Source organism: Clostridium sp. DSM 17811 (assembly GCF_018861905.1).
In the GTDB taxonomy this organism is placed as follows: Bacteria; Bacillota; Clostridia; order Clostridiales; family Clostridiaceae; genus Clostridium_AD; species Clostridium_AD frigoriphilum.
Map to the genome: position 1 here is coordinate 1 of NZ_JAHLDU010000011.1, position 57,671 is coordinate 57,671.

Sequence of the window (57,671 nt, forward strand, 5' to 3'; positions counted from 1 at the left end):
ACATAATTTATTTGTTATAGAAGATGCAACAGAAGCACTAGGATCTACTTGTGATGGCAAAATGGCCGGAACTATAGGTGATATAGGATGTTTTAGTTTTAATGGAAATAAGCTTATAACTACTGGAGCAGGTGGAATGCTTGTAACTAACAATTTAGAATATGGTGAAAGAGCAAAATTTTTATCTACTCAAGCAAAAGTGGTTACTGACAATAAATCGTTTTACCATTCAGAAATAGGATACAATATGAGAATGCCAAATCTTTTAGCTGCATTTGGAGTAGCTCAACTTGAGAATATTAAAGAATATTTAAAAACTAAAAGAGAAAATGCATTGTATTATAACGAGCTTCTGGGTAAGATTAAAGGAATTACATTGCCAGTTGAAAGAAAAAATGTAGAAAACTGTTACTGGTTATATTCAATCCTAGTTGAAGATGAATATGGTATAACTCGTGATGAACTTATACAAAAATTAAATGTAGGGAAAATAGAGGCAAGACCTTTCTTTATGCCTATCCATGATATGCCTCCATATAAGGGGAGTAAACATGGGGATTTAACTGTTACAAATGAACTTTACGCACGAGGAATAAATCTTCCAAGTTCAGTGGGGCTTACAAAAGAAGATATTAGCAAGGTATGTGAAACAATAAAAAATAGTAGATTAAATTAGGGTTTAGAAAATAAGAGAGCAACAACGTTATGGATAATAAATTCATGGTGTTGTTGCTTTCTTTATTTATGTATGGTTTAAATAGTATTTGTAATAAAAATGAATATTTACTATAATAATGCAAAAAAATAAATAAGACATGTAAACATAACATAAATCAGCAAAATATGTATAAACATAATATAAGATGTAGGTAAAGCTAATATATATGTAAAGAATATGGCAAATTAACCGATATTAAAGTGTGGAATTATACTTAATAGCTTTATTAGTTATGATAATTAAAAATCTTATATTATAAAACATAATGTATTTTTTACAGGTGTTATACATGAAGGGAGTGGCAGATGGAAGATGGCATCGAATAGAAACATAAGATGAAAATTATTATGAATAGAGAAGAGGAGTGTTAAAATGAATTTTTTTGTTAATCTAAGCGTAAAGAAAAAAATTGTGTCAGTGTTTTCAGTTGTTTGTATTTTTATAATTTTAATTGGAGTAGAGGGCATAATAAGTTCAGATAAAATAAACGATGGTTCTATGTCTATATATAGCAATAATCTACAAGCAATAAAAGATTTGGAAGAAACTAAAGGAAATGTAAATAGTATTAGAGCAGAAATGCTTAGAATTGTTTTTGAAAGAGATAAATCAAAATTAGATGAAGAAACAAATAATATAAATGATTTAACAAATGAAGATGTGATATTTGAAAAGGATTACCTAAGTACTCCTTTTACATCAACAGAAGAGGAAAAAGCTTATGGTGATTATAAAAGTGACTTGACAAAATATAGAGAGGGAAGGACTACGGTAATTAATCTCGCAAAAGCTAATAACTATTTGGAGGCAACGAATGTTAATATAAAGCTTGATATAATAAGAATTTCAATGTCTAACAATTTAGGAAAGTGTATTGAAATAAATGTTAAAGCTGCTGAGAAAGCGAACTTAGATAATATAACTCAATTTAGCAAAGCTAGAAATACAATTATAATTTTTACGACTATAGCATTTTTGATTATAATTTCTATGGCTTATTTATTAAGTAAAAATATAGTAAATCCATTAAAGAAAATAAAAGATTTAGCAGGAAGATTATCTAGTTATGATTTTTCTGGAATAATGACGATCACAAGGAAAGATGAATTTGGACAAACTGGGATTGCATTAAACGCTGCTCAGGAAAATATTAAAGAATTGATAAAAGAAATAATGAATAATTCCTCGGATATGAGCGCCTCATCTCAAGAACTCTCAGCCACAGTTGAAGAAATAACAGCTAAAATAGAAATTGTAGACAATTCAACAGTGGAGATAAATAAGTCGGTTCAAGAATCAAGCGCTACATCAGAGGAAATAACTGCCTCTGTTGAAGAGGTTAATTCAAGTATGGAAGCACTATCTTCAAAGGCTATGGAAGGTAGTAGTAATGCGTCGCAAATTAAAGAAAAAGCAAAAGTGGTTAGGAGAGAGGCTAATAAAGCGCTTGAAGACAGTAAGAGTATCTATGAAGCAAAGGAAAAAGAAATATTAATAGCTATAGAAGATGGAAAAGTTGTAAATGAAATAAAGGTTATGGCGGATGGAATTGCGGCCATCGCATCACAAACTAATTTACTAGCATTAAACGCGGCTATCGAAGCAGCAAGAGCAGGAGAACAAGGAAAAGGATTTGCGGTAGTTGCAGATGAAGTAAGAAAACTTGCAGAGCAATCAGCTGAAACTGTAAATACAATTCAAGGGACTATAGTAAAAGTTCAAGATGCATTTAAACATTTATCTAAAAATAGTAATGATATACTTAAATTTATTATAGAAGATATTACACCAGTATTAGAACAATATGCAGAGGCTGGAAAACAATATGGTGAAGATGGGGAATTTGTAAGTTCAATGTCAGAGGAAATAGCAGCTATGTCAGAAGAAGTGGAAGCCTCGATAAATGAAGTTAGTTCGGCAGCTCAAGTTTTGGCACAGAGTTCGCAAATTTCTGCAGAAAATACAGGAAATATTCAAATTAGTATTGATGAAACTTCAAAAGCTATGGAGCAAGTATCGCAAACATCGCAAATGCAAGCAGAACTTGCACAAAAGCTCAATGAGATGGTACAGAAGTTTAAGATTTAGAGTACGATTTATTATATAACTTAAAGCATAAGTATCTACAATACAAAAGCACCAGGTATGATCTAATTTCATACATGGTGCTTTTGTTGTTTCAAAATTGAGAATCACAATAAATACATTTCAAGTTTTTATTGTGATCTTCTTTATAAAAAAAAATTTTTATAAACCGTTTATTGACTTAATTAAGGCAAGGTGTAATAATGAAAGTAACGTTTACAATAGGCGGGGTAACATAAGTAAACGGTATAATAAAATATTATAGTTTATTAAAGGCTATATAAAATAACCATATATAAATACACCAAGGGGGGAATTATATATGACAAAAGTTATGAAAACTATGGATGGAAATGAAGCTTGTGCTTATGTATCATATGCTTTTACAGAGGTAGCAACAATTTACCCAATAACACCATCTTCACCAATGGCTGAGCATGTAGACGAATGGTCGGCTTATGGAAAGAAAAACCTTTTTGGTCAAACAGTAAAACTCGTAGAGATGGAATCAGAAGCGGGGGCTATAGGCGCAGTTCATGGGTCTCTTGAAGCAGGAGCTTTAACTACATCGTATACGGCATCACAAGGCTTGCTTTTAATGGTGCCTACAATGTATAGAATTGCAGGGCAATTAAAGCCTGCAGTTTTACATGTTAGTGCTCGTACAGTAGGTACTCACGCACTTTCAATTTTTGGAGATCATTCAGACGTAATGTCTTGTCGACAAACAGGTTTTGCAATGATGTCTACAGCAAGTGTACAAGAAGTTATGGATTTGTCTGGGGTTGCACATTTAAGTGCAATTAAAGGACGTGTACCATTTTTACACTTTTTTGATGGTTTTAGAACTTCTCATGAAATTCAAAAAATTGAATGCCTTGAATATGATGATTTAGCTAAACTAATAGATCAAGATGCTCTTAGAGCATTTAGAAAAAATTCTTTAAATCCTGAAAGACCTGTGCAACGTAGCACAGTACAAAATCCGGATATTTTCTTCCAGGCGAGGGAGTCAAGTAATAGATTTTATGATGCTATTCCTGGTATTGTAGAAAATTATATGAATGATATTAATAAAATTACAAAAAGAAATTACAAACTATTTAATTACTATGGTGCAAGTGATGCAGACCGTGTAATTATTGCTATGGGTTCTGTATGTGGAGCAATAGAGGAAACAATAGATTATTTAAATGCAAATGGTCAAAAAGTCGGTCTAGTTAAAGTGCATCTATTCAGACCATTTTCAGTGGAGCATTTGTTAAAGGCAATTCCGCAAACAGTTAAAAACATTGCTGTTTTAGATAGGACTAAAGAACCAGGGTCAGCAGGTGAACCACTATTTGAAGATGTGTGTACTGCTTACGTAAACAAGGAAGTTCGTCCAAAACTTTATGGAGGACGTTATGGATTATCATCTAAAGATACAACACCTGCTCAAATAGTTGCGGTATATGAAAATCTTAAACAAAGTACACCTAAAGATCACTTCACTGTTGGTATTAATGATGATGTAACACATCATTCAATCCACGTAGGTGAAGAGCTTGATGTGTTATCAAAAGGAACAATTAGTTGTAAGTTTTGGGGACTTGGTTCAGACGGTACAGTGGGAGCAAACAAAAACTCAATAAAGATTATTGGTGATCATACAGATATGTTTGTTCAGGCTTATTTCGTTTTTGATACAAAAAAATCTGGCGGCGTAACACAATCGCACTTACGTTTTGGAAAAGAGCCTATACGATCAAGTTATCTTGTAAAAGGAGCAGATTTTATTGCATGTCATAATTTTTCATATTTAGAGAAGTATGATATAATTTCTGATTTAAAATATGGAAAAACATTTTTATTGAATTGTTGCTGGAAGGGTGAAGAATTAGAAAAATATCTTCCAAGTAAAGTAAAACAGTATATTGCTAAAAATAACATAGAGTTTTATACAATTGATGCTTCGCGCATTGCTAAAGAGCTCGGTTTAGGTAGACGTTCCAACACTGTGCTTCAAGCTGCTTTCTTCAAATTAGCTAATATCATACCAATAGATGAAGCAGTAGAGTATATGAAGAAATCTATATACAAAAGTTATAGTAAAAAAGGTGATATTATTCTTAATATGAACTATAGGGCAGTAGACAAAGGTATTGAAGGCTTAGTAAAAGTAGAAGTTCCAAGTGTCTGGGTTAATGAGGTCGAGGAAGATTCAGCAGAAGCTATAGATGTTCCTGATTTTATTAAAAATATTCTTATACCTGTTAATGCTCAAAAGGGAGATAGTATTCCAGTAAGTGCTTTTATAGGAATGGAGGATGGTACGGCACCACTAGGTACATCAGCTTTTGAGAAAAGAGGCATAGCAACAGAGGTTCCATCATGGAATGTAGATAATTGTATTCAATGTAATCAATGTTCATTTGTGTGTCCACATGCTGCAATAAGACCATTTTTGGTAAGTAGTGATGAAGTAGAAAATGCACCAAATGGATTTAAATTAAAGGGAGCTAGTGGAAAAGGCCTTGAAGGTTATAAATATAGAATCCAAGTTGACACATTAGATTGTACAGGTTGTGGAATTTGTTATAATGTTTGCCCAGCTAAAGAAAAAGCTCTTACAATGAAACCTATCGAGGCTGAGCAAAAGGAGATGGATAACTGGTATTATGCATTATCATTATCTAAGAAAGAAAACTGTGGTGACATTGATACTGTAAAAGGAAGCCAGTTTATGCAGCCATTACTTGAGTTTTCTGGGGCTTGTGCCGGATGCGGAGAAACCCCTTATGCTAAGGTAATAACACAATTGTATGGAGATAGGATGTATCTTGCTAGTGCAACGGGTTGTTGTCAGGCTTGGGGTGCGGCATCACCATGCGTGCCATATACAACAAACTCAGAAGGTCACGGACCAGCTTGGTCTAACTCATTATTTGAAAACAATGCAGAATTTAGTCTTGGTATGTGCTTAGCGGTGAACCAACAAAGGGAGTTATTAAAGTTAAAGGTAGAGAAAATTATTAATTTAACAAATGATTTAAATGTGAAGTTTTCACTTAAGGATTGGATTGACAATTATAGTAATGGCAAAACATCAAAAGTTATAAGTAAGAAGGCAATTGAAGTATTAGAAAAAGCAAACTTAAGTAAAGACCTTAGGGAACTAGCAAATGAAATACTTAGCAATAAAGAACACCTTGCTAAAAAGTCAATGTGGATGTATGGAGGAGATGGGTGGGCATATGATATTGGATTTGGTGGTCTAGATCATGTTTTATCAAGGGGGGAGGACGTAAATATAATTGTATTTGATACAGAAGTTTATTCAAATACTGGTGGTCAATCATCTAAAGCAACCCCAATAGGTGCTGTTGCTCAATTTGCAGCATCAGGTAAAAAGTTTAATAAGAAAGATTTAGGTATGATGGCAATGAGTTACGGTAATGTTTACGTAGCACAAGTAGCCATGGGAGGAAGTCAAAGTCAATTTCTTAAAGCAGTTGTGGAGGCTGAAAGTTATCCTGGTTCATCACTTATTATTGCTTATGCTCCATGTATAAGTCATGGCTTAAAAGGAGGTATGAGTACTACTCAGGCAAATACCAAACGTGCTGTTGAAGTAGGATATTGGCACCTTTATAGGTGCAATCCAGCTCTTGAGAAGGAAGGAAAGAATCCATTTATTTTAGATTCAAAGGAACCAAAAGGAAGTTTTCGTGAGTTTTTACTTGGGGAAGTACGGTATTCATCATTACTAAGAACTTTCCCTGAAGATGCTGAGGAGTTATTCGAAGCTGCAGAAGAAGCTGCTAATAAAAGATATCAGAATTATAGAAGACTTGCAAATAACTAATGTATTTAAAGCGTCAGGTAAAACAGTGCATGAATAATAAAAATAAACCTTACTCATTTTTTATGAGCAAGGTTTATTTTTGTGAAACCAAATTATATTAACTATTAACTGCAATTTTATTAATTTCTTCTATATATTCATTAGCTTTTATAGGGTTATACTGACCTTCCCATTTGGATATAACTACGCAAGCAAGTGAATTACCAACTACATTTACTGCAGTTCGTGCCATATCTAATATACGATCTATACCTGCTATGAACGCTAGACCCTCTACTGGAATACCTACAGAACCTAATGTAGCTAGAAGTACTACAAAAGATACCCCTGGAACACCGGCTATACCTTTTGAAGTAACCATTAATACAACCATTTATAGTTTTAAAGCTTTGTCGTTTTTGCCTTAGTGTATATTGTATATTATAAAGATGTACTATGTCTATACAATTAATATTTATTTTGGTGTCTTAGGTTTTGCTCCCCAGCATTTGTCACAATTTAGGCAACAATGAGAGGCAAAATTATTACAGTGCCCATTCTTAATTTGATTAGGTAAGTCTGAAGCTTTTTTTGATTTTTTCATCCATTTGAACATATTTTTTATTTCATTTTTTCCTTGTTTATCTAAAAGTATATTAGAGTCTATGATATACCACCCCTTAATATTTTTTAATTTAAGTACTATGCTATACAGTATAATCCTTTTACTTGTAATATGCAGTAACAATTGATACAGAGGTTAATAAAGGAATTTGTAGAAAAATAAAGTAATGAGTAGTATAATACAAATAACCGATTTAATTTAAAACTAAATTTAAAATTATTGTCATATGACAGTATAATAATATAAAAAAACAATTAGGAGGAACCATATGATTGAACCTGCTACTTTTCTTGTTGATGATCACGATGTGCCGGCACTTCACAATGTCATTTTACACCTTGCTAGCATTGGATACTGCGAAAGGAAAATTTGTGAACGTCTAGGCCTCTCAGATTTAACTGAAGTCATGTGGCGTGCTCTGCCAATTTATCGTGAAGAACAACTGGTTACGCGTGATGCACTAAATTCAGCTATAGATTTCTTTTTCTTGCAGGGAATAATTTCGCTAGATGAACTTAACCAAATGCTTGATAATAATGAAAGGGATGTCCTCATTAAGGTAGGAATCATTTTAGTCCATAATAAAAAATGTTATGCAAGTGCTTCACTATATCCTGTTGGGGATTGTTTAGTTTTTTCGGATCATGCTTGGCCACAATTACCACATCCTGGAGTCCTAAATGTACCATATGATCAAGTAATGTACGTTGGCATCGATAGCCGCTGGTTAGCACGAACTACTGTGCGTAACCCCGTGAGTTCGACTCTCGATCTTTGTACTGGATCTGGTGTTCATGCTCTTTTAGCAAGTTCTAACTCCAAGAGGGTGGTCGCTGTGGATATTAATCCTCGTGCCGCTCGGTGTACTTATTTTAACGCCAAAGCATTAGGTTTAACTAACATTGAAGTTGCGGTGGGGGATCTCTTCGAGCCTGTTTATGATGAAAAATTTGATCTTATTACAGCTAATCCACCATTCGTGCCATCACCAGTAGACACACTTGGGTATCGCGATGGTGGAAACTCAGGTGAAGATATTTTACAACGAATTGTAGTTGGGTTACCAAATCATCTAGCTCCTGGTGGGAGTGCACAAATCATTACTGAACTTGGCGAACGTATGGATGAACCGCTTACTAGCAGATTACGTGTATGGCTAAATGGTGCAAAGATGGACATTCTAATTCTTCGTCTTAGTGTTAATTCTGCTGCAAGCTATTCAATAGGACATGCTAATGGTGATGAGGACTACGATACTTTTCTAAATTCGGTTCACGATTGGTCCAGCAATTTAAGAAAGCAGGGTTATACTCAAGTAGTTTCGGTTCTTATTACAATTAAGTGGAGTGATACTATACTAGGAGAACCTTGGACTCGTGTTGAGGAATTGCAACCACCACATAATAATGCTGGCAAAGAGGTAGAGGCATTATTTATTCAGGAAAGGCTATCGCGAAAACTAAATTTATATGAGATACTTAAGCAAAGTAAGATGCGTCGTGCGGGGCCAATAGGGCTAACTGAGGCTCGATTGCTTGGAAGTGAATTACGAGCGAATTCTCAGGCTAATTTATTAGGAAGTGCGTTACCAATCTTTAAATGGCTTAATAATGTTGAAGAAGAAATCTTAGTTCGTATGGAGAAACCACTGACACTTGCTGAAATTATTGTGATTACCCAAGAACTTAACTTCCAGGAGGAAGCTGTAATCTTGGCAATTAGATCACTCATAAGAAATGGATTCATTATAATGACTTAGGTCGAAAACAACCTATCAAATAATATAGTGTGTTGGCTTGAGTTTAGTGAAATAGATTGTAGAATTGCATGGTGGTAATATATATGCGCAGAGTAAATTTGGGGAAGGTAGCACATTTACAATAAGACTCCCGGCAGGCAAGGTACTTGATGAAAATATAATATATAGTAATATTGCGAAAAATGGAAATGAAATTATACGAGTGGAGTTTTCAGACATCTATTCGTAAATTATATTATTAATTAAAGGCAGTTAAGATATAAGTCTTAACTGCCTTGTATGGAGCTACTTTGTAATAACTTCATGAATTAATATTGGCTTAGTTGCATGGTCACTAATAGAGATATTTTCATATATTTTTGTTTTTACATCATCTACATTTTCACGATTTGAATATATAGTTGCAAGAGGATCACCCTTTTTTACAGTGTCTCCTACTTTTCTGCGTAGCATAAGGCCTACTGCCAAATCAATTTTATCTTCTTTTGTTGCCCTTCCTGCGCCAAGTAACATTGCTGCAATACCAATTTCATCAGCTACCATATTTGATACAAAGCCACTAGTTAAAGCAGGAACATCAATTTTATATTTTGCCTGTGGTAATTTTTCTGGGTTATCTACAATTGATTCATCTCCACCTTGATTTTTAATAAATACTTTAAATTTGTCTATTGCTTTACCATTTTTTATTACTTCAATAAGCATTTTTCTTGCTTCATCTAATGTATTTGCTTTTTTAGCAAGTACTACCATCTGACTTCCAAGGGTTAGGACAAGTTCTGTAAGATCTTCTGGACCTTCTCCTCTTAATGTGTCGATGGCTTCTTTAACCTCAAGTGCATTACCAATTGCAAATCCTAAAGGTTGCGACATGTCAGAGATTATCGCCATAGTATTTCTCCCTACATTGTTTCCGATTTGAACCATTGCATGAGCTAAATTTTCTGCATCTTTATCCGTTTTCATGAAAGCTCCTGCACCTGTTTTAACATCTAGAACTATTGCATTAGCTCCGGCTGCAATCTTTTTACTCATAATAGAACTAGCTATTAGTGGAATTGAATTTACAGTTCCAGTCACATCACGAAGAGCGTATAATTTTTTGTCAGCAGGGGTTAAGTTTCCACTTTGACCAACAACTGCAACTTTATCCCTATTAACTAAATCAATAAATTGTTTTATTGTGATCTCTACATGGAAACCGCTAATAGATTCTAATTTATCAATTGTTCCACCAGTATGCCCAAGACCTCGTCCAGACATTTTAGCAACAGGTATATCTAAAGCAGCAACAAGAGGTGCGAGGACTAGTGTTGTTGTATCACCTACACCACCAGTTGAGTGCTTATCAACTTTTATACCCTCAATTCCTGATAAATCAATAGTATCCCCGGAATTAACCATTGCCATAGTCAAATCAGCTCTTTCACGATCATTCATATCTTGAAAATAAATAGCCATTGCGAGGGAACTTGCTTGGTAATCAGGAATAATTCCTTTAGTATAACCTTCTATAAAAAAATTAATTTCTTTAGTTGTTAATTCTTTACCGTCACGTTTTTTTGAAATTATATCTACCATTCTCATTTTATTACCATCCTTTTTATTTTGATTTTATAACATTAATATTATTATATTATTATATGGTTATATTATACAATTAAACCAACAACAGTTGCTGTTAATATACTAACTAAGGTTGCACCAAATAGCAGTTTTAAACCAAACCGAGCAACAACATTACCTTGTTTTTCATTGAGTCCTTTTACTGCTCCAGAAATAATTCCAATCGATGAAAAATTAGCGAAAGAAACTAAAAATACAGAAACAATAGCGGTTGTTCGCGGTGTTAAATGTATAGTGCTAGTTGCCAAACTAGTCATTGCAACAAATTCATTTGATACTAATTTCGTTGCCATTATACTTGCGGCAGGTATTGCTTCATTTAAAGGTACACCCATTAAAATCGCAAATGGTGAGAATACATAGCCAAGTAAATTTTGAAAAGAAATACCGAAAATACCCTTGAAAATCATATTAATCATAGCAATTATGGCTACAAATCCAATAAGCATTGCTCCAACTATGATAGCTACTTTGAAACCATCCATAATGTATTCACCAAGCATTTCAAAGAATGATTGTTTTTTTTCTTCCTGAACTATTAATATATCTTCCTCCGGGGTTACTGTATATGGATTTATAATTGAAGATATAATAAATCCACCAAATAAATTTAAAACAAGAGCAGTTACAACATATCTAGGTTTTATAAGAACCATATAAGAGCCAACTATCGACATAGATACCGTAGACATTGCTGATGCACAAAGTGTATAAAGTCTATGCTCTGGTAATAGACCAAGTTCTTTTTTTACAGAAATAAATACCTCTGATTGACCAAGAATAGCAGCGGCTACTCCGTTATAAGATTCTAGTTTACCCATACCGTTAATTTTACTTAAGCCGAGGCCTATATATTTAATTATAAAAGGAAGTATTTTAAAGTGTTGTAGAATTCCGATTAAAGCAGAAATAAATACTATTGGTAAAAGCACACCTATAAAAAATGTAAATTGATTTGTGTTAACTAATCCCCCAAATACAAAATTTACGCCCTCTGCTGCACATTTAAGCAATAATTGAAAAGCATTTGCTATTCCACCCACTAGAAAATTGCCAACACCAGTATTTAGCAATACAAATCCAAGTATGAATTGTAAAATAACCATTACAACGATAGGTTGGTATTTTACCTTTTTTTTATCAGTACTAGTAAACCATGCAAGCCCTAAGACAACAATTAATCCGAGAATTCCAATAATATATTTCATTTTAATGTTACACCCCTTAAATACCATAAGTTTAATATAATAAAATCATACAACGATTACATTAAAGATAATGTAAAAATGAAATAATTTTATTAAATTTTAAAATAATTTGAAAATGTAGTCCTTATCTGTAGTTAGCAAAATCATAAATATAAAACTACATGGTTTTTAGCAATATTCATTTTAAACCTCCTCTTATGCCTTATCAATAATAAAGCTTATTTGCACATTTGTAAAGTTGTGGGTGAAATTATGCATGATATATAGATATTTAAATATATATAGTTAAAGGATTATAAAAAAAATTTATAGAATTCTTTATATATGTTAATACAAATTATAGGAGGTGATTAATCTTGAAATTAAAAACAGCAACACTAATTGCTTCAATTGGAACATTTTTCATGGTATTATCTGAAATTTATTATACTTTTATAAATGCAGATGGAACGGGTAAAGTGTTTGGGCTTTTTTATTTATTTGGGATGATATCTTTATTTATATTTTTTATGACCTTATATTCAAAACAAAAGGAGAAATAATATATGGGTAATCTTAATGAAATTTTAGAAATTCGAAAAAAAGTATCAGATGGTAATATTGGAGTAATTAATAAAAGAAGTACAATTGGATTTACAATAAAATTAATAGGGAGGATTGTAGCAGGGGTGGGCATATTAGCTGGTCTAATTCTTGGACTTTTGTTAACTACGCCATCGAGTAGTGTAATATCAAATCCCAATCCTTTAAGATGGGTATACGCAATTGCAATTATGGTTTCTTCTTTTATAAGTGGATTTTTATTTATCGGTTTTGGTGAAATTATAATTTTATTAAATGATATTCGATATAATACTAAATCAAAGTAACATTGATTGTATATAGAAAATATAATTAAATAATCAGCTAAATTAAGCAGAATATATATAAAATATATTCTGTATTTTTTATTAATTTAAGAAGTTGTAAAAAAACTCATAAACACGCGTTAATAGAATATAATGTAAGAATTAGAGGTAATTGACGCTTATATGATTATTGATATATTTAAATATTTTATATAAAATAGAATTGTACAAACATAGGGGGGATGAACAATGAAATTTGGTTATTTTGATGATAAAAAAAAAGAGTATGTGATTACTACACCTAAGACTCCGTATCCATGGATTAATTATCTTGGAACAGATGATTTTTTCTCTCTGATTTCAAATACTAGCGGTGGATACTGTTTTTATAAGGATGCGAGGCTTCGAAGGTTAACTAGATATAGATATAATAGTGCACCAGTTGATAGTGGGGGAAGATATTATTATATAAATGATGGTGGCGACGTTTGGACACCAGGATATATGCCTGTGAAAACTGAATTAGATTCCTATGAATGTAGACATGGGCTTGGTTACACTAAAATAAAAAGTGCAAGAAATGGTATTGAAGTAGAGCAATTAATGTTTGTACCTTTAAAGTATCATGGCGAAGTTAATCAACTTAAAATAAAAAATACATCAAATGATACTAAGGAAATTAAGATTTTTTCATTTATTGAGTTCTGCTTATGGAATGCTTATGACGATATGACTAACTTCCAGCGAAATTTTAGTACTGGTGAAGTTGAGATAGATAATTCTGTAATTTATCATAAAACAGAATATAGAGAAAGACGTAATCATTATTCATTTTACTGCGTTAATACAGATATAGATGGGTTTGATAGTGACAGAGAGTCGTTTCTAGGATTATATAATGGTTTTGATTCACCACAAACGGTTATGAATGGTAAATCTAATAATTCTGTAGCGAGTGGATGGTCACCTGTAGCATCACATAGTAAAACATTAAGACTTAAACCTGGAGAAGAAACAAGTTTGATCTTCATAATTGGATATGTAGAAAATGAGGAAGAAGACAAGTGGGAAAGCCATGGAGTTATTAATAAGACTATTGCTAAAGATATGATAGCGAGGTTTAGTACAGATATTCAAGTAGAAGAGGGATTAGAAGCTTTAAGTAAATATTGGCTTAATTTATTATCAAAATATAGTATAAAAACGGATGATGATAAGCTAAACAGTATGGTTAATATATGGAATCCATATCAATGCATGGTAACGTTTAATATGTCTAGAAGTGCGTCATATTTTGAATCTGGAATTGGAAGAGGCATGGGATTTAGAGATTCTAATCAGGATTTACTTGGATTTGTGCATCAGATTCCAGGTAGGGCGCGAGAAAGAATACTGGATATAGCCGCAACACAATTTGAGGATGGTGGAGCTTATCACCAATATCAACCATTAACTAAAAAGGGTAACTTTGAAGTTGGCGGAGGATTTAATGATGATCCGTTATGGTTAATATTAGGCACTGCAGCCTATATAAAAGAAACAGGAGATTTTAGTATACTAAATGAACTTGTGGCTTTCAATTGTGATGATAGCAAAAAAGATACACTTATGGAACATTTAAAACGTTCTTTCTATCATGTTGTAAATAATCTTGGACCTAATGGGCTTCCTTTAATTGGAAGAGCTGATTGGAATGATTGTTTGAATTTAAATTGTTTTTCCACAGAACCAGATGAATCGTTTCAAACATTTGGAGATCCAGATGGAAGAGTTGCGGAATCTGTTCTTATAGCTGGAATGTTTGTATTTATAGGACCAGAATATGTAGAATTATGCAAAAGATTTGACCTGATTTCCGAAGCTACAATAGCGCAGACTCACATTGATAAAATGAGAAAAACAGTTATAGAAAAAGGCTTTGACGGAGAATGGTTTTTAAGAGCATACGATGCTTTTGGAAATAAGGTAGGTAGCAAGGAGAATGATGAGGGACAGATATATATAGAATCACAAGGTTTCTGCGTAATGGCAGGCATTGGGGTAGAAGAAGGTTTAGCTTTAAAAGCATTAGATTCTGTTAAGGAAAAATTAGATACTAAGTATGGCATAATGCTTTTGAACCCAGCTTACAGCAAATATGATGTAAACATTGGTGAAATTACATCTTATCCACCAGGATATAAAGAAAACGGTGGAATATTTTGTCATAACAACCCATGGATAATGATCGCTGAAACAGTTTTAGGTAGAGGGGATAGGGCATATGATGTATATAAAAAGATAGCTCCAGCCTTTGTTGAGGAAATAAGCGAGATTCATAGAACTGAACCTTATGTTTATTCGCAAATGGTAGCAGGAAAAGATGCAATGCGATATGGAGAAGCTAAAAATTCTTGGCTTACAGGAACTGCTGCATGGAACTATTTTGCAATTACTCAATTTATTCTAGGGGTGAAGCCGGAGTATGATGGGCTTCGTGTAAATCCTTGCATTCCAAAAGAGTGGAGTAGTTTTGAGATTGAGAGAACATACAGAGGAGATATATATAATATTAAAATTAATAATAAGAAGCATATTTGTAAAGGTGTTAAATTAATTACGGTGGATGGAAAAGCTATACAAGGAAATATATTACCTGTATTTGGTGATGGATGCGCACATAGAATAGAAATAGAGATGGGAAATTAACCATTTAAGGAGGGGTTCCCTCCTAATTCTTTTGAAATAGAAGGGCTAAGTGCTAGTTATCTAAGTAGTAAAATATAACTGGAACAAAAATTTTAGAAATAAATATAGGTGTAGATGTATTAAATACTGCGTTAACTGATTCTAAAACAGGTAAAAATGGATATATATTATAGAGAGACCAATTAATAGCGTAGTGTAAATATCGTGAGTTTTAAATCCTAAAAAAATGTAAACGATTCTGCAAGAAAATGAGCAATTCGGATGTAAATGGAGTAAATTATGTTAAAACATGGTTATTTGAGGAAATCTAGACATATTATAATTTGAAAAGCATGAAAAATTATAGTATTATTACGTTATAAACACGCGTTTAAATTCTAAAAAGAGGTGCGGAATGAATAGTATAGATATTGCAAAAATAGCAGGAGTTTCAAGAAGCACCGTTTCAAGGGTAATTAACAATTATGATAATGTTCCAGAGGAAACTAGAAAAAAGATTCAGCAGATAATAAAGGAAAATAATTATGTACCACATGCATCAGCTAGAATGCTTGCTGGGGTTAAAAACAGAGTAATTGGTCTTTTTATAATTGATATGAAGACGGATACTAATGGTAAGCAAGTTACTAGTAGTTCTTACTTTACACCATTTACCGGATCGGTTATCGAAAATGCAAGCAAGATGGGTTATAACGTACTTGTTTCTATAGTAAGTAAACAAAAGGATTATAAAAAAGTGAAAGAAATTTTCTATAATAAGACGGTGTCCGGTGGAATATTTATAGGGGAAAAAAATGGAGAGCCAGAAATAAAAGAAATTATAAATTCTGGCTGTAGGGTTGCATTATTAGATCAAGCAGTGAAATCAGATGAAGAAGTTTATAATAAATGTATAATTGTAAATGCTGATAACTACTACGGTGCATACAAGGCTACTAATTATTTAATTGGACTTGGACATTCGAGTATTGCACATATAGTAGGAATATCTGAAAACTTATCAGGTATAGAAAGATTTAATGCTTATAAAAACGCATTAACAGATGCGGGGATTGCTGTAAAAAGTAATTTAATTGTTAAAGGCGATTTTACTATCAATGGAGGATATAATGCTACAAAAAAACTTCTACAAAAGGAAATACCTACTGCAATATTTTGTGGAAATGATATGATGGCAATAGGAGCTATGCAGGCTATTGAAGAAGAAAATCTAAATGTTCCAGAAGATATATCTATAGTTGGATTTGACGATATAGAGGTTGCAAGATATATAAATCCAACGTTAACAACTGTAAGGATGAAACTTCTTGAAATGGCATCGATTGCAACAAATACTTTAATAACATCAATCGAGAGTAATTCAAATTTTTCAGCAAATTATACGTTACCTATTGACTTGATTGAAAGAAATTCGTGTAAGGCTCTAAAATAAACTAGTTTACATGCAGCTACTAAGGAGATGGTTAATCCATATTAAACGCGAGTTTATTAGAATTTGGTTGATATTATAATATTCTTTTTATGAATGTTATTTATTAATAGAAGATTTAAGGGGGGACAATAATGAAAAAAAATTATTTGAAGAAATTTGCATTGTTAACTTTATCGACAATAATGGCTACTTCAATGTTAGCTGGTTGTGGATCAAGTACGGCTACAAAAACAGATTCAGGCTCAAAAGCGGCTACTACAGGTGCTGCTAAATCACCAGCTGACTACACGGGAACTATAAAGATATGGTCATGGAATACTGAGCTTAAAGATTTAGGTATTATAGCTAAGTTTAACAAAGTTTATCCAAATCTTAAAGTTCAACTTGTTTCAATACCAAATGATAATAGTGCATATGTAACTAAAATATCTTCTACAATGAGTGCTGGCGTTGGTGGACCAGATGTTTTTTTAGCAGAATCTGCTTATGTGAAAAAATTTACAAATTTAGATTTTTATGAGGATTTAACAAAGGCGCCTTATAATGCAGAGACACTTACAAGTAAAATGGTACCGTATACTGTAGAGCTAGGACGTAATGAAGGAGATAAGTCAATTAGAGCTTTAACTTGGCAGGCAACACCAGGTGGATTCTTCTATAAGAGAAGTATAGCTAAACAGTATCTTGGAACAGATGACCCTGCTGCTATTCAAAAAATGATGACAACAACAGAGGACTTTATCAAATTAGGAGAGACTCTTAAAACGAAGAGTAATGGAGCGGTTAAGTTATTAGCTGGATATAATGAATTAGTAAATGTAGCTATTGGTAGTCGTACGCAGGGATGGGTAAAAGATGGTAAGTTAGTTATTGATACTAAAATGATGGATTACATCGATCAAGCAACTAAAATTAGAAAAGAAGGTTTAGATGCTAAGTTTACTCAATGGACACCAGCATGGACTGGATCAATGTCAGATAAAACAACATTTGGATATATGCTTCCAACCTGGGGACTTCCTTTTACTTTAGGAATAAATGCTCCAAAAGAAACAGGTAATTATGCATTCGTAAAAGCTCCAACACCATACTATTGGGGTGGAACTTGGCTTGGAGTATCTAGCAAGAGTACACAAAAAGATAATGCTTGGCAGTTTGTTAAGTATATAACTACAAATACAGATTTTATGGAAGCACAGGCAAAAGATAAGGGGGACTTCATGAATAACGTAGATGTTCAAGCTAAATTATCAAGTACAGATGCAGGAAATAATGCATACTTAAAGGGTGAAAATGTATATAAAGTATACACGGAACTTGTTAAAGGCATTGATGGTAAATTGTTTACACAATATGATGATACAATTAACAATGCTTGGAATAAACAAATAGACTTGTTTATAATAGGTAAAACAGCTTCAAAAGAGGATTTTCTTAAAAAATTTAAAGCTGATGTAGTAAATGCATATCCGGATATTAAAGTAGATTAGTTAGATGACATGTAAATAGTAATTAGCCTTATTAACTGTTTTTTAGTAAATAAGGCTAATTTAAAAATAGGGGGTGTCACTTTGGTTAAAGGCAAAATAAATAGAGAAAAGTATGGATTATTATTTATCTCTCCATTTTTTATAACATTTCTTATTTTTCAATTGTATCCTATGATTTATTCATTATATGTTAGTTTTATTAAATGGGATGGCATGTCAAAAAACATTAAATTTGTAGGTCTTGCAAATTACTCAAGATTATTTGCAGATCCTGTTTTTTTAAAGTCTATAGCTAATACTTGGATTATGTGGCTATGCGGGGGTATTCCTCAATTGGTTTTAGCGTTAATATTAGCCGTAGTATTTAATGAAGCAAGATTAAAAGGTAAAGATATTTTTAGAGCGGTATATTTTTTCCCCAATCTAGTTACTGCAACCTCAATTGGTATATTATTTGCATTTTTATTTGATTGGCAGGCAGGCTCAGTAAATAAAATATTGATGAATATTCATTTAATAAAAGAACCGATAAACTTTCTTATGAGTGAAAATTATTCTAGAGGCATAGTGTCACTTACTTCCTTCTGGATGTGGTTTGGATATAGCATGATAATATTTATGGCTGGAATTAAGAATATTCCCGAAGAACTTTATGAAGCTGCAACTGTTGATGGAGCATCTAAAACACAAAGGTTTTGGTCAATAACAATTCCTTTATTAAGGCCAACGATATTATTTTCTGTTATAACATCATTAATTGGAGGAATGCAATCTTTTGATATACCATATGCTTTATCACAAGGAGCTGGAGATCCTAATAATGCAACTACGACAATGGTAATGTATCTTTATAGAACTGCATTTGTAAACAATAACTATGGATATGGTGCTGCTGTAGGGTATGCATTATTTGTAATAATACTTGTATTTGCAATATTATCATTCAAGTTTATAAATAGAAATGCTGATGATTACGAATAAAGGGGGTAGAGATGGAACATAATAATGTGTTAAAAAATGATAGTAAAGAAATAGGCAGAATCATTAGTAAAACGGTTTTGTATATAGCGCTTATAGCGCTTGCCATCTTATGTTTTTTACCATTTTTTATAATGATAATTAATGCTACTCATACTAATGGTGAAATTGCTACAACCTTGTCTTTAAGACCAGGCACTGCATTAATTGCAAATTATCATAGATTACTAGAAAGTCAACCTATATGGAACGGTCTACTAAATAGTATAGTTATAGCAATTGCAGTTACAGCAGTAAGTGGTTATTTTAGTGCATTAACTGCATATGGTTTCTCAAAATTTAGATTTAAAGGAAATAAAATTTTATTTTGGGTACTACTGGGTACAATGATGATACCTACACAATTAGGTATGATAGGATTATTTCAATTGGTAAAAAAACTTGGCTTACTCGATTCATATTGGCCTTTAATAATACCAGCTATAGCAACTCCGGCATCGGTATTCTTTATTAAAGGATATACAGATGGTGCAATAAGCAGGTCACTTATAGAAGCTGCTAGAATAGATGGGTGCACGGAGCTTAAAATATTTAATAGGATAGTATTACCTTTAATATTCCCAAGTGTTGCTACAATGTCTATATTCACATTTATTCAAACTTGGAATAATTTCTTAATACCTCTTATATTGTTATTTGATCCTAATAAGTTTACACTTCCGATAATGGTAATGCTCGCTAGAGGAACATATAAGACAGAATATGGTGCAGTTTTCACAGGTGTTGCGATTTCTATTGTACCTATAATGATAGCATTTATTTTCTTATCAAAGAAGATAGTAGGAGGACTAACGGTAGGTGGAGTAAAAGGATAATGATTTTATTAAAAATGGAAACTAAAAAGTGAACTACTGAAATATATTTATATATATCTCAGTAGTTTTTTTTCGTAAAAGTCTTAAAAAATCAAAAATAACACAAAAATAACATAATCATTTGATAGTTGATACATAATTATTTGATATTATAAATACATAGCAAATAATTAAATTTATTTCTTAATCGGAAGGGAACTTTAACCAAATTTTAATCTGAATTTAACATTCATGTGATAGTTGATACATAATTATTTGATATTATAAATACATAGCAAATAATTAAATTTATTTCTTAATCGGAAGGGAACTTTAACCAAATTTTAATCTGAATTTAACATTCATGATATATTATGGATGTTGCAAGGATAATTAAGTTTGAAATTAAGATATTATAAGGAGGGTTGGTAGAATGCTTATTATTGACAATATCTTAATTATAATAATAGCGTTAATATTTATTATTTTAATTCTAATATTTATAACTGGGAATAATAAAAAATCTTATATTGTTAGAGAATTTTATTCGCTTGGCACTTCTAACCAGTTAAAAGTATATGGAAAGAAAGCAACAAAAGCTATTGAAGAATCAATTATAAAGGTTTGTGAGATAGATAACAAGATGTCAGTCTTTAAAGAAGAGAGTGAAATTTCAAAAATAAGTATAAATGCTGGAAATAAGCCACAAATAGTTAGTAATGATACTTATTATGTTATTCAAAATGCGATAAAGTATTGCAAGCTATCTGAAGGAGCTTTTGATATAACAATAAAACCTATAGTTGCATTATGGGGTATTGGAAAAGAAGGGCAACAGATCCCGAGTAGTAATGAAGTTAATGAGAAGCTTAAAATTGTAAACTACAAGGACATAGTAATAGATAAAAACGATGGATCTATTTTTTTAAAAAATAAGAAACAAGAAATTGATGTTGGAGGTATTGCGAAAGGATATGCTGCAGATGAAGTTAAAAATGTAATGATTAAAAATGGCATTAAGAGTGCACTTATAAATCTTGGAGGAAACATATTAACTCTTGGTACCAAAATCGATGGAACACCATGGAGTGTTGGTATTCAAGATCCATTTAAAACTCGTGGTGAATTCGCTTTAACAATTAGTGTTATTAATAAATCAGTAGTTACTTCAGGAAATTATGAAAGATATTTTGAAGTGGAGGGTAAAAGATTTCACCATATAATAAATCCAAGTACGGGATATCCATCGGAAAGTGATATTGTAGGTGCTACGATAATATCTGATAACTCTATTGATGGTGATGGACTATCTACAGGTGTGTATATTATAGGTGTGGAGAAGGCTATTAAGTTGATAGAAGAGATAGAGGGCGTAGATGCCATATTAATAACTAAAAGTAAGGAAATCTATGTTACAACGGGCATGAAAGGAAAATTTACAATAACGTGTCAGGAGTTTGTATATAAAAATAGGATTTAAAAGGGGATATAAAATGGTAAAAAAGATAAAGAAAATACAAATATTTAGACATATAATACAATTGATTATGTTTGTTTTATCACCGGGTTTATTTATATTAGCTTTTTCAGAACTAAAAAGTATTTATACTATGATTATTAAAGGAAATTTCAATTTTATAACAGCTTTTCCTACTTTAATTGAGTTCACAACAGTTATAATTGTAACTATTTTCTTTGGAAGATTCTTTTGTGGCTGGGTTTGTGCATTTGGAACTTATAATGATTTCATTTATTTATTATCAAAAAAAGTATTTAAGATTAATTTTAAGGTAAACGAAAAAGTAGATAAAGTTTTAAAATACGTGAAATATGTTGTTCTATTATTACTTGTAATTGTTGTTTGGACCATGGGAAGTAAAGTTCTTGATACAACTAGTCCTTGGGATGCTTTTGCACAAATAACAAATTTTCCTCAGGTATTATTTGATTACACTATTGGAGTGGCACTTTTACTTTTAATAACAATAGGTGCTCTCTTTGTAGAAAGGTTTTTCTGTAGATATTTATGTCCTTTAGGAGCTGTTTTTAATATATTATCAAGAATAGGAATACTTAAAATTAAAAAGCCTACTGATAAATGCGGAAAGTGTAGATTGTGCACAAATAATTGTTCAATGGGATTATCACTTTACAAAGCTCAGAGTGTATGTGGTGGAGATTGCATTAACTGTTTTAAATGCATCGAAGCATGTCCTAGAGGTAATACTAAGATAAATGTTCTTGGTGAAAATGTAAACCCTGAACTTGCAAGCAGTGTAGCAATAGCAGCAATGGTAGGACTTTATGCTGTTAATAATTTAGGAGCATCTGCATTGAAAAATAGTGGATTGGCAATAGCAAGTACTTCTAGTACAATTACAAGCTCAAGTAGTACTTCTCAAAAATATAAAGATGGAACATATACAGGAACAGGTACTGGTTTCCAAGGTGGTACAACGCAAATGTCAGTTACAATAAAAGATAATAAAATAACTAAGGTTGAAACAGTATCAAATGGAGATACTCCTGATTTTTACGCAAGAGCAGAAAGTACAATAGCTTCTGAAATAATATCGACTCAATCAACAACAGTTGATACAGTTTCTGGTGCTACTTATAGTAGTGAAGGTATTATAAGTGCAACGCAGGAAGCATTAAAGAAAGCGGAAGCAAGTTCCTCAGCAACTACAACAACTACTACACCAACAACGACTAAAACGACACCAACAAAGACTAAAACGACACCAACAACTACTGATTCAAGTTCAACAACAGTTAGTACTGCAGATACAAGTACAAATACAGCAAGCACAGCGACTGCTTCAAGTAAATATAAAGATGGAACATATACAGGATCGGGTAGTGGATTTCGTGGTGGTACAACTCAGATGTCAGTTACAATAAAAGAGAATAAAATAACTAAAGTCGAAACAGTATCAAATGGAGATACTCCTGATTTTTATGCAAGAGCAGAAAGCACGATAATTTCTCAAATAGTATCGACTCAATCAACAACAGTAGATACAGTTTCTGGTGCTACTTATAGTAGTGAAGGTATTATTAGCGCAACACAGGAGGCTTTAAGTAAGGCTAAAGCATAGTAATATTACTTGGCTATAATGAGATATTGTTAGTTAATCTAATTATTCTATCATTAACAAAATTGATAATATACCAATTTTATGGTATATTGTAAGCGTAACACTATTGATGCAAAATTAATGTATCATAAGTAATGGTGTTTTCTATTTGGAGGTTTATTAATGAAAATCGGAACAGTTAAATGGTTTAACACAGTAAAAGGCTTTGGATTTATTGAAATTGAAGGCGAAAAAGATGTTTTTGTTCATATATCCGCAATTCAAGGTAGTGAATCAGAAAAAAGTCTAGAAGAAGGTCAAAAAGTTCAATTTGAAACAGAAGAAGGACCTAAGGGACTTCAAGCAATTGAAGTTACTGCAATATAAATAATTTATATCACAAAAAGCCGCCTTTATTAAGGTGGTTTTTTGTATTTTAAAAAATAAATAATAATTTAAAATTTAAAGCGATGAATAAAAAGTCTGTTTTATAAAATACTAAATATAGTTATATAGGTTAGAAATCGAAATTATTTTTGGTTATCTATAACATAAAATTATAGGGAGGTAGTAAAATGTCTAGAAGAGTATTAGTACCAGAAGCAATGGGAAAACTTCAAAAGTTTAAGATGGAAGTAGCAAATGATATGGGACTAGATAATATTCGAAATAACAATGCAGAGATGGGAGATGTGCCTAGTAACATTGTAAATAAAATAAAAAATTCAGGTAATGTTGGTGGAGAAATGGTGAGGCGAATGGTAGAAGCAGCAGAAAAAAATATGGTTGATAAAATATAAAAAAAAGATGGCTAATTAAAGTAGCCATCATCTTTCATTTTCTTAGTACTGAAAATTAGAATATATATTGTTCACCAGGTTTTCTGCAGAATAATGTAACATCACTAATCTCAGGTTGCTGAGTTATAAATCTAGTTATTCTTTCTACTCCAAATCCAGCTCCTGCAGTTTTAAATATCTCTCCTTGTTTTGCAAGCTCAATGTAATATCTAAAAGCCTTCTCATCAGTTGCAAGTTCTCTCATTCTTAAAAGTATTCTATCTAGTTTAAATTCTCTTTCTCCGCCACTTAAACCTTCACCAAATCCTAATGGCCAAATAAGGTCGTAATTTCTATAAGTACCTAAGTTATCTAAATCTTCTGCATCATAGAATTCTCTTTTATGGTTTGTTAAGAAGAAAGGTTCTGTAGCAGCTTTTGATGCTTCTGCTTCGAAATCATCGCCATACTTTGCTTGCATCTCATCTGTTGTATATTTTTTAAATGGTCCAGTTATATTTAAATGATCTGTACCTACACCAAGTCTTGTTAACTCTGGAATACAGTTCTCTTTTACAAATTTAAATATAGCAGTTATGATTTCTTCTATGAATTTAAGTATATCTTCCATAGTTTTTTCTTTAAATTCAAAGTCTACTTGAGTAAATTCAAATAAATGTCTCGAATCACCTCTAGCTGCTTTTTCGAGTCTTATGTTTGGAGATACGATATAAAGGCTATCAATATCTGCGTTTAACATTGTCATTTGTTTGTGGAATATCATAGATTTCATAACATTGAAAGTTTGATTGTTATAACTTATTTCACATTCCTCAACGCTATGGTTTAACGTGTCTGTAATTGGAGACATCATAAGAGGTAATATTCTAGTTATTCTTCTCTTATACATAAATTCATCTACAGCTTTTAAAATTGATTGTTGAACGAATAATATATCTTTTATTTTTTTATTTTTAATTTTAGCCACCGCTACATCCAATAATTTTTTTTCTGCTTTTATTAATTCTGTCATTTTAATTCCCCCTGATAAATTTTTATTTTTGTTTGATCCATTGATAATATAATAACATAATTAGCTAGTTATTACAATATATCTAATGATAATTTATTATGTTTAACGAATTCGAAATTTAAGATTGATTTTAGTACTATATTGTTAAAAAAATAAATTTATTTGCTGTTTTTTTGCTAATCTGTTAATTGATTTGATATAATGATATAAAGTATACAATATTGTTGATTTTAGGTATATATAAAATAATTTATTAGGAGCTGATGGTATGGATTTAAATGTTCCCGGTTTAGATGAATTAGACTATCAAATATTAGAAATCTTAATTAAAGACTCTAGAATACCTTATCTTGAAATCGCAAGGAATTGTCATGTAAGTGGCGGTACAATTCATGTTAGAATGAATAAAATGCAAGAAATGGGATTAATTAAAGGTGCAAGGCTTATATTAGATACAAGCAAACTTGGATATGACGTATGTTGTTTTATTGGAATTTATCTTAACAAGGCATCTTCATATCCAGATGTATTAGAACAATTGAAAGAAATAAAAGAAATAGTAGAGCTGCATTACACAACGGGTGCATATTCTATTTTTGTTAAAGTAATGTGCAAGAGCATTTCTAACCTACAGGACTTACTTATGAATAGGCTTCAGGTAATCTCAGGAGTTCAAAGTACAGATACATTTATAACCTTGTCTCAACCTATAGATAGAAATATATCTTTTTGATATATTTTTATCTATAGGTTGTAAACGTAAACAGATTAATAAATTTTTAACAATATGCAAGTTAAATCACTTGATACACTTTCACAATGATGTTATATTAGTACGATAAAGTACTTTTATATTTATAAATAATAAAAGAATGGAGTGATGAAAATGGAATTTAATTTTAATGAAGGTTTGAAATCTGTTATGGAGCAGACGGTTGGAAGAAGTGATACAGCGAATTCTTATGGATCAGGAGATTTAGATGTTTATGCAACTCCCGCTATGACAGCTCTTATGGAGAATGCAGCAAAAAATGGTGTTAAGAAGGAACTGCCTGTTGGATACACAACAGTTGGTATAGAGATTAGTGTTAAGCACATAAAGCCAACGCCTGTTGGAGTCAAGGTTCGTGCTGAGGCGATACTTGAAAAGGCAGAAGGTAAAAAATTAACATTTAAAGTAGAAGCATTTGATGACATGGGTAAAATAGGTGAAGGAACTCATATAAGGTATGTGGTAAAAGCAGAAGAATTTATTAAAAAAATAGTACGTTAAATTATTTTATCTATTAAACAATGATCTAAATTAAAGAATTACATATTTTAAAGTAATTGCAGGTAACTCGCGGTAACGTAAAAGGCACTCTTCTAACTAAATTGTTAATGAGAGTGCTTTTATAAATTTTTGAATATATAAATATGTAAGTTAATAATAAATATAAGAAGAATATGACTAAAAAATCAAATCCATAGCTGAAGAGGCTACCTCCGAGCCGTTAATCAAGATCACTATTTTGTGTTCTCCTGGGTAATGTTTTCTTGTAGTGAGTTCCACCCATTTGTGTATTTTGGTTCCAGTAAGACACTGTCCTCCAGTCACTATTTTATCAGACAAAAGAAACAATTTACAGGATGTTTTTCCTCTTGATCGTATAAAATAAATCCCATATTCAATTCGTATATGTATAGGGTCACCTTCTCGAATGCAAAGTTCATATTTGATTTTACAACTTTCACCAATTTTCAGACTAGGTGGATCTATAGACAAAGTAGCCCTTGTGGTAATAGGTCTATCTATGGATTCACCATATCCAAATAACTGCATTATTTCTGGATTTGCTTTGCGAATCAATGTTCTAGAGCCATGTCTTAATATCCAGTCAGTATACTTATTTATTCCTTTTAAACGTCTTACTGTTTCCACAATTACAAAAGGATTATCTTTTGAAATATCATTTAAATTGTTAGCAACACTCTTACGTACATAAATAGAAGGGTCTTCTATTAGTTTATTAAGTACAGATAATACCATAGTGGGATCATTTTTAAACATAGTAAGTGCCATTCCCCAGGGTAGACGCGGACGACAGCCTTCACTTGCGAGCCTTCTTACATGTTCATTATTGTCTTTTGACCATTCTAACATCTTAAATATCATCCGCTTTGGATCAGACATAATAAACGGTCTTACTGCGAATTCAGAGGAGGATCTAATAGTAAATCGTTTAAGAGCTAACATAGAAAGCTCCCAATTTTCATCTGATAAACCATATACGCATACAAAATTTGGAAAAAACAAGTATGGAAATCCGACGCAGAATTCATCGATTTTAAATAGTATTTCCAGTGCTTCGTCATATTTTTTGGGTAAAAAGACACCAAGCGTTTTAGTAATTCGGTCCATCCTCTCCATTAGTTTTAGTTCATCCCAAGTATCATCTATTATAGTGGCTATAAATTTATTAATATTAAAAGAATTATAGACATTATATATTTGCTCACCAAATTGCTGTAGGAATTCCTTGTTATACATATTTTTTAAAGCTTCTGCCATATCTTATTCCTCCTTTTTAACTTATATATCATTATTATAACAATCATAACTTGATAACTGTGAATAATATTAATGTTTTTAAATACTAAATGAATTAAATTTAGGCATATTAGGCAAACTATTTTATATGAGGCTTAATAAATAAAAGGTGAAAACATGAAAAGTTACAGTGCTTACAACAAATTAAGATGGGTAAAAGGCTAGGACGTTATGTTCTAGCCTTTTGTTTAACATTATTCATTATCAATTTCATAAATGTTTCAGGGGTTACTATTGCAATTTTAGGATTTTCTTTTAATTTGTTCACAACTGTTTCAATATTGCTAAGGTCTTTGCTCCAAGCATGAACATAAACAAAAGTGTAACTATTAGAATTATTAATATTAACTTTACCAGAATCAATTCGATGATTAATATTTTTAATAAGTTCATCTTCACTTTCAATATTATCCCAAAGTAAATCCCTACAGGAGACTATGGGTTTATTATTTGACCAAATAATCTCCCCGTGGTAGTTGTCGTGTTTATGATAGTCAAGATAAAATAATCCGTGTATATTAGGTTTTATAGTAAACCTATCCCAAAGTTCGTTATTATGAAAAGAAGAGTCATCAATAATTGATACATATTTCTCATCTACTTTTTCCATATAATCATTTAATCTATTAATATACATAGATAGTGATTTCTTATCAAATTTACTTGGGTACATGTAGCCGTTCCCGGATGGTGGTACTATAAAATAGTCATTGGTAGATCCATAAGATGCACTTTCATAATATAGCTTAAATACGGTAGGGGCAAGATAATATAAGGATGGGCTTAATGACCAGCCTAAATTGAATTTTCCTTTATAAGGGGAACCATACCATTTGTGAGAACCATAATTAGTTCCAAGATCCCACTGCTGATTATCCCCGTCGGACATAATAAATGTTACATGATGAACATTTTCTTTAATAGGTAAGTTAACTAACGATTTTTGATGCATAGGTAATGAAGGAAATGAACTTAATACAGTTAAATTATAAGACCAGTCTGCAGCAACCATACTGATACCATATTTCGAAGTTGTACTTACATTAATAAATTCATCCGGGCCCCAACCGAGGCAAGTGGAGTCCTTATCTAGGGCTGAAAATATTTTATCTCGTAGGGTTGTAACGTCAATTTTATCTTCATAAAAAATTAGAGATTTGCTCATTATGCCATAGTCCCTTAATGCGGAAGATTTGTCTGGTGATAACTCAATTACTATGGAATGATTTAGACCAGAGTTCCATAAATTATCGAAGGCCCAGCTCTCAGCAGTATTTCTACAGTCGCCTATAATCTTTGTAATTCCATAGATTCCTGCTTTGCCTTGGACAACTTCATCAATCGCAATGCAATTATTTAAGGAGGCAAGCGAACAAGCATTATTTATTGAAGGATCTTTTAGTGTTTTATTATTGTAAAGCACATATCCATTAATATAATCTTTAAATACGTCTAATAAGCGCCACGGATTTGAGACATTTTCGTATGGAATTCCATATTCTTTTTTTAAATTATCTAGCCATGTTTGATAATCAGGTTGTGAGGAACTAAGCGTATATATTTGAATAGATGATTGTTTATTAACAATTCCTTGAAGGGTAGCTATCATTGTTTTCTCAGCTGGCGTCATTGCATTTTGAGATATAACATATAAGTAAGTTGGAGTTATAGGATTTTTTATATAGTTATTAGTATCTAGATTTTTTCTGAATTCACTCCATTTAATAAAACTCATTACTATTTTTCCTACAGTATTTATAAAAATTATTTAAGAAGTTAACTCTTTCATTATTATTAAAAGACTTGATATGACTCTCATCAAAATTAGCTAATAGTAATTGTCGTTCTATAATGTCTTCAGCTGTAACTTTGGCTGAATTTTTGATCATATCATACATAATCATGAAGGTAGTGGTCCTACCTATACCTTGTTTACAGTGAAAATGAAACCAACTGTTTTTAGGCTGTGATAGTACAAGCGCTACAAAGTAATCAACCATATCATCTTTAGGTATTTTACCATCGGTAACGGTAATTCGGTTATAGGATAATGATTTAGAATTAACAAGATATTGTTCATCTTCGACTTTTGTTGGAATTATAGTTATATTTTTATGATTATAAAATGTAATAGGTACATTTAGTTTTATATTACTTAGTTTGTTGTATTCATCAAGTAATACTTGATTTTTAGTTAGTCCTATGTTAGCATCATTTTTTGCATTAGCCCAGCTAACAGGTAACCCATTAATAAATCCGTGTGATTCTTGTCTTAGGTCAATGATGGTAATTGGTAATGATGTGTTTATACTATTTATTACAATAGGTAAATTATCCTTTGAAAATTGTTGACTTCCAGAAATGTTTAATGTGTTTAATCCACTAAGATTTAAATTCTTATTGGTTTGCGTATTTAATAAAGTTGATGACTTACGAAAATTTTTTGGTATGTTATTATTATTTTGAGAATCTAAAACAAGGTTTATACTATCGTTGATCTGCGTATATCTATTGAACATAATCATATTATAAAAATAGGGGCACTGGTACATATATATCCTCCATAAAAAATGTTCTTCAATGTATATTATGTATATATACCCGCTTTGTTACTAAGTACAGTTTTACATGCATACTTAAAGCATTTGAATATATTTAATGTTTAAAGGATATACAGGAAGACAGTTATAAAAGAATATAGTAATATATATTATAAAGGAACTAAACGTGGAGGTGGTAATATTAATAACATATTTTATTATGAAACAATAATTGGAAAAATAGGAATTGTTGAGAATGGCATGGCTATAACTCAGATGAATTTTGCTGAAAAAATGCCTAAAGGTATAAATATTAATGAGACCGTTTTGCTAAAAAGAGCAAATATGCAACTTCAAGAATATTTTTGTGGAAAAAGAAAAATATTTGATTTACCGCTTGCTCCTAGTGGGACAGAATTTCAGCAAAAGGTATGGAATTCACTGTTAGAAATCCCTTATGGAAAAACAAAAAGTTATAAGGATATAGCAAAAAATGTTGGTAATATAAAAGCAGCTCGTGCAGTAGGAATGGCAAATAATAAAAATCCGATTTTTATAATAATCCCTTGTCATCGTGTCATTGGGGCTAATGGTAAATTGGTTGGTTATGCTGGTGGGTTGAGTGTGAAAGAAAAACTTTTAGCAATAGAAAAACAAAATTATGAATCAATCATAGCAATAAGAAGCTACCAAGTGAAAATGTAACTTATTGACTTTAGAAAGACAACAGAATAATGTATACTGAGCTTGGATATACATTTACAAAGTAACAGAAATAATAAATTTGAACACATTTAAGCAATGTTATTATGGTGTTAGATATATCAGTGACAGTGAGGAGGGGAATATATTATTCAAGTAAAAAATTAAAGTATGGAATTGTTACTAAAGATGAATATATTAGGAGGAAAACTAATGAAAAGGTCAATAAAAGTCATTATAGGTTTATTAGTTATAGGACTACTTATTGTAATAGGGGTTATGTATAAAATACTTTCACCGTCGCTGTCAGCAGAAAATGCAAAATCTACAATTGGAACACCAGAGCAGGTAGCGGACAAGAGAATTTCAGATGCTAAAATAATAGCAGATAAAAAAATAGTAGATGCAAAAATAATAGCAGATAAAAAATTGTCAGATGCAAATGCAATTGAGGGTCAAAAAATATCAAATACTAAGTCACAAAGTGAGTTGCCTAAAGAAGTTGAATATAAAAATTATCTTAATGAAAAGTTTTTATGTTCGATTAAGTATCCTAGTGAACTAAAAGTAGTTAAAGAAACTGTTAATGGGAATATGTTTAAATCCGATGATGATAGTATATCACTTCAGATTTATGGAACTAACAATGTATCACACGATACAGTTGATTCAATATATAACAAAGCTATAAAAAATAATAATATGTATTATAAAGTAAAAAACGGTAATTGGTTTGTAATATCTTATACTGATGGCGACAAAATAGTATACCAAAAGAAAGTAGTTGGAAAAGGTTCAATTGATACTTTTATTTTTAAATTTCCAACTAATCAAAAGAATAAATATACTAAAGCTGTAGAAATGATTGAAAAAAGTTTTAAAGCTTCGTCAACTGACAAAGCTCATTAGTAATATGAAAAAATTTAAGTAGTGATTACTCCCTGCTTAAATTTTTACTTTGATTAAAAAAATTTATAAAAAAGATTTAAGTAGTCTTAATATTTTTTACTATTCGTAAATCTTCTCTATACTTACTTCGTAATTACCTTCAGGGGCTAAAACTGTGCATTTCTCTCCAAGTGCCTTTTTATAGATTGCAATTCCAAGTGGTGATTCAATACTTATATTCATAAGGTCCGGATTGGTCTCTACAGTGGATACCAAGCGTACTTTTACAATATCATCTGTATCAAGAAATTTAATGTCAGCCTGTCCACCAAGACCTAAGTGTTCATCGCTGCTCTCGTCATCTACTACTGTAGAGTTTCGAAGTAACTCTTGTACTGCAATTATTCTATCATTATTAGTTGCTTCCTCATCTTTAGCTGCATCATATTCTGCATTTTCACTTAGATCGCCATGCCCCTTTGCTTCTTTAATTGCTGCCGTTATTTCTCTTCTTTTTTCTCCGGTTCGTAGGGTTAATTCTTCTTCTAATTTTATTACCCCACTAGGTGTTAATATTGTACTTTTCATATTTTTTCACTCCTAACAAATTTTCCATTTATAATGGTATTAGACATACATAAAGAATTATTATATCACATTTTTAGCTAATATAATAAATTCCATATCTAAGTTAATGAATATTTAAATATTTTTATATCTATAATACTATAAATAAGGGCTAAACTTTATTGTAATTTATTTTTTTTGTGATATAATAGAATTATAGACAATAACAATTATTAAGAAATATTAATTTTTATATAAAAACTAAGCTTAATAAAAATGGAGGGATAATAAATGTCAATTTATGATTTTAATGCAATTACAATAGATGGGGAAGAGGTTTCTCTAAAACAATATAAGGGAAAGGTACTTATTATAGTTAATACGGCAAGCAAGTGTGGATTTACTCCACAATACAAGGGCTTAGAGAAGATTTATGAGCAGTACAAGGACAAGGGCTTTGAAATATTGGGTTTTCCAAGTAATCAATTTGCAGCTCAGGAACCTGGTGAAAGTAGTGAAATAAAAAATTTCTGTGAAATTAATTATGGAGTGAGTTTCCCATTGTTTGAGAAAACTGATGTAAGGGGAAAGAATGCTCATCCGATTTTTAAATACCTTACAGAAAAAGCAAAATTCAAAGGATTTGACTTGAATCAGCCTAATGAAAAAAAATTTAATGATATGCTTGAGAAAAAATTTCCGGAATTACTAGTAGGAGATTCAATAAAATGGAACTTTACAAAGTTCCTTATAGGAAGAGATGGTAATGTAGAATATAGATTTGAACCAACAACTACGCCAGAAGATATATCAACAGACATTGAAAAATTGCTTGGAACAGCAACTGGAAGCGACGTAACTAATAAAGAAATTTATACTGGTGAAGATGATGAAGAGGTTTTAAATTGTGAAGGAAAACCTTGTAACTTTGTATATAATGCTAAAAATGAAAATTAGTAAGGAATAGGTATATACTTATGTTGAGTTATTGATAGAAACTATAATATAGAATAGTCAAAATTATAATATATACAGATATAAAAATAATTTTAAAGAAATGAATGGAGAAGTAAAGTGTAATTTACATCTCTAAACATTTCTTTATTTTTTTGTATAGTTTTTTTAATGAGATAATGCTAGTAGACAACAAGCGACAAAAAACGATTAATATGTTAATATAAGGATAGACTCCGAATGTTAGAAACATAGTATAGTTACCGATAATATTATAGTTACCGATAATATTATATAAAACAATAAATATTTAAAAAAGGAATGGTTTTTTGATAAATATATGTATTTTAAAAATATGTTCATTATTAAATAAGATGTGAAAAATTTGGGAGTGTCATCTGCTAGAAATAAAGGTACAAAAGCAGCAACAAAAAAATTCATTCAATTTGTTGATTCTGATGATTATATTGAACCTAATATGATTGAAACTTTAACTAATGAAATAAGTAGAAATACTGATGTGGTATTTTGTGGATATACAAGAGTTTCTAAGGATAAAAATGGTAAAATAAACGTTAAGGCTATCAGTTTAAACAATCAAGTTAGTATTACAAAAAAAACATTCTTGAATGAATTTGGTATTCTTTTTAAAAATTATTATATTAACTATCTTTGGAATAAGTTATATGTTGCTGATATTATTAAAAAATATAATCTTGAATTTGATAGTTTAATAAATTGGGGGGAGGATCTTATGTTCAATCTCCAATATCTAGAACATTGTGGTAACATCACTATAATTGATAAACAACTCTATAATTATGTGAATTATAATGATAATTCTATTACATCTACATTTAATAAAGAATTATATAATAATCAAAATAACATGTACAAATCAGTAAGAAAATTTCTAATTAATAATAATGCATATACAGATACAAATAAAGATGTAGTAGAATTGAAATTCACAGATAGCATTATAATGAGTTTAAACAATTTGTTTTATAAAGATTCAGATTGCGATAAATTAGAAATTAAGAAGCAAATATCACGAATTATTGAAGACGACATTTTAGGTCAGAATTTAAAGTATTTTAACTTCGGAGGTTTTCAAAAAAAAATAGTCGGTAAACTGATAAAGAATAAATCTTTGCATTTTATTATTTGTTTTTATAAAACTAAAGAGTATATTAGGCGCAGAAAGAATTTTTTATATAGGATTTTTAAAAAGTAAGTAATCAAAATGAAAAGTGCCAGATATGTTTTATTTCATATCTGGTACTTTTAGTTTATAAGATGTGTTAAGTATTTAATTGTGATAAAGTAATTATTTTGACATTGGGAACCAACCAGGTGTATTTATAATTGTATTCCAAAGTGGCTCCGGAATATCTAAAGATTTTCTTTGAGTTTTATTTAAAGTAGTACGTATTTTTGAAAAATCACCAGTTTGAACCTTACTGACCCAGTCGGGTTCCATGATTAGCTCTCTACCAAGAGATATAAATGCGACGCCACTGTTTAATGCCTTTATAGCATCTTCAGGTGTGTGGATAGATCCAACGCCGATAAAAGGGACTCTGCCATGTATTTTGTCAAGTATACTGCAAATAATAGGATTAGTATTGGAGGCATTACGTATTGAACTTTGCCAAAAATCCGATATGGAGCTGTGCAAATAACTTAATCCTTGATTTGATAAAACATCTATAAATGAAAGAGTGTCTTCTAAAGTTATACCGGGATTTTCTATTTCCTCTGGTGAAAACCTGTAGCCCACTATGAAATTCTTTATGCCATCTTCTTTTATTACTTTCTTAACCTGCGCAATAACAGCTAGCGGGAAATTCATTCTTTTTTCTATGCTTCCACCCCACATATCATCTCTTCGGTTTGAATGAGGAGAAAAAAATTGTTGTAATAAATATGTGTTGGCCCCATGAATTTCTACACCATCAAAACCAGCAGCTATTGCAAGTTTTGTTGTTTTACCAAAAGCCTTAATAGTATCTTGGATTTCTGCTTGGGTCATTTCGCGTGGAGTCATTGCACCTTCTCTTTCAGCTGCTATAGCGCTTGCACTAATAGTTTGACCACCAGGTATTTCGGCAGGAATTGCCATTCTTCCACCATGAAATATTTGAAGAATTGCTAAGGCACCTTCTCCTTTTATGGTTTGTGATAATTTTTTTAAACTTGGTAAAAAGCTATTGTTGTAAGCAGCAAATTGTCCAGGGAATCCCTTACCTGATTCTTGTACATTGGTTGCGGCAGTAATTACTATGCCTACACCTTTTGACCTTGCTTTATAATAACTTAATTCTGCCACAGATACTGTTCCATCAGGATTTGCAGAAAAAGTAGTCATAGGTGCCATAACTATAGAGTTTTTTACATTTATAGTTGAATCTAATGTTGTTTGTTTAAGTAAATTTTCAAATTTCAATTTAATCTCTCCTCTTTAAAATATATTATAATTATGATGTTTTTAAAAACTAGTTATATTTAATACTATGTTTAAATTATAAATTTTATATTTATTTCTTATATATTATAATACTATAGTTGTATAAGAATGTAAATGATAATTATTATTATAAGATATTTATTACAAAGCGATTTTTAGAAGTTTGAATTTCTAAATTAGATTAGATGGATTTATATTGTAAGACAGTTTAAATCATAAAACGTATGATATAATATATAGCTGATGTTATAATGCAAAATAAGTTAGGATGTTACAAGATTATATTATTTTTAATATGGAGGAAATTTTATGAATACAAAATTAGGATCGGAAAGTATAAGCAAATTACTTTTTAAGTTTTCGGTGCCAGCTATAACGGGAATGGTAGTGAATGCTTTATATAATATTGTGGATCGAATATATATAGGACATATTAAAGGGGTGGGATCATACGCATTATCCGGACTTGCTATAACATTTCCAATATCAGTCATTATAATGGCATTTGGAATGCTTATTGGTATAGGTGCTTGTTCAGTGATATCAATAAGACTTGGAGAAAAAAACGTTGAGGCAGCAGATAATATTTTGGGGAATGCTGTGATGCTTTTAACAATAATATCAGTAGTACTTGGAATATTTGGAGTTTTATTTTTGAATAAAATTTTAGTATTATTTGGTGCGGATCAAAATAACCTGCCTTATGCAAAAGCATATATACAAATTATACTTATGGGAGCTGTTTTTCAAAATGTAGGATTTGGCATTAATAATATAATTAGAGCCGAGGGTAATCCTAAAATGGCAATGTTTACAATGATGTTTGGTGCAATTATTAATATTATATTAGATCCAATATTTATATTTGTATTTAAAATGGGAATTCAAGGTGCTGCAATAGCAACTGTAATTTCACAAGCTTTTAATACGTTATTAGTACTTAGATATTTTACAGCGAAAAACAGTGGAAGCGTACTTAAATTAAAGAAAACTAACCTAAAGCTTAATAAATATATTGTAAATGATATTTTTGCTATTGGGGTAGCACCGTTTTCTATGCAAATAGCTTCAAGCCTTGTAGCTATTTTGTATAATAAAGGCCTTTTAATTTATGGAGGGGATCTTGCAGTTGCTGCAATGGGGATATTAAATAGTATATCAATGCTTATTTTTATGCCCATAGTTGGTATTAGTCAAGGTATACAGCCTATAATAGGATATAATTATGGGGCTAAATTGTACGATAGAGTTTTTAAAATTTTAAAGCTCGCCATAATTTTTGGAACTTGTATTGCTGTAATTGGGTTTATTGTTGTGCAACTATTTGCAAATCAACTTATAACAATATTTGTAGGTAATAATCCTGAATTAATAAAATTAGGTGCACATGGACTTAGGATTGATTTAATGGTTTTACCTATTTTAGGATTTCAAATTTTAGGTGCAAGTTATTTTCAAGCCATAAATGAGGCAAAAACATCAATGATTTTAAGTGTTTTAAGACAAGTCATAGTTTTAATACCCATTATCCTTATACTCCCATTATTTCTTAAATTGGATGGATTATGGTTTTCACAACCTTGTGCTGATTTGATTGCAACAGCACTTACAATATTTTTTCTTGTTAGGAGTATTAAAAAATTAAAAAATAAATCCATATTGTAAGAATATTTTTGACAGTATACCTAGAAAATTTAAAAAATACGCAAAGATAATAAAATGCCACTTGACAATAAATGAATGATCGTTTATTATAGAAATTAGTAGAGGTGTTTAGATGAGAAGAAAAGATGATGAAAAAGAGAAAAGTATAAAGGAAGCAGTTGTTAAACTAATACTTGAATTAGGTTTTCATGGTACTTCTATTTCAAAAATCGCAAAAGAGGCAGGGGTTTCCCCAGCTACTGTTTATATTTATTACGAGAATAAAGAAATTATGTTTCAAGATATATATTATGAATATTCTGAAGAAATATTTGATTATTTGCTTAGTATGGTTTATAAGAATATGGATGGACATGAACTTATTGAAATACTGGTCAGAGGATATTATACTTACATCAAAGAGAATGGAGAGATATTTCATTTTGTAGATCAATTTTCCAGTTGTCCAGCATTAGCTTGCCATTGCTTAGATAGAAAGGGCATAAAAAATCTTAATAATTTGTTTGAGGAAATGAAACAGCAAAGAGTGCTTAAGGATATTCAAAATGATAATTTGATAGCAATACTTTTTTTCCCAATAAAGTCTATTGCGAGTAACCAATGCATTGGAGAAGTTGAAAGGGATGATCTATTAAAAGAGTTGATTACAATAATACAGGATGCTTTGTTAGCTTAATTAAACGAACATTCACTTATGAATATTATCGAAAGAAAGGATGATTATAATGATGAGTTTAGATGGAAAAAATAAAGAGGGAATGGTAATTCCTGTAGCAGATATAGTTTTATTACCAGGAATGGAGTATACTTTAAAACTAAATAAAATTAGTGAAGAAGAGCTTAAAAATTTAGACGATGATGAGCAATTTAGTATCGCTTTACCTTTAAAACAAAACTTTAACCAGAATCAGTTAAAAGGAGAAGATTTCCATAGAGTTGGCGTTTCATTTCATGTAAATGAAGTTGAAAAAACAGAAAAAGGATATCAAGTGAAAATTAAAACTTTAGATAGGGTTGAAATTAATGAACTTATTATTGAAAGTGGTTTTATACGTGTAGAATTTGAGGTAATACCAGATATTATTGATCTTAATGAAAAAGGTCAAGAAGAAATGATTGAATGCATTAAGAAGGTTACTCGTGAGGTTAGTGAAAGATTTAAGGGATCAGACCAGTTTATGAAGATGATAGACGATCAAAAGGAGCTAAATGCACTAATGGCTCATCTTACTCAATTTATGCCACTAACAAACGAAGAAAAGTATGAGTTAATTAAAATTAAATCATTAAAAGAGAGAAGCCTTAAGTTTATGGATTACATCTTAAAACAAAAGGAAGCTCTCAAGTTGCAACTTGAGATGGCAGAAAAATTCACTCAGAAAGCTAATAAAGGATATAGAGAATCAGTATTAAGAGATCAATTAAAGGCGATTCAAACAGAACTAGAAGAGGGAAAAAGTGAAAGTGCGAAGAAAGATAAAACTTTTATAGATAAAATTGAAGAGGCTCAAATGCCAGCTGAAATAAAAAATGCTGCTTTAGATGAACTTGAAAAGTTAGAAAGACAAAGCGAGAATAGTGCTGAATATAATATTGTACGTAATTATTTAGATTTATTAGTAAAACTTCCTTGGAAAAAGTCTGAACCGAAAGTTATTAATTTAGAAGAAGCAAGGAGAATACTAGATGAGCAGCATTATGGACTTGATAAGGTTAAGGATAGGATAATACAACATTTAGCGGTTATGCAGCTTAAAAAAGATAAAAAAGGTTCTATTTTATTATTAGTTGGACCTCCAGGTACTGGTAAAACTAGTTTAGGTAAAAGTATTGCACAGGCACTAGATAGAAAATATATAAGATTAAGTTTAGGTGGAATACGGGATGAAGCTGAAATAAGAGGACATAGAAGAACTTACATTGGTGCAATGCCAGGAAGAATTATTCAAAGCATAAAGAAAGCAGGAGAAATAAATCCAGTTATGGTTTTAGATGAAGTGGATAAGCTAATGACTGGCTATAATGGAGATCCAGCCAGCGCATTACTTGAGGTATTAGATCCAGAGCAAAATAACAGCTTTACAGATCATTATTTAGATTTACCTTATGATTTGTCAGAAGTGTTTTTTATAGCAACGGCTAATTCGATTGGTGACATTCCAAGGCCATTACTTGATAGGATGGAGATAATTCAAATATCTAGTTATACTATGAATGAAAAATTCCATATTGGAAAAAACCATTTAATACCTGAAATACTTGAAGAACATGGGTTAAATAAAGAACAGTTAGTTATTGAAGATGGAGCTTTGCAAAAGATAATTAGTGAATATACCATGGAAGCTGGTGTTCGTGGACTGAAAAAACAACTAGCTACTCTTGCAAGAATTACTTCAGAAAAAATTGTATCGCATAAAGGAGAGTTACCATTTATTGTTACTGAAAGTGAGTTAGACGATTTACTTGGTAGAAAAGTTTCAAGTCATGATAAGGCTCAAAAGGATAATCCACCAGGAGTAGTTACAGGCCTTGCATGGACATCTGTAGGTGGAGAAATACTTTTCATTGAAGCTACGGACATGTTAGGAAGTGGACAAGTTATATTAACAGGACAACTAGGAGATGTTATGAAGGAGTCTGCAAGGATATCTTTAAGTTTACTTAAATCAAGGTTACCAATGAATTCTATAAACTTTAAGGAAAGAGATCTCCATATTCATGTTCCATCAGGATCTGTTCCTAAAGATGGTCCATCAGCTGGAATTACATTGTTCACTGCACTTGCTTCATTGGTTACAGGAATAAAGGTTGATCCAAAACTTGCAATGACAGGAGAAATAACTTTAAGAGGAGCAGTATTACCAATTGGTGGACTTAAGGAAAAGTTAATTGGAGCTCAAAGGGCAGGTATAACAAAAATATTAATTCCTAAGGAGAATTTAGTTGACCTAAAGGATGTGCCTGAAGAAGTTAGAAGTTTGTTAACTATTAAAACGGTAGAAACAGTAGAGGATGTTCTTCGTGAAACACTAGGAATATCACTACCTAGAATAGAACATGTATTTAATCCGAGTATTTCGTCGGAAATAAAAATTAAAGCAAATCAAATATAAGATATGTTTAAAAGATGCCTTTAGAGGCATCTTTTTAATGTCCTAAATAGAGAAATTAATATAATATGTTGATATTAGTTAGTAAAACTGTTATTATAACAATAATAACTTACAACTAAATAGTTCGGATGATTATAGCAGAAGAGTATAGAATATCTATACACCCAAAAAGTAAATCTTTTAGGTACCGCACGGATATGACTGTTATAGGACGAGCCCTTGGAGAGACTCGAATTGAGCACCGAAGGAGCAAGCTTGTGAAAACTAGTGAAACTCTCAGGTAAAAGGACAGGGGATAATATTGATTTCAAGGGTCGAGTATTATCTATTCGGCTTTTTTTTGTGATTAAAAAAGGAGGAGAAAAATGAAGGCTGTATTAACTGTAATTGGGAAAGATAGAGTAGGTATCATTGCAAATGTATCCAATTTATTATTTGAAAAAAATGCTAATATTTTAGACATTAGTCAAACTATTATGCAAGAATTTTTTACTATGGTAATGCTTGTGGATTTAGCTAATATTAATATTTCTTCAAAGGAACTAACTGAATTATTAATTACGATGGGTAAAGATTTAAAAGTTTCGATAAAAATGCAACATGAGGATGTATTTAATTCAATGCATCTTGTATAGGAGGTAGAAAGTGAATATTAATCAAATAATGGAAACAGTAAAAATGTTAGATGATGAAAAGTTAGATATTAGAACACTTACAATGGGGATATCCCTACTTGATTGCTGTGATTCTGATGGTAAAAGGGCTAGAGCTAGAATTTACGAAAAAATTATGAGACTTGCTGGAAACTTAGTAAAGGTAGGAGATGATTTGGCTCTTGAATATGGCGTACCAATAATAAACAAGAGAATCTCAGTTACTCCAATTTCTTTGATTGCAGGAGCATCTAATGATGAGAACTATGTAGAGTATGCAATAATGCTTGATAAGATTGCAAATGAACTAGGAGTAAACTTTATTGGAGGATTTTCCGCATTGATTCATAAAGGATACACTACTGGTGATCATAGACTCATATCTTCTATACCAGAAGCTATGAGAGTTACAGAGAGAGTATGCTCATCTGTGAGCGTTGCAAGTTCTAAGGTTGGAATTAATATGGATGGAGTTCGCGAAATGGGTCAAGTTATTAAGGAAGCTGCAAGGCTTACTGCTGATCGTGATGGGCTTGGTTGCGCGAAAATCGTAGTCTTTGCTAATGCAGTAGATGATAATCCTTTTATGGCAGGAGCTTTCCACGGAGTTGGAGAACCTGAGTGTACATTAAATGTAGGAATAAGTGGCCCTGGTACAGTAAAAGTTGCCCTCGAAAAAGTAAGGGGTGCTGACTTTGGCGTTGTAGCTGAGGTAATAAAGAAAACCGCATTTAAGATAACAAGAATGGGTCAATTAGTTGGAATGGAAGCTGCCAAAAGGTTAGATGTACCTTTTGGAATAGTAGATTTATCATTGGCACCAACACCTGCAATAGGTGATAGTGTTGCTAGGATACTTGAGGAAATGGGACTTGAAGTATGTGGAACTCATGGCACAACTTGTGCACTAGCAATGCTCAATGATGCAGTTAAAAAGGGAGGAATAATGGCCTCTGGCTGCGTTGGTGGTTTAAGTGGCGCATTTATACCAGTAAGTGAGGATGAGGGAATGATTGAAGCCGTAGAAAAGGGAGCTTTAAACATTGAGAAACTCGAAGCTATGACTTGCGTTTGTTCAGTAGGACTTGATATGATCGCTATTCCAGGAGATACTTCTGCGGAAACAATATCAGCAATTATTGCAGATGAGTGTGCAATTGGAATGATTAATAATAAAACTACTGCAACAAGGTTAATACCAGCTCCAGGTAAGAAAGTTGGGGACTCAGTAGAATTTGGTGGACTTCTTGGACGTGCTCCAGTTATGAAGGTAAGTGAATTCTCAAGTAACGATTTTATAAATCGTGGTGGAAGAATTCCCGCACCTATACATAGCTTTAAGAATTAGAAAGCTAATACATTTTAGTTGGAAAACAGAAATTTGATCTGACTTCAATAAAAATAAAAAGTTGGCTATATCAAAATAATTATTTGAATTATTTTGATATAGTCATTTTATTCTTTTCTGCAACAATTTTTATGGACCCAGTTTTTATAGACATCTTGAAATCCTAAGTCTGTATAACAAATCACGTCTCCAGGGGAAATTTGATTTTTACATACCTGACAAGTAGATCTATAATCAGCAGTTTTTGTAATCCCAAGCCATAGTGGTTCACTAAGTTTTATTAGCTCTATATTAAGTTCATCCGATGTAAATTCTTTGCATACTATCTCACGTAAATAAGCGGAGAAATTATTTTCTCCATGAGTTAATTTGGATTTTTTTAACGCAAGGCTATATACATGATCTGGTAGAGTAATTGATACTTTCTTACTCATTATGTTTAACTCCTATAGTATTAATATCTACTAATATAGTATGAATATTAATAAAATTTGTGCATATTTTATATGTACTAATACTAACTTTATGGACAAGCAATTTTAAAATTAATAATAAATATAAAATATATTATTTTATATTTGAAGTGTTTTTTATTTTTTAATCGTTATATTATGTGTAGGGACAAAAGGGGGGGATGATGGTTATTCAAGAGGAAGAATTTTCAAACTATATAAAACAATATGAACGTTTAATCATCACTATTTGCCTATCATTTACTAAGAGTTACTTTGATGCAGAAGATTTGGCACAACAAACATTTTTGTCTGCATATACGAATTATAGTAAATTTGATGGAGTTAATTTTAAGGCCTGGATTACAAGAATTGCTATAAATAAATGTAAAGACTTTCTTAAAAGTCCTGCAAGAGTAATTTATAGCTTATCTGATGAAGATTTTGAATCTTTGAAAGATAAGGGGGGTACTCCAGAAGAAATGCTTTTAGAAAGATGTAGTAAGAAAAAAATACACAATTTATGTGAAAGATTAAAAGAGCCTTATAGAGCTGTTGCAGTAAATTATTTTTGTGAAGCTATTAAACTCTCAGATATGGCAAAAGATACAGGGATAAGTCTAAAAACATTGCAAACCCATCTTTATAGATCAAAAAAGCTTCTTAAAAACTTATGGAAGGAGGAGTTTATGTGAGTGGGAAATTATTCAATGAAAATGGACATATAAGTAAGATATTGATACAAAGGTTTAAAGAGGGTTCCCTAAGTGATAATGAACTAGTTTTAATGTCAGAACATATATGTTTGTGTGAAACCTGCGCAGATGTTTTAGCAGATGCTTTTAGTAATAATGAACTTGCGAATGCTCCTTTAGGATTTGAGCAAGAGGTGATAAGCAAAATAAAAAAGAAAAAAGAAAGTAATACTCAGTTTATATTTTACTCTCTTAGGGTAATAACTGCAGCAAGTATAGCATTAATATTTGTTTTTTCAAATTCATTAAATTTTATAGCTAATAAACCATTGGATGTAAACCCTATAAGTTTAAGCTCAATAAACACAATTAATGCAGGTCTTAACAATTTTTCTAAAAAAATAATTAATATGGAGGTATTTGACAATGAAAAAGGAAAAAAATAAATTTTTAACTTTTGGTTTTTCACTTTTGCCCGGGGCTGGTCACATGTATATGGGATTTATGAAGATGGGATTATCACTAATGACAATGTTTTTCTTCATAATATTCCTTTCGAGTTTTCTTTCTATAGGACCAATTCTCTTCGTTTTACCGTTGATATGGTTTTATTCGTTTTTTGATTGCTTAAACAAGAGGTATGCAACTGATGAAGAATTTTTACTTTTAGAGGATAAGTACTTATTTTCTCTTGATGAACTGGTAAAAGTAGATAAAGATATATTAAAAAAACATAGATTGCTTTCAGGAATATTATTAGTAATTCTTGGTGGATACTTAATTTTTAATAATATTATTGACAGCTTAATTGGATATATCCCTGGAGATGTATATGATGTTATAAGCAATGTAACAAGGATGGCTCCTCAGATAATAATAGGTGTAGTAATAGTTGTTATAGGTGCAAAGCTTATTATAGGTAAGAAAAAGGAGTGTGATATGAATGATTAAGGGACGCCGAGTTGGGACTTTTACTACTGGAATAGTTTTAGTTATGTTTGGGGTAATGTTTTTGCTCAGATTAATATATCCAAGTATTAATTATTTAAGACTAGCATCACTGTGGCCAGTGATTTTAGTTCTACTGGGAGTTGAAATTATTGTAGGGTGTTTAATAAACAAGGATGAGATAATGAAATATGATTTTGCTGCAATAATTCTAATAATAATCTTAGCTGTTTTTTCAATGGGTATGGGATGTATGGAGTATGTAATTACTCATATTCAGCAGTTAAGAACTATATTGTAAGTTTTATATTATGAAAAATTAGCTATAGGATAAACATTTTTTAATATGTTTATTCTATAGCTAATAGTTTTTTATTGATAAATAATTGTAAATTTTCAAAGGAAGTATCATAAGATACTATATAAAGCTTATAAAACAAAGGAGCCGTTATGTATAATAATTATTCTAGAGATAATATAATAAAGCCAACAATTGTAGCTTATGCAAGTGGAGATGTAAATGGCGATAGAATACCTGATAATGTGTATTTAACTGGTATAAAAACGCCAGATAGTCCATTTATTCAGGATATAACACTTAAAATTCAAAATGGAATGACAGGTGTGTTTACAAGTATTATTCTTAATGAAAATGTAGGATATAATCCTACGTTATTTTTAGGAGATTTTACTGGGAATTCTGTAGATGATATCTTGATAGGAATTAATACAGGGGGTAGAGGTGGAATAATGTATTATTACATTTATTCGTTTATTAATAATACAGCACAATTACTGTTTGACTTTAATGAATATAACGATATATACAAATATGATGTTATATATAAAGATAATTATAAGGTTGAAGTTATTAGTAAAACAAATAAACAAAAATACATTATTGATATCTCTAATAGGGGACGTGATTATTTAAATGAAATATATTATGCAAACGGAAAATTAAAGGTCCCAATCAACGGGTTTGTAAATCCGATAAGTGGATTATATCCTGTGGATTTCGATTCAAATGGAGTGTATGAGCTATTGGCATATCAAAGAATTGCGGGTAGATATAATGCAGACGCTTTAGGGTATGTCTTAAATACTTTGAAATGGGAAAATAATAAGTTAGATTTGTATAATCAGAATATAGCTATTTTTGGATCACAAATATAGCTATATTCTGATATAAATTTAAAGGAGTAATAGTATGCCAAGCAAATATGATAGAAAATTAGCAACAAGTTATGCGGTGAAGTACGCTCTTGAGCCAAACAAAAGATATAAGTTCTATGAATTTGTTAATGGAAATGGGGGGGATTGTACTAATTTTGTTTCTCAGTGTTTAATGGCAGGTGGAGCAACAATGGATTACAATAATGTTAGACCTTGGTGGTATGATGGTAGAGGTAAATCTTCAATTTGTTGGGCTGTTGCTAATTCGCTGTTCTGGTATTTAAAAACGAATCAAAAACTAAATAGAAATGTTATTAAGGGTTTAGAGGTAGAGGACCTAAGTAAACTTGAAATTGGAGATGTAGTATTTTACGAAAACTATGGTAATTCTATTTTTCATGCGGCAATAATAACATCCTTTATAGACGAGTCTGGAATTCATGAACCTCGCATATCTCAACATTCATATAATCAGATTAATGAAACATATGTAAAAAACTATGATTATAAAAAAGCACATTTTCTTAAAATTACATTATGATAATCATATGTGTTACCTTCAATTTTTTTATTGATTTGATTTTATTATTTAAAAATATAGACTTACCAATTGGCAAGTCTATATTTTTTGAATATTTATTATAAAGAAGCTTTATAAATATTTAAAACATCCTGCATGGCAAGTGGCTTGAAAGATCCAAGTTTTCCATGTGATGTGGCTTGTTTTGCCATTTTTTCTAATTTATCTTCACCAATACCTATCTCTCTTAAAGTGGAAGGTATCCCAAGTGATATAAAATGTTCTTTTGTTTTCTCAATAGATTTATGTGCTATATCATATTTGTCAGTGTCAGGGTTAAGTCCCCAAACATTAACTCCATATTCAACAAATTTGTCTAATGTATTATCATTTAGTGCGTACAACATCCAATGTGGTGTTAGAATTGCAAGACCTACTCCATGAGTAATATCATAGAATGCACTTAGTTCATGTTCCATTGCATGAACACTCCACTCTGTTTCTTTTCCGTAACTTAATAAACCATTTATAGCAAGACTTGAAGTCCACATTAAATTAGATCTTGCTTCATAATTTGTAGGATCAGACATTGCTATTTCACCATATTTTATACAAGTTTTAAGAAGTGCTTCTGCCATTCTATTTTGCATAAAAGCTTCATTTGTGTTACTAAAGTACACTTCAAAAATATGACTCATTATATCGGCTGTACCTGCAGCTGTTTGATTTTTAGGTACTGAAAATGTATTAGTAGGGTCTAGTATTGAAAATTTAGGTGCCATGTCAGGATTGAATGTTGGTAATTTCTCATTTGTATCTAAATTTGAGATTACGGCACCAGCATCCATTTCAGAACCAGTGGCTGCAAGTGTTAATATGGTCGCAATTGGTAGGACTTTGGTAATTTTTCTTGAATTAAGTACAATATCCCATGCATCACCATTGTAGTAATATCCTGCTCCTATAACCTTTGAGCAATCAATTACACTTCCTCCGCCTACAGCAAGTATAATGTCTACTTTATTTTCTCGGCATAGTTCAATTCCTTTTCTTACACTTGTTATTCTTGGATTAGGTTCTACACCAGATAGTTCGCAGAACTCTATATCATTTTTATTAAATATTGTTACTATTTTATCATATAGCCCACTTTTTTTTATACTACCTCCACCGTAAACAAGTAAAACCTTAGAACCATATTTTTTTATATTATTTGCGAGAACATCAATTTTATCCTTCCCAAAAAATATTTTTGTACCAATTGAATAATCAAAATTTAACATTTTATATCTCCTTTATTTTAAGATTTGTATTTTTTATTTGATATTATTTATGATAGTTTTATTCCATTCCAAAATCCTTCAAAAACTTCATTTATAATTTTTTCATCTACATTAAACATCTTTGAATTAAATGTTCTATATAATTGAGTTATAGTACCAAGCATTAGTATTGTAACAGCTTCATATGAAATTTTTCTGATTACATTAGTATTAACTGCTCTAACATAAAGATCTCTTAGATGAGAGTATTTCTCTAAATTGCTTTTAACTACATCTTGGCTTATATATGGTGAAGTTGCATACTGATCCATAAATTTTGCTTCTAATTGATTATTGATATGATAGTCAACCATGTTTCTCCATTTTAAATAATATTCATCATGTGAACTAATATCATCATACATTCCTTTAAGAATAGCATTATTAAAGTCTGTTTTTATATAGGTATACAATTCGTTAATAATATCTTCTTTATTTTTAAAATATCGATATATCGTTCCTGCCGCAACGCCTGAATCACTAGCTATCATTGATATTGGAGCACCATGAAAACCATTTTCGGTTATAAGTTTTAGAGTACTTCGCATAATTAAAGTCTTTTTATTCATCTGACCAAAACTTCTCCCTTCGGAATGAACGTTCATTCATAATGCAATGTTATCTTATCGTGTAAGAGATGTCAATGCCATATTAAATATATGTTTATTTATTGTTTTTGATAAAATATGCAGTAAAAAAAAGGTTTTTTTGGAAAAATGACGAAAGTAAATAGAGAAATAGAAATTTAGTGTATTGTTATTATATTAGGAGGGGTTAAAGTGATAGAAAATTTGCTAAAAATATTGGTTTGTGATGATTCTATGCTAATTAGAAAAAAATTGAAAGAGGTATTAAAAAGTTGTGGTTGTAATAATATTTTAGAAGCATCTAATGGGCAAGAGGCCGTAGATAGTTACAAAGAGAATAATCCAGATTTAGTATTTATGGATATCATTATGCCTTTTAAAAATGGAATTGAGGCTGTTAAAGAAATAATAGAATTTGATAATGACGCAAAGGTAGTAATGGCATCTTCAGCTGGAACAAAGGAACATGTAAAGGTTGCGATAAAAGCAGGAGCATTTGAATTTGTTCAAAAGCCTTGGGAAAAGGAACAAATTAATAAAATTCTTCTTAATCTAAAATAAGTAAGGAGGTCATGCAATGTTTAGTCAGTATTTTGGCCAATATTTATTAAATGAAAAATATTTAACTGCTACGCAATTAAAGATGGCAGTAGAATATCAGCAATCAGTACGATTAAAACTAGGGGTTTTAGCAGTAAATGCAGGATATATGAATGCGGATCAGGCAAGTAAGGTACATTCAATGCAAACAAAACTTGATAGAAGATTTGGGGAAATAGCTGTTGATATGGAATATTTAAAAGAAGAACAAGTAGAGGAATTGCTTTCATCTCAAAGATTTGGACATCTTCTACTTGCGCAAGCACTAATTGATAAAAAGTATATGTCACTAGAAAAGTTTGAAGAGTCAATTTACGAGTATAAGAAAAAATATAATATTTCGGAAGCTCAGTTTGATAAACTGCAAAGAGATGATGTAGATGAGATTATAGATATTTATATAAATTTAGAAAATGATAAATATGGTACTGAAATCAAAAATTACATAGCTTTATTTATGAGGAATGTAATTCGTTTTATTGATTCTGAGGTTTATACTAATAAATTTATGAAAGTTAAAGAATTCAAGACAGAATTCTGCGTAAGTCAAAGAATAAAAAACTCAATTAATTTTTTAACTTATATTAATGCAAAGGAAGATGTTTTTGCATTATTAGCATCTAGATATGCAGAGGAAGAATTATTAACTGTAGATGAAATGGCTAAAGACTCTGTGGGTGAGTTCTTGAATTTAAACAATGGGTTATATCTTGTAGGAATGTCTAATATAGGTATAGAACTTGATATGGAGCCTCAGATAGAGTTTTCTGGAAAAACAATATATTCAACATATGTGATCCCAATAGTATTACCTTTTGGTAAAATAGAACTTATTATATCTCATTTGTAGAAGATGTTTAGTAGAAATCATATGCTTTTATGTATTTATAGCAATAAAGGTTAATATAAAAAGACAATATTAAAATTGTAATTTTATCTGTAAAATGATACAATGAATTTATAACATAAGTAAAGAAAAAATATAATAAATATTATATAAAAAATATTATTAAATGATAAAGGGAGTGATGTTTGTGTTAGCTTGTATTAAAATTTCTCAAACTAAAGAACTGAAAATATCATCTAACATAGTCATAGATAAACTCACTTGCGTTAAAATTAATATGGGATTAAAATATAATTTAGTTAGAAAACACCTAGAAGCGGTATGCGCTTTCTAGGTGTTTTCTTTTTAGAATTTTGGATATGTGAAATTCTTAAGATATAATTAATTATTATGTTATGTTTTTTTAAAAAATAAAAGAAATTAAAAGGAGAATTTATTTATGAATAAAAGCGAAATTATAATTAAGGGATTACCTGTAAAAACAAATAGGCTAGAGAGTGGAGATGTTAATTTACTCTTTAAAATAGGAACTTATGATGATATGGAATCGGTTTATAGAGTAGTTGTAAAAAAAGATTATTGGAGAGATGCAGTAGTAGGTATGGAAGATGTAAATTATTTTGTTATTAAAGGTGAACTTAAAGCATGTGTAAATCGTACAGGTACACCTTTTATTTCAGTAGAAGCAACATCAATAAAAATATTTCACTTGTTAAAAGATGAAAATGGACAAATAGATTTAAATTATGAAATGCCAGTTGGAACTGATGAAATAATGGATATAACAAAGTTAGTAAATGAAAATGAAGGTATGTCTTTAAAAAGATCAAAAAACAAGGCATTAAATTACATGAAAAATAATAATAAGTTCAATAAACCAATCGTTGTTAAAAAAGGAAGTCTTGTTATTGTGTCAGGACATGATCAATACGCAGCAGCACAGGAACTTGGAATAAATAATGTCCCAGTTTCATATTCGGATAACTGACAAGTGGGAACTTTGTTCCCACTTGTTTTTTCGTGAAGGGTATATTATAAATAAAACATACAATTTATTATTAGTACATAATAACATAAGAGAAAAGATAGCTGCAGAAATTGCAGCTATCTTTTTATAAAGGGCATTATAATTATGAACATAAAATATAAATTATGCAATTATTAAAAAAATGAATGAATTGAAATATTTATTTTTAAATAAATCAGAAAAGTATTGATAAGCGTAAAATTATATGCTATTATTAATAAAAATTACGAATTATGAATGATGTAAAAATTATTTATTCATAAAATACTATTATGCGGTAATTATTTTATAGGGTATTGGTACACAATTATTTAGGAAATGTATGCCAATATTAATCAAGAAATAAATATAAAATTAGGGGGGCTATTAAATGTTTAAAAAGAAAATGTCGTTATTACTATCTATGGCTATGGCTATAGGATTACTTGCAGGATGTGGTGCAAAAAGTGCATCAACTACAGGAGATATAAAAATTGGAGTTGTATTACCACTTACTGGTTCAGTTTCATCTTTTGGAAAATCTGGACAAAATGGTATAAAATTATTAGAAGATCAAGTGAACAAAGCTGGCGGAATTAATGGACGTAAGATTAAGTTTATTTATGAAGATGATGAAGGTAAACCAGATACTGCAACAACCGTTGGTACAAAACTTATTAGTAGTGACAATGTTGTAGCAATAGTTGGTCCATTAACTAGCGGATCGGCTATAGCCCTCGGACCAATAGCTACTCAAAGCAAAATACCAATGATTACTGGATCAGGAACAAACCCAGATGTTACTAAAAAAGGTGGAGAATATGTTTATAGGGCATGTTTTATAGATCCTTTCCAAGGTAGTGTTTTAGCAAAATTTGCTTCAGGAGATTTAAAGGCGAAAACAGCTGCTATTCTTTATGATAATGGTAATGATTATTCTAAGGGATTGGCTGAGTTCTTTGAAAAAGGTTTTGTTGCAGCAGGCGGAAAAATAGTTGCGAAAGAAACTTATGCTACAGGAGACAAAGATTTTAAGGCACAGCTTACAAAAATGCAACCAACAAAACCAGATGTAGTATTACTTCCTGATTATTATGGAACAGTTGGTAATATTGCAAAGCAAGCAAGGGCTATTGGAATAAATGCTCCACTCCTTGGTGGAGATGGTTGGGATTCAGCTGAATTATTTAAGGTTGGTGGAACTGCAGTTAATGGATGTTATTTATCTGATCATTACTCAGCTGAGGATACAGCACCTATAGTTGTCGCATTCCAAAAAGAATACAAAGCAAAATACAATTTAAATGCAGATGCTATGGCAGTTTTAAATTACGATGCTGCAAAAATAATGGTAGAAGCTATAAAAACTGCTGGTAAAACAGATGGACCAAGTATTAAAGCGGCACTCGCAAAAACTAATCTTGAAGTAGTATCTGGTAAAGTATCTTTTGATGCAAATAGAGATGCAATCAAAGGCGCCGTAATTTTAAAGGTTGATGGTGGTAAGTTTAATTTTGTTAAGAAACTTGTTCCTTAATAGAAAAACAGAAAAATAAAGTTAGCAGACATACTTCATTAATAAATTGTAGTATGTCTGTATTTTAAAATATAAATTATGAGAAATGGGGGAAAATAAATGGAATTTTTACAGCAGATTATTAATGGCTTATCATTAGGTTTTGTGTATGCATTAATTGCAATTGGTTATACAATGGTATATGGAATTATTGGACTTATAAATTTTGCTCATGGTGATGTTTTTATGGTTGGAGGATATTTTGGATTTTTCGCTGCAACTATGCTACATTTAAGTTTTATACCTACATTATTAATAGCAATGGGTGGAGCGGCATTAACAGGCGTAATTGTTGAAAAGATAGCATATAAGCCTTTAAGAAATTCGCCGAAGTTATCTATATTAATAACAGCTATTGCAATGTCAGTACTACTTGAGAATTTAGTGAGACTCAAGATGACTACTGATCCACAAACGTATCCAGAGACTCTTTTGCCTTCAAAGGTAATACATTTCCTTGGCTTAAGCATTGATAATCGTCAACTTATAATTATAGGAATGTCAATTTTGCTTGTAATAATACTTCAATTTATAGTTTTCAAAACTAAAACAGGTAAAGCAATGAGGGCGACTTCTTTTGATAAGGATGCGGCGGCGCTTATGGGTATTAATGTGGATTCTGTTATATCTATAACATTTGCAATTGGTTCAGCACTTGCAGGAGCTGCAGGTGTACTATTTGGAATTTTGTATTCAAGTATAGATCCATATATGGGTATAATGCCGGGGCTAAAAGCTTTCGTTGCAGCAGTTCTCGGTGGAATTGGTATAATCCCAGGTGCTCTATGGGGTGGACTAATAATGGGACTAGTTGAAACATTTAGTAAAGTATATATATCATCTAGTTACTCAGATGCGATTGCATTTTCAATCCTTATTATTATTTTAATTGTTAAGCCTTCTGGACTTCTTGGTAAGAAAACCAGAGAGAAAGTGTAGGTGATAAAAATGAAAAAAGAATTTAGAAATACTATTATCTTACTAGTTATTGGAGTTATCTTGTTTTTTATATTATCGTTTCTAATGGATACTGAAATATTAAATAGATATTATGGAAGAATAGTAATATTAATTTGTATTAATGTTATTCTTGCAGTAAGTTTAAATCTTATCATAGGAATTACAGGACAGTTAACACTAGGACATGCAGGTTTTATGTCTATAGGGGCATACGCAGCAGCAATGGCTACAATTCAATTAAATATGCCGTTTCCTATAGCGCTTCTTCTTGGTGGAATAGTTGCTGGGTTAATTGGATATCTTATTGGTCTTCCTACTTTAAGTTTAAAAGGTGATTATCTTGCTATAACTACTTTAGGTTTTGGAGAAATAATAAGAGTTGTTATCACAAATATGGATAAGCTTGGAGGTGGGCGTGGACTTTCAGGAATACCTCCTAAAACTACTTTTGCTTGGGTATTTTTTATAATGGTCTTTACCATTTTAATAATTTACAATATAGCACGTTCTTCGCAAGGTAGGGCTATGATGTCAGTTCGCGAAGATGAAATAGCCGCAGAAGCTATGGGTATTAACACTACAAAGTATAAGATTATGGCTTTTGTTATTGGATCCTTCTTCGCAGGTATTGCAGGTGGACTATTTTCACATTATCTAATGTATATTAAACCAGAACAATTTGGTTTCTTAAAATCAGTAGATTTAGTTACTTACGTAGTTATGGGTGGAATGGGAAGTTTAACAGGTAGTGTATTATCAACAGGGATACTAACAGTTCTTCCAGAGGGGCTAAGATTCCTAAACGATTATAGGATGATTATTTATCCACTAGCACTTATAATTATTATGAGATTTAGACCACAAGGTCTAATGGGTACAAAAGAATTATCTATGAAAATATTTGATAAATTTTCAAAAGGAAGTGATAAAGATGCAGCTTTTAAAGGTAAATGATCTTACGATTAAGTTTGGTGGGCTAACAGCTGTTTCTGATTTCGCACTTAACCTTTCTGACCATGATCTTGTAGGTTTGATTGGACCTAATGGAGCGGGAAAAACTACAATTTTCAATATGTTAACAGGTGTTTATGCCCCAACATCTGGAACTATTGAATTTAATGGAGAATTTATACAAGGTATAAAACCGTATGATATTACTAAAAAAAGAATTGCTAGAACTTTTCAAAATATAAGACTATTTAAAGATTTAACGGTTCTTGATAATGTGAAGATATCATTTAATTATAATGTTAAATATAATTTATTTCATTCAATATTAAGGCTTCCAAAGTTTAAAAAGGAAGAGGCTGAAATTGAAGAGAAAGCACTTGAAATTCTTAAGGTTTTCAATCTTGATGGTAAAAGAAATGAGCTTGCATGTAATCTTCCCTATGGAGAGCAAAGAAGACTTGAAATAGCGAGAGCTCTTGCTGCAGAACCTAAATTATTGTTACTCGATGAACCGGCAGCTGGTATGAACCCACAAGAAACTCATGAACTAATGGGGCTCATAAATTGGGTAAGAGATGAATTTAAAATAGCTATATTATTAATTGAGCATGATATGAAACTGGTTATGGGAGTTTGTGAACGAATAATAGTTGTAGATTACGGTAAGGTAATTGCCGAGGGGACGCCCGATGAAATAAAGAACAACCCTAAGGTAATTGAGGCATACCTTGGAGAGGAGGTAACTGATGCTTAAAATTGATGGGTTAAATGTAAATTATGGCGCAATACATGCATTACATGATATTAGCATACACGTGAAAACAGGAGAAATAGTTACACTTATAGGTGCTAATGGAGCTGGAAAAACCTCAATATTAAGAGCTATTTCAGGGCTTATTCCTATAAAATCAGGAAGCGTTTTATTTGAAGGCAAACCAATTCATACCACTGCTGCTTATAAACTTTCAAAGCTAGGTATTGCACATGTACCTGAGGGAAGAAGAATATTTGCAAATATGTCAGTTATGGAAAATCTTGAACTTGGAGCTTATATTAGAAAAGATAAAAGAGATATAGCAAAAGATTATGAGATGGTTTTTGACAAATTTCCAAGGCTTAAAGAAAGAATAAAACAAATGGCTGGAACATTAAGTGGTGGAGAACAGCAAATGCTAGCTATGGGAAGAGCCCTCATGGTAAGACCAAGAATATTATTATTAGATGAGCCATCTATGGGACTCGCACCACTGGTCGTAAGAAATATATTCTCTATAATAGAAGAAATAAACAAGTCAGGAACTACGGTTTTGCTTGTAGAACAAAATGCTCATATGGCACTATCGATTGCACATAAAGCATATGTTTTAGAAACTGGAAAAATAGTTTTAGAAGGTAGCGCGAAAGAATTATTAACTAATGATTCTGTAAGAAGTGCATATCTCGGCGAGTAAGATTCTTTATACTAAGACGTTTATATTATGGTTATTCACTCACTCCTATTTTGGAGTGAGTTTTTGTTCGCCTAAGAATAAAAAGATGTTAAGAATATGTTTGAATATAGGAAGCATTCAAGTTATAATATAGTATGTAAACAAGCTATATTATATTATAGATGATATTTTGTTTGTTTTGTAGACTTATATTAATATTTGGAGGTAACAAATGCGTTGCGACAGCTGTAATAATGAATTTAGTAATATTAATGGATTAAAATTTTGTCCATATTGTGGAGAGAAAATAGAAGAAAAAATAGAAATGCAAGGTGAAACGATTCCTAATAATGGGAATGAAGAAAATAAAGCTAAACCAACCTTAAATGAGAAAAAAGAGCAAGATACCTCAGCAATGCCTGTAATATCAAATAGAGATATAAGAAAGTATAAAAGGGATAAAATCTTTGCTTGGGTTAAGAAAACATTTGTACATAAGAAAGTAATTATACCTATGATAGCAATTATTTCTGTAATTATAGCATTAGTATTTGCATACTCATTTTTTAATGTTAGACCTGTTGATGATGTCAGAATAAAGGAAGACCTGATAGGAACAGCTGTAACACTTCCGAAGGGGACAGTAATAAAAATAAATAAAGATAACATGAAAAGTTTCATTATAAGTAATCGGAATACGCAGAAGAGTAAAATTGAGATAAAATTAGCATTAACTCTAAATAATGATGCTCTTGAGGCAAAGGTTTTGTTATCAGTAGTTTATCTTAAAGAAGGTAAAAACGAATGGAAAACTAATGGAAAACCAGTACTTCTTAATATTACTTCAGTAAAACCAACGGTGGGAATAAATGACAAAATATTTTTAGCCAAATTAAAAGGATTAAAAATGACTATTGGGAATACACAGGAAGCATTAAATGGACAAAATGTTAAAAATCTTGGTATAACATTAAGGACACCAGATTTTCAAAATGGAAAAGAAGAAATTTTAGTGGAAACGACTATAGATAGTGGACTTCTTAGGGCCTCAGGGAAAATAAAGTGTAGTCTTGTTTTTGAGAATGAAACATGGAGTATTAATTCTATAGAAGCAAATAGTTCTGATGATTTTAAGTTAACACTATCGTCAGATTTTTCAGATGAAAAAGTTATTCAAATTATAAAAAAGCAAGGACTTGCGGAAACGGTATCCTATTCTGATTTTTTCGGAGGCAAAGGATTTACTGTAAAGGATGGTTTTACTAAGAACATTAATATATCAGGAAAAACGTTTAATGAAAAAAAAGGAACACTAAATCTTATTGCTAAGAGGGAAAATATATCAGGTGAAATAAAGTCAGTATTATCAACTAATTATACTTTCTCGATATCTTTAAGTGATATAGCTTTATTAAATGGATCAGAAACTACAGTTGATAGTGCAGTGATAAGCAATATTCCTGAGTCGTTAATTATACCTTCTATTACTAATGGTGAAATTGAAGGAAGTAATCTACTTTTCTGGTGGTCTAATAACCACAAAGTAACAGGGGAAGAAGCGAAGACTTTTAAAACTGATAAGACGTTATCTACAAAAGGTTTAAAAAATATAAAATATGTTTATGGAAATATTACGTATAAAGATGATAAAAATAATAAAAGTAAAGATAGGAGCGTTTCTATTGTAGCAGTTTATTTTTTAGTTTATGATGATTCTAGTGGATACAATTGGAAATTAAACAAACTAATTAGTGAAGACTCACCTAATTACAAAACATATATTAATTTAAAAGATGGTTTATAATAACAAAATTAGCCTAAAGCAAATGCTTTAGGCTAATTTTACTTGTGCGCCCATCATGGGCGAAATCACTTATTTTTTAAATAGTTTCAAATAATCTTCATAACCGACCTCCTTAAGTTTGTGAACTGGTATAAATTTTAATGATGCACTATTTATGCAATATCTTAATCCGCCGTCAGCACGAGGGCCATCATCGAAAACATGACCTAGATGGCTGTCACCATAATAACTTCTTACTTCTGTCCTCATCATTCCAAGGGTTATATCTTTCTTTTCTT

Annotated in this window: 52 protein-coding genes, 3 pseudogenes and 1 riboswitch (1 of these 56 running past the window's edge); of the genes and pseudogenes, 42 read left to right on the forward strand and 13 right to left on the reverse strand. The window is 31.0% G+C overall.

Annotated features, from left to right (window positions below):
- The 3 genes from KPL44_RS14300 to nifJ all read left to right on the forward strand — a co-directional run.
- A partial coding sequence (locus tag KPL44_RS14300) for a DegT/DnrJ/EryC1/StrS family aminotransferase (RefSeq protein WP_216251573.1) occupies window positions 1-676 on the forward strand: 676 nt, incomplete at its 5' end.
- A 414-nt stretch (window positions 677-1,090) separates the two neighbouring features.
- On the forward strand, window positions 1,091-2,806 hold the full coding sequence (locus KPL44_RS14305) for a methyl-accepting chemotaxis protein (protein WP_216251576.1): 1,716 nt from the start codon (window positions 1,091-1,093) through the stop codon (window positions 2,804-2,806).
- 319 nt (window positions 2,807-3,125) lie between these two features.
- On the forward strand, window positions 3,126-6,650 hold the full coding sequence (nifJ, locus tag KPL44_RS14310; protein WP_216251579.1) for a pyruvate:ferredoxin (flavodoxin) oxidoreductase: 3,525 nt from the start codon (window positions 3,126-3,128) through the stop codon (window positions 6,648-6,650).
- 97 nt (window positions 6,651-6,747) lie between these two features.
- Here nifJ and KPL44_RS14315 read toward each other — a convergent pair.
- Together KPL44_RS14315 and KPL44_RS25805 are read right to left on the reverse strand one after the other, a co-directional pair.
- Window positions 6,748-7,023: pseudogene (locus KPL44_RS14315) on the reverse strand (cation:dicarboxylate symporter family transporter); the annotation flags it as partial.
- Window positions 7,024-7,104: 81 nt separating this feature from the next.
- Window positions 7,105-7,233 carry a hypothetical protein gene (locus tag KPL44_RS25805; RefSeq protein WP_301182966.1) on the reverse strand — a complete coding sequence of 43 codons (129 nt, stop codon included), beginning with the start codon at window positions 7,231-7,233 and terminating at the stop codon, window positions 7,105-7,107.
- Between the two features lie 721 nt (window positions 7,234-7,954).
- Here KPL44_RS25805 and KPL44_RS14320 point away from each other — a divergent pair.
- On the forward strand, window positions 7,955-9,013 hold the full coding sequence (locus tag KPL44_RS14320; protein WP_253201789.1) for a methyltransferase: 1,059 nt from the start codon (window positions 7,955-7,957) through the stop codon (window positions 9,011-9,013).
- A gap of 285 nt (window positions 9,014-9,298) precedes the next feature.
- Here KPL44_RS14320 and KPL44_RS14325 read toward each other — a convergent pair whose 3' ends face one another.
- Both KPL44_RS14325 and KPL44_RS14330 read right to left on the reverse strand, forming a co-directional pair.
- Complete coding sequence (locus KPL44_RS14325; protein ID WP_216251587.1) at window positions 9,299-10,600, reverse strand: pyrimidine-nucleoside phosphorylase; 1,302 nt, start codon at window positions 10,598-10,600, stop codon at window positions 9,299-9,301.
- A 65-nt stretch (window positions 10,601-10,665) separates the two neighbouring features.
- The gene (locus tag KPL44_RS14330; protein ID WP_216251589.1) at window positions 10,666-11,847 is read right to left on the reverse strand and encodes a NupC/NupG family nucleoside CNT transporter; all 1,182 of its coding nucleotides are present in this window, start codon (window positions 11,845-11,847) and stop codon (window positions 10,666-10,668) included.
- 356 nt (window positions 11,848-12,203) lie between these two features.
- Between KPL44_RS14330 and KPL44_RS14335 the strand changes: the two genes are divergently transcribed.
- The 11 genes from KPL44_RS14335 to KPL44_RS14385 all read left to right on the forward strand — a co-directional run bounded on the left by KPL44_RS14335 (window position 12,204) and on the right by KPL44_RS14385 (window position 24,017).
- A complete protein-coding gene (locus KPL44_RS14335; RefSeq protein ID WP_216251592.1) occupies window positions 12,204-12,389 on the forward strand; it encodes a hypothetical protein in 186 nt (61 codons plus the stop codon).
- A 3-nt stretch (window positions 12,390-12,392) separates the two neighbouring features.
- Window positions 12,393-12,716, forward strand: a complete 324-nt coding sequence (locus KPL44_RS14340) for a hypothetical protein (protein ID WP_216251595.1) — start codon at window positions 12,393-12,395, stop codon at window positions 12,714-12,716.
- 228 nt (window positions 12,717-12,944) lie between these two features.
- Window positions 12,945-15,383 (forward strand): GH36-type glycosyl hydrolase domain-containing protein, encoded by a 2,439-nt coding sequence (locus KPL44_RS14345; protein ID WP_216251597.1) that lies wholly within the window; start codon window positions 12,945-12,947, stop codon window positions 15,381-15,383.
- 394 nt (window positions 15,384-15,777) lie between these two features.
- Complete coding sequence (locus KPL44_RS14350; RefSeq protein ID WP_216251600.1) at window positions 15,778-16,815, forward strand: LacI family DNA-binding transcriptional regulator; 1,038 nt, start codon at window positions 15,778-15,780, stop codon at window positions 16,813-16,815.
- Between the two features lie 131 nt (window positions 16,816-16,946).
- Complete coding sequence (locus tag KPL44_RS14355) at window positions 16,947-18,305, forward strand: ABC transporter substrate-binding protein (protein ID WP_216251602.1); 1,359 nt, start codon at window positions 16,947-16,949, stop codon at window positions 18,303-18,305.
- 81 nt (window positions 18,306-18,386) lie between these two features.
- A complete protein-coding gene (locus KPL44_RS14360) occupies window positions 18,387-19,286 on the forward strand; it encodes a carbohydrate ABC transporter permease (protein WP_253201779.1) in 900 nt (299 codons plus the stop codon).
- Between the two features lie 11 nt (window positions 19,287-19,297).
- The gene (locus KPL44_RS14365; protein WP_216251604.1) at window positions 19,298-20,158 is read left to right on the forward strand and encodes a carbohydrate ABC transporter permease; all 861 of its coding nucleotides are present in this window, start codon (window positions 19,298-19,300) and stop codon (window positions 20,156-20,158) included.
- 412 nt (window positions 20,159-20,570) lie between these two features.
- Complete coding sequence (locus tag KPL44_RS14370; protein ID WP_216251606.1) at window positions 20,571-21,617, forward strand: FAD:protein FMN transferase; 1,047 nt, start codon at window positions 20,571-20,573, stop codon at window positions 21,615-21,617.
- A 13-nt stretch (window positions 21,618-21,630) separates the two neighbouring features.
- Entirely contained in the window at window positions 21,631-23,238 is a 1,608-nt protein-coding gene (locus KPL44_RS14375; RefSeq protein WP_216251610.1) for an FMN-binding protein, read from the forward strand.
- Window positions 23,239-23,400: 162 nt separating this feature from the next.
- A complete protein-coding gene (locus KPL44_RS14380) occupies window positions 23,401-23,604 on the forward strand; it encodes a cold-shock protein (protein ID WP_216121022.1) in 204 nt (67 codons plus the stop codon).
- Between the two features lie 188 nt (window positions 23,605-23,792).
- Window positions 23,793-24,017 (forward strand): alpha/beta-type small acid-soluble spore protein, encoded by a 225-nt coding sequence (locus tag KPL44_RS14385; protein WP_216251612.1) that lies wholly within the window; start codon window positions 23,793-23,795, stop codon window positions 24,015-24,017.
- Window positions 24,018-24,072: 55 nt separating this feature from the next.
- On the opposite strand, the gene KPL44_RS14390 is transcribed toward KPL44_RS14385, so the two are convergent.
- Window positions 24,073-25,029 (reverse strand): asparagine synthetase A, encoded by a 957-nt coding sequence (locus KPL44_RS14390; RefSeq protein ID WP_216251615.1) that lies wholly within the window; start codon window positions 25,027-25,029, stop codon window positions 24,073-24,075.
- Window positions 25,030-25,297: 268 nt separating this feature from the next.
- Between KPL44_RS14390 and KPL44_RS14395 the strand changes: the two genes are divergently transcribed.
- Entirely contained in the window at window positions 25,298-25,762 is a 465-nt protein-coding gene (locus KPL44_RS14395; protein WP_071612645.1) for an Lrp/AsnC ligand binding domain-containing protein, read from the forward strand.
- A gap of 153 nt (window positions 25,763-25,915) precedes the next feature.
- Window positions 25,916-26,302, forward strand: a complete 387-nt coding sequence (locus KPL44_RS14400) for a thioesterase family protein (RefSeq protein WP_216251618.1) — start codon at window positions 25,916-25,918, stop codon at window positions 26,300-26,302.
- A 177-nt stretch (window positions 26,303-26,479) separates the two neighbouring features.
- Here the strand turns inward: KPL44_RS14400 and KPL44_RS14405 are convergent, their stop codons facing one another.
- Window positions 26,480-27,580: a DNA alkylation repair protein gene (locus KPL44_RS14405; protein WP_216251621.1), complete on the reverse strand. Its 1,101-nt coding sequence runs from the start codon at window positions 27,578-27,580 to the stop codon at window positions 26,480-26,482.
- A 208-nt stretch (window positions 27,581-27,788) separates the two neighbouring features.
- A pseudogene (locus KPL44_RS14410) lies at window positions 27,789-30,171 on the reverse strand (GxGYxYP domain-containing protein).
- 189 nt (window positions 30,172-30,360) lie between these two features.
- On the opposite strand from KPL44_RS14410, the gene KPL44_RS14415 reads away from it, so the two are divergent.
- Both KPL44_RS14415 and KPL44_RS14420 read left to right on the forward strand, forming a co-directional pair.
- Window positions 30,361-30,864 carry a methylated-DNA--[protein]-cysteine S-methyltransferase gene (locus KPL44_RS14415; RefSeq protein WP_216251873.1) on the forward strand — a complete coding sequence of 168 codons (504 nt, stop codon included), beginning with the start codon at window positions 30,361-30,363 and terminating at the stop codon, window positions 30,862-30,864.
- A 210-nt stretch (window positions 30,865-31,074) separates the two neighbouring features.
- Entirely contained in the window at window positions 31,075-31,770 is a 696-nt protein-coding gene (locus tag KPL44_RS14420) for a hypothetical protein (RefSeq protein WP_216251625.1), read from the forward strand.
- A 99-nt stretch (window positions 31,771-31,869) separates the two neighbouring features.
- On the opposite strand, the gene greA is transcribed toward KPL44_RS14420, so the two are convergent.
- The gene (greA, locus tag KPL44_RS14425; RefSeq protein WP_071612655.1) at window positions 31,870-32,337 is read right to left on the reverse strand and encodes a transcription elongation factor GreA; all 468 of its coding nucleotides are present in this window, start codon (window positions 32,335-32,337) and stop codon (window positions 31,870-31,872) included.
- 270 nt (window positions 32,338-32,607) lie between these two features.
- Between greA and KPL44_RS14430 the strand changes: the two are divergent.
- Window positions 32,608-33,150 (forward strand): annotated as a pseudogene (locus KPL44_RS14430) (glutathione peroxidase); the annotation flags it as partial.
- Window positions 33,151-33,646: 496 nt separating this feature from the next.
- Window positions 33,647-34,507 (forward strand): glycosyltransferase, encoded by an 861-nt coding sequence (locus tag KPL44_RS14435; RefSeq protein ID WP_216251631.1) that lies wholly within the window; start codon window positions 33,647-33,649, stop codon window positions 34,505-34,507.
- A 93-nt stretch (window positions 34,508-34,600) separates the two neighbouring features.
- On the opposite strand, the gene KPL44_RS14440 is transcribed toward KPL44_RS14435, so the two are convergent.
- Entirely contained in the window at window positions 34,601-35,719 is a 1,119-nt protein-coding gene (locus KPL44_RS14440) for an NADH-dependent flavin oxidoreductase (protein ID WP_216251633.1), read from the reverse strand.
- A 330-nt stretch (window positions 35,720-36,049) separates the two neighbouring features.
- Here KPL44_RS14440 and KPL44_RS14445 point away from each other — a divergent pair, with 330 nt between their 5' ends.
- The 5 genes from KPL44_RS14445 (at window position 36,050) to KPL44_RS14465 (ending at window position 42,519) form a co-directional block, all read left to right on the forward strand.
- Entirely contained in the window at window positions 36,050-37,405 is a 1,356-nt protein-coding gene (locus tag KPL44_RS14445; protein WP_216251635.1) for an MATE family efflux transporter, read from the forward strand.
- A 112-nt stretch (window positions 37,406-37,517) separates the two neighbouring features.
- Entirely contained in the window at window positions 37,518-38,081 is a 564-nt protein-coding gene (locus KPL44_RS14450; protein ID WP_216121051.1) for a TetR/AcrR family transcriptional regulator, read from the forward strand.
- Between the two features lie 49 nt (window positions 38,082-38,130).
- Entirely contained in the window at window positions 38,131-40,518 is a 2,388-nt protein-coding gene (lon, locus tag KPL44_RS14455; protein WP_216251638.1) for an endopeptidase La, read from the forward strand.
- Window positions 40,519-40,727: 209 nt separating this feature from the next.
- A riboswitch (glycine riboswitch) is annotated at window positions 40,728-40,820 on the forward strand.
- Between the two features lie 63 nt (window positions 40,821-40,883).
- The gene (locus KPL44_RS14460; protein ID WP_216209370.1) at window positions 40,884-41,153 is read left to right on the forward strand and encodes an ACT domain-containing protein; all 270 of its coding nucleotides are present in this window, start codon (window positions 40,884-40,886) and stop codon (window positions 41,151-41,153) included.
- Between the two features lie 10 nt (window positions 41,154-41,163).
- Window positions 41,164-42,519, forward strand: a complete 1,356-nt coding sequence (locus tag KPL44_RS14465) for a PFL family protein (protein WP_268056015.1) — start codon at window positions 41,164-41,166, stop codon at window positions 42,517-42,519.
- Window positions 42,520-42,626: 107 nt separating this feature from the next.
- Here KPL44_RS14465 and KPL44_RS14470 read toward each other — a convergent pair whose 3' ends face one another.
- Window positions 42,627-42,953 (reverse strand): hypothetical protein, encoded by a 327-nt coding sequence (locus KPL44_RS14470; protein WP_216251641.1) that lies wholly within the window; start codon window positions 42,951-42,953, stop codon window positions 42,627-42,629.
- Window positions 42,954-43,153: 200 nt separating this feature from the next.
- Here KPL44_RS14470 and KPL44_RS14475 point away from each other — a divergent pair, with 200 nt between their 5' ends.
- The 6 genes from KPL44_RS14475 (at window position 43,154) to KPL44_RS14500 (ending at window position 46,331) form a co-directional block, all read left to right on the forward strand.
- Complete coding sequence (locus KPL44_RS14475; RefSeq protein ID WP_216251644.1) at window positions 43,154-43,666, forward strand: RNA polymerase sigma factor; 513 nt, start codon at window positions 43,154-43,156, stop codon at window positions 43,664-43,666.
- Window positions 43,663-44,112 carry a hypothetical protein gene (locus KPL44_RS14480; protein WP_216251646.1) on the forward strand — a complete coding sequence of 150 codons (450 nt, stop codon included), beginning with the start codon at window positions 43,663-43,665 and terminating at the stop codon, window positions 44,110-44,112. The genes KPL44_RS14475 and KPL44_RS14480 overlap by 4 nt, the downstream gene beginning before the upstream one ends.
- Entirely contained in the window at window positions 44,093-44,617 is a 525-nt protein-coding gene (locus KPL44_RS14485; protein ID WP_216251650.1) for a hypothetical protein, read from the forward strand. Before KPL44_RS14480 ends, KPL44_RS14485 begins: the two co-directional genes overlap by 20 nt.
- Entirely contained in the window at window positions 44,610-44,915 is a 306-nt protein-coding gene (locus tag KPL44_RS14490) for a LiaI-LiaF-like domain-containing protein (protein WP_216251651.1), read from the forward strand. Before KPL44_RS14485 ends, KPL44_RS14490 begins: the two co-directional genes overlap by 8 nt.
- Before the next feature lie 149 nt (window positions 44,916-45,064).
- Complete coding sequence (locus tag KPL44_RS14495; RefSeq protein ID WP_216251656.1) at window positions 45,065-45,790, forward strand: VCBS repeat-containing protein; 726 nt, start codon at window positions 45,065-45,067, stop codon at window positions 45,788-45,790.
- A gap of 34 nt (window positions 45,791-45,824) precedes the next feature.
- Window positions 45,825-46,331 (forward strand): amidase domain-containing protein, encoded by a 507-nt coding sequence (locus KPL44_RS14500; RefSeq protein WP_216251659.1) that lies wholly within the window; start codon window positions 45,825-45,827, stop codon window positions 46,329-46,331.
- Window positions 46,332-46,429: 98 nt separating this feature from the next.
- Here the strand turns inward: KPL44_RS14500 and KPL44_RS14505 are convergent, their stop codons facing one another.
- Complete coding sequence (locus KPL44_RS14505) at window positions 46,430-47,593, reverse strand: iron-containing alcohol dehydrogenase (RefSeq protein WP_216251661.1); 1,164 nt, start codon at window positions 47,591-47,593, stop codon at window positions 46,430-46,432.
- A gap of 47 nt (window positions 47,594-47,640) precedes the next feature.
- The gene (locus KPL44_RS14510; protein WP_216251664.1) at window positions 47,641-48,201 is read right to left on the reverse strand and encodes a TetR/AcrR family transcriptional regulator; all 561 of its coding nucleotides are present in this window, start codon (window positions 48,199-48,201) and stop codon (window positions 47,641-47,643) included.
- 210 nt (window positions 48,202-48,411) lie between these two features.
- On the opposite strand from KPL44_RS14510, the gene KPL44_RS14515 reads away from it, so the two are divergent.
- The 10 genes from KPL44_RS14515 to KPL44_RS14560 all read left to right on the forward strand — a co-directional run bounded on the left by KPL44_RS14515 (window position 48,412) and on the right by KPL44_RS14560 (window position 57,393).
- Window positions 48,412-48,780 carry a response regulator gene (locus tag KPL44_RS14515; RefSeq protein WP_216121071.1) on the forward strand — a complete coding sequence of 123 codons (369 nt, stop codon included), beginning with the start codon at window positions 48,412-48,414 and terminating at the stop codon, window positions 48,778-48,780.
- Window positions 48,781-48,796: 16 nt separating this feature from the next.
- Window positions 48,797-49,669 carry a hypothetical protein gene (locus KPL44_RS14520; RefSeq protein WP_216251667.1) on the forward strand — a complete coding sequence of 291 codons (873 nt, stop codon included), beginning with the start codon at window positions 48,797-48,799 and terminating at the stop codon, window positions 49,667-49,669.
- A 184-nt stretch (window positions 49,670-49,853) separates the two neighbouring features.
- On the forward strand, window positions 49,854-50,000 hold the full coding sequence (locus KPL44_RS14525; protein ID WP_216251671.1) for a hypothetical protein: 147 nt from the start codon (window positions 49,854-49,856) through the stop codon (window positions 49,998-50,000).
- A 105-nt stretch (window positions 50,001-50,105) separates the two neighbouring features.
- Complete coding sequence (locus KPL44_RS14530) at window positions 50,106-50,654, forward strand: hypothetical protein (protein ID WP_216251675.1); 549 nt, start codon at window positions 50,106-50,108, stop codon at window positions 50,652-50,654.
- A 409-nt stretch (window positions 50,655-51,063) separates the two neighbouring features.
- A complete protein-coding gene (locus KPL44_RS14535) occupies window positions 51,064-52,209 on the forward strand; it encodes an ABC transporter substrate-binding protein (protein ID WP_216251677.1) in 1,146 nt (381 codons plus the stop codon).
- Window positions 52,210-52,308: 99 nt separating this feature from the next.
- A complete protein-coding gene (locus tag KPL44_RS14540; protein ID WP_216251680.1) occupies window positions 52,309-53,187 on the forward strand; it encodes a branched-chain amino acid ABC transporter permease in 879 nt (292 codons plus the stop codon).
- Window positions 53,188-53,196: 9 nt separating this feature from the next.
- Window positions 53,197-54,162, forward strand: a complete 966-nt coding sequence (locus KPL44_RS14545) for a branched-chain amino acid ABC transporter permease (RefSeq protein WP_216251683.1) — start codon at window positions 53,197-53,199, stop codon at window positions 54,160-54,162.
- Window positions 54,140-54,913, forward strand: coding sequence for an ABC transporter ATP-binding protein (locus tag KPL44_RS14550; protein WP_216251686.1), 774 nt, complete (start codon window positions 54,140-54,142; stop codon window positions 54,911-54,913). Before KPL44_RS14545 ends, KPL44_RS14550 begins: the two co-directional genes overlap by 23 nt.
- The gene (locus tag KPL44_RS14555; protein WP_216251689.1) at window positions 54,906-55,610 is read left to right on the forward strand and encodes an ABC transporter ATP-binding protein; all 705 of its coding nucleotides are present in this window, start codon (window positions 54,906-54,908) and stop codon (window positions 55,608-55,610) included. Before KPL44_RS14550 ends, KPL44_RS14555 begins: the two co-directional genes overlap by 8 nt.
- Window positions 55,611-55,821: 211 nt before the next feature.
- Window positions 55,822-57,393 carry a hypothetical protein gene (locus KPL44_RS14560; RefSeq protein WP_216251692.1) on the forward strand — a complete coding sequence of 524 codons (1,572 nt, stop codon included), beginning with the start codon at window positions 55,822-55,824 and terminating at the stop codon, window positions 57,391-57,393.
- A 69-nt stretch (window positions 57,394-57,462) separates the two neighbouring features.
- Here the strand turns inward: KPL44_RS14560 and msrB are convergent, their stop codons facing one another.
- On the reverse strand, window positions 57,463-57,671 hold the end of the coding sequence (msrB, locus tag KPL44_RS14565) for a peptide-methionine (R)-S-oxide reductase MsrB (RefSeq protein WP_216251695.1). The gene runs 247 nt beyond the window's last position; 209 of the gene's 456 nt are visible here — the last part of the coding sequence; its start codon lies beyond the right edge, outside the window — the gene reads right to left on this strand; it ends in the stop codon at window positions 57,463-57,465.

Bases quoted from the DNA above. Each gene is read 5' to 3' on its own strand.
- KPL44_RS14305 (WP_216251576.1), top strand. From the start codon at position 1,091: ATGAATTTTTTTGTTAATCTAAGCGTAAAGAAAAAAATTGTGTCAGTG.
- nifJ (WP_216251579.1), top strand. From the start codon at position 3,126: ATGACAAAAGTTATGAAAACTATGGATGGAAATGAAGCTTGTGCTTAT.
- KPL44_RS25805 (WP_301182966.1), bottom strand. From the start codon at position 7,233: ATGAAAAAATCAAAAAAAGCTTCAGACTTACCTAATCAAATTAAGAAT.
- KPL44_RS14320 (WP_253201789.1), top strand. From the start codon at position 7,955: ATGTACGTTGGCATCGATAGCCGCTGGTTAGCACGAACTACTGTGCGT.
- KPL44_RS14325 (WP_216251587.1), bottom strand. From the start codon at position 10,600: ATGAGAATGGTAGATATAATTTCAAAAAAACGTGACGGTAAAGAATTA.
- KPL44_RS14330 (WP_216251589.1), bottom strand. From the start codon at position 11,847: ATGAAATATATTATTGGAATTCTCGGATTAATTGTTGTCTTAGGGCTT.
- KPL44_RS14340 (WP_216251595.1), top strand. From the start codon at position 12,393: ATGGGTAATCTTAATGAAATTTTAGAAATTCGAAAAAAAGTATCAGAT.
- KPL44_RS14345 (WP_216251597.1), top strand. From the start codon at position 12,945: ATGAAATTTGGTTATTTTGATGATAAAAAAAAAGAGTATGTGATTACT.
- KPL44_RS14350 (WP_216251600.1), top strand. From the start codon at position 15,778: ATGAATAGTATAGATATTGCAAAAATAGCAGGAGTTTCAAGAAGCACC.
- KPL44_RS14355 (WP_216251602.1), top strand. From the start codon at position 16,947: ATGAAAAAAAATTATTTGAAGAAATTTGCATTGTTAACTTTATCGACA.
- KPL44_RS14365 (WP_216251604.1), top strand. From the start codon at position 19,298: ATGGAACATAATAATGTGTTAAAAAATGATAGTAAAGAAATAGGCAGA.
- KPL44_RS14370 (WP_216251606.1), top strand. From the start codon at position 20,571: ATGCTTATTATTGACAATATCTTAATTATAATAATAGCGTTAATATTT.
- KPL44_RS14375 (WP_216251610.1), top strand. From the start codon at position 21,631: ATGGTAAAAAAGATAAAGAAAATACAAATATTTAGACATATAATACAA.
- KPL44_RS14380 (WP_216121022.1), top strand. From the start codon at position 23,401: ATGAAAATCGGAACAGTTAAATGGTTTAACACAGTAAAAGGCTTTGGA.
- KPL44_RS14385 (WP_216251612.1), top strand. From the start codon at position 23,793: ATGTCTAGAAGAGTATTAGTACCAGAAGCAATGGGAAAACTTCAAAAG.
- KPL44_RS14390 (WP_216251615.1), bottom strand. From the start codon at position 25,029: ATGACAGAATTAATAAAAGCAGAAAAAAAATTATTGGATGTAGCGGTG.
- KPL44_RS14395 (WP_071612645.1), top strand. From the start codon at position 25,298: ATGGATTTAAATGTTCCCGGTTTAGATGAATTAGACTATCAAATATTA.
- KPL44_RS14400 (WP_216251618.1), top strand. From the start codon at position 25,916: ATGGAATTTAATTTTAATGAAGGTTTGAAATCTGTTATGGAGCAGACG.
- KPL44_RS14405 (WP_216251621.1), bottom strand. From the start codon at position 27,580: ATGGCAGAAGCTTTAAAAAATATGTATAACAAGGAATTCCTACAGCAA.
- KPL44_RS14420 (WP_216251625.1), top strand. From the start codon at position 31,075: ATGAAAAGGTCAATAAAAGTCATTATAGGTTTATTAGTTATAGGACTA.
- greA (WP_071612655.1), bottom strand. From the start codon at position 32,337: ATGAAAAGTACAATATTAACACCTAGTGGGGTAATAAAATTAGAAGAA.
- KPL44_RS14445 (WP_216251635.1), top strand. From the start codon at position 36,050: ATGAATACAAAATTAGGATCGGAAAGTATAAGCAAATTACTTTTTAAG.
- KPL44_RS14450 (WP_216121051.1), top strand. From the start codon at position 37,518: ATGAGAAGAAAAGATGATGAAAAAGAGAAAAGTATAAAGGAAGCAGTT.
- lon (WP_216251638.1), top strand. From the start codon at position 38,131: ATGATGAGTTTAGATGGAAAAAATAAAGAGGGAATGGTAATTCCTGTA.
- KPL44_RS14460 (WP_216209370.1), top strand. From the start codon at position 40,884: ATGAAGGCTGTATTAACTGTAATTGGGAAAGATAGAGTAGGTATCATT.
- KPL44_RS14470 (WP_216251641.1), bottom strand. From the start codon at position 42,953: ATGAGTAAGAAAGTATCAATTACTCTACCAGATCATGTATATAGCCTT.
- KPL44_RS14475 (WP_216251644.1), top strand. From the start codon at position 43,154: ATGATGGTTATTCAAGAGGAAGAATTTTCAAACTATATAAAACAATAT.
- KPL44_RS14485 (WP_216251650.1), top strand. From the start codon at position 44,093: ATGAAAAAGGAAAAAAATAAATTTTTAACTTTTGGTTTTTCACTTTTG.
- KPL44_RS14490 (WP_216251651.1), top strand. From the start codon at position 44,610: ATGATTAAGGGACGCCGAGTTGGGACTTTTACTACTGGAATAGTTTTA.
- KPL44_RS14495 (WP_216251656.1), top strand. From the start codon at position 45,065: ATGTATAATAATTATTCTAGAGATAATATAATAAAGCCAACAATTGTA.
- KPL44_RS14500 (WP_216251659.1), top strand. From the start codon at position 45,825: ATGCCAAGCAAATATGATAGAAAATTAGCAACAAGTTATGCGGTGAAG.
- KPL44_RS14505 (WP_216251661.1), bottom strand. From the start codon at position 47,593: ATGTTAAATTTTGATTATTCAATTGGTACAAAAATATTTTTTGGGAAG.
- KPL44_RS14510 (WP_216251664.1), bottom strand. From the start codon at position 48,201: ATGAATAAAAAGACTTTAATTATGCGAAGTACTCTAAAACTTATAACC.
- KPL44_RS14520 (WP_216251667.1), top strand. From the start codon at position 48,797: ATGTTTAGTCAGTATTTTGGCCAATATTTATTAAATGAAAAATATTTA.
- KPL44_RS14530 (WP_216251675.1), top strand. From the start codon at position 50,106: ATGAATAAAAGCGAAATTATAATTAAGGGATTACCTGTAAAAACAAAT.
- KPL44_RS14535 (WP_216251677.1), top strand. From the start codon at position 51,064: ATGTTTAAAAAGAAAATGTCGTTATTACTATCTATGGCTATGGCTATA.
- KPL44_RS14540 (WP_216251680.1), top strand. From the start codon at position 52,309: ATGGAATTTTTACAGCAGATTATTAATGGCTTATCATTAGGTTTTGTG.
- KPL44_RS14545 (WP_216251683.1), top strand. From the start codon at position 53,197: ATGAAAAAAGAATTTAGAAATACTATTATCTTACTAGTTATTGGAGTT.
- KPL44_RS14550 (WP_216251686.1), top strand. From the start codon at position 54,140: ATGCAGCTTTTAAAGGTAAATGATCTTACGATTAAGTTTGGTGGGCTA.
- KPL44_RS14555 (WP_216251689.1), top strand. From the start codon at position 54,906: ATGCTTAAAATTGATGGGTTAAATGTAAATTATGGCGCAATACATGCA.
- KPL44_RS14560 (WP_216251692.1), top strand. From the start codon at position 55,822: ATGCGTTGCGACAGCTGTAATAATGAATTTAGTAATATTAATGGATTA.